Genomic DNA, 57362 nt, shown 5'->3' on the forward strand with positions numbered 1-57362 from the left:
CATCGCCGTCGGGGTGGGGGTAGGGCTTGTCCGCGCCGTACAGCGGCGCGGCCACCGGGTCGGCCAGTACTTCCTTCTCTATCTGCCGCAGGGTCTCGTCCTGCGGGCGCGTGGCCAGTGCCGCGCGCAGCTGTGGCAGCAGCATGGGAGCCCAGGCCGTGCCCCAGTCGAGCAGGATCTCGCGGGCGGCGGGGTCGAGGACCATCCAGCGCATGATGTTGAGCGGGACCTCACGTCCGGGGAACACCTCGGCGCATGCCTCGTTGTACGTGAGCATGTCCCACGACGCGTCCGTGACGTACGCGATGTGGGAGATGCCGTTGACCGCCTCCCGCCAGATGCCGGGGACCTCCTTGCCCGAGGAGAGGTGGAGGGGGCCGGGAGGGTCCTGGAGCAGGGCGTACCTGCACAAGGAGGTCCATTCCTGCTCGTTCAGGCCGAACAGGCGGGCCACGTCGCGCAGGAGGGCGGTCGGGGGGTTCGGGTAGTTGCCGGACTCCAGGCGGTGGTAGGTGCCCAGGGTGCGGTGCAGGAGCTGGTCGACCTGGTGCTGGGAGAGGCCGGGGGCGCGGCGGCCCTGGCCCGTCGTGCGGACGAACCCGTGTGCCTCGGGGGCGATGAGGGCGCGTCGTTCGCGGAGCAGAGCGCGCAGCGCCGTCTTGTTCATGGTGGGTAATCCCTCTTCGTACACGCCGAGTTGAGCATCAGCAGTCTAAATATTCGCAACTTCTTTGGGAATAAACATTGCCTGAAGAAAACGATCAGCCGATGAGGCATCATGGAGTATGCGAGACCATCGACCTGCAGGTTTGATCGTCGATGGGCTCGTGGGCACAACTCAGGGGCGTCTTGTTCGAGCAGCGTGAAATTGGCTGAAATTCCTCGGCGTTGGACACCCCCTACGCCTACGGGGTCGCAGTCGGGCAGTGCGCGGGACCGGTTGTTCGTATTCCGATCCGTCTGGTCGGAAACTGAGCAGTGTGTACCTGCGCGGCAGTTGCTGTCCGGTTCGGTTCCTGGGTTCACTGGCTGCGGCCGGTGCCGTCACTCGCCATTACGTAGCGGCCACGGTACCGGCCGCCCGTGTTGTCACGGGCGGCGCGAGTGGCCTGGATTCGCTCAAGAGGCCCGAGTCGGCGACTGGGCCGGAAGTTCCGTTTCCTTCCGCGCGTTCACTTGGTCTTCCGCGTCGGCGAGGATCTCCGTCACCCGCAGCCCGAAACGCACGTCGCACGGATGCCGTTCTCCGCCACTCGCTGCGAGCGCCAGCGCGCCCACCGCTGACCGAAACGCATCGGTCGAGTCCCCCCACCCGCTCTCGCCCCAGCCCGGCGGCGACGCCGTCCCGCTCTCGCCGCGGAACTCAAGCGTCAGGCCCGAGGCCGCGTGCGGCGCCCGCAGCGTGAGCGTCGAGGTGCTCGACGCGCCGCCCGCGTGCCGCAGGATCAGATGCACCGTGTCGGCGGGTCCGGGCGCCGCCGTCACCGACGTGACCTCGCCGAGCACCGCCGTCAGCACGGCCAGCGCGTGCGGTCCGACGTCCCACAGCCCGCCCTTGTCCGCCCGCCACGGCGAGTCGAACGCGCCGGTGCCGTCCGCCGCGAAGAACGAGCTGTACCAGTCGGCGCGCGCCGTGAACCACGGCCCGTCCTGCGCCTGGCGTTCCAGCCACTGCGCCATCGGCGGCGCGAAGCGGAGCGTGAAGAACACCACGGAGGAGACGCCTGCCTGGTCCACGGCCGCGGCGAGGCGGCGCGCAGCCTCCGGCGACGTGGCCACCGGCTTGTCGAGCAGCAGATGGCAGCCGGCCGCCGCGGCCCGCTCGGCCAGCGGCGCCTGCACGTCCGGCGGCACCGCGAACGCGACCGCGTCGCTCACGGCGAACAACTCGTCGACGTCCTCGTACGCCGTCGTGGCGTACGACGACGCCAGCTCGGCCGCCGCTTTCGCGCGGCGCCCCCATATTCCGGCCAGCGTGGCATCGGGATGTGCGGCGAGTACCGGCGCGTGCGTCTGTGTCGCCCACGGCCCTGTTCCGATCAAACCCACTCGAAGTCTGCTCATGCGCGCAGTATGGCGGAGCTGACTGTGGCGGCAGTATGGCTCGGAGGGGCATGAGGCCGGGTCCGGTTGATGCGGGGGACTGGGGCCGGGCCGCTCGGTGGGAGTGGGTTGCCTCCGGATGTCCAAGGTCTGGACCTTTTCTCGCAACCGCTTTCCCTAAGCCCTTCTCCTCGGCTCTCTCCCTTGTGGCTTACTGCGTATGGGGAGAGGCTGGGTGTGCGACCCGGCGCACACTGTTCGTTTCGCGGTACGCCATTCGACACTCCGTCAACTCTCCTCCTGTGAATGGCAATTCATGGCCACAGCTTGGCGTGGGGTGAATTCGCATTCACTTGTGGCTGATAGCCGTCGTCCGGAAGGTCAGGTGCGACCTGTCCTGACTGTCCGGGAGTTTCCGACATTTGGCCTTCAGGTGGGTGCGCGGCTCTCGGGGTGTTCGCGGGGATCGGCGGCACCGACTCCACCGCGTTCGCGGCACCGTGATCCGCGTCTCTGTGTCCAGTCCGCCCGATTCGCGTTCCTGGCGGCGCCGCGCGCCATACGCTCGGACATGGCCGCCCAAGTGGGCCGCCACCGACGGAAAGTGACACCATGACCAGCTCCACCCCACAGCCGGCGGCGTGCGCGCCGGTTCCCGCGCGCCGCGACGCCGAGGCGACGAAGGCCGCGATCGTGCGTGCCGCCCGCCATCTGCTCGCGCGGCACGCGCACACCGACATCACGCTCAAGGCGGTGGCCGAACGCGCCGGTGTGAGCCCGCCGTTGGTCCTGAAGTACTTCGGCAGCAAGGATGCGCTGTTCGCCCAGGTCATGTCCTTCGAGGCGGATGCGGAGACCGTGCTCGACGCGCCCCTCGAAGACCTCGGCAGGCACATGGTCCAGCACCTGCTGACCAGCCAGGCCGAGCGCGGCGCCGACCCCATCCTGCGCATCGTGTACGCCCCGCTGCACCGCGAGCACGGATACGTCCTGCGCTCCAACTTCCGTACGCAGGTGGTGCGCAGGCTCGGCGAGCGCCTCTCCGGACCGGACGCGGGGCTGCGCGCCGAGCTGGCCGTCGGCATGCTGCTCGGCCTCGGTGTGATGTACGGCATCGCGCGTGGACCGCACCTGCGGGCGACGGCGATATCGGAGATCACCGACCGCTACGCACCTGCCCTGCAGGCCTGCCTGACACCGCCGGAGTGACCTTGGCCCCGGGATCAGCCCCGGGATCGCCCCCCGGATCAACCCCGGGATCAGCCTCGGGATGGACCCCCGGATCGGCTCCGGAATCGGCCCCGGCGTCCGCCCCCGCCCTGCCCCGGTGCACCACCACGACCGCCCCGAGCCCGATCGCGAGCCCGAGCACCGTCTGCGGCCCGAACGGCTCCCCGAACATCGCCGCGCCCCACAGCGCCGTCACCGGAGCCATCAGGAACATCAGCGTGTTGACGCGGGTGACACCGCCCCGGCGCAGGATCAGCCAGTAAAGCCCGTACCCGCCGAAGGTGGAGAGCACCACCAGCCAGCCGACGGCCGCCCAGAACGACGTCTCGGCGACGGGCGCCGCCGCGCCCAGAGCCAGCGCGAGCACGCTGAAGACGACCGCGCTGGTGACGCAGTGCACCGTCATCGCCGCCAACGGCGCGACGGGTGTGCGCGTGCGGCGGTCCAGGAACGTCGCCGCGACCAGCGACAGCATGCCGAGGAACGGCACGAGGTAGGCCCACCAGGGCGCGCCCGTGCCCGCCGCCGCGTCGCCCGCCGTGACGACGGCCACGCCGGTCAGGCCGAGCGCGAGCCCCACCCACTGGGTGCGGGACACGTACTGGCCGAGCAGCGGCCCCGCGAGCGCGCCCGCGACCAGCGGCTGGGTGCCGTCGATCAGCGCCGTCGTACCGCTGGAGACGCCGAGTTGGATCGCGTGGTACACGGTCAGGAGATAGCCGCTCTGCGACAGCGCGCCGACGACGGCCTGGCGCCCGAGGTCGCGGGCCGTGAGCCCGCGCCAGGAGGCCCGCCCGACGGTCGCGGCGAGCAGCACGAGGACGGCGGCGAGTGGCAGGAACCGCCACATCAGGACCGTCACCGCGTCCGCGCTGCCCGCGCCGAGCTTGGCGCCGATGAAGCCGGAGCTCCAGGTCAGCACGAATCCTATGGAGAGCAGGACGTTCACGACGCGCCTCCCGCGACCCGCTTCGAGGCGGACCAAAAGTAGACCGATCTGTTTACTCCTTGGGAGTGAGTATACAGATCGGTCTACTATGGGGATGGGCTCACCGCGGTGAGGTGGGCGCATCGGTGAGGGTGAGGTGGACGCATGAGTGAGGACGTGAAGCAGGCGCCGGACGCGTCGCGGGTGCCGGAGGCCGGGGGAGAGGGGCCGCGCCGCGTGCCCCTGACGCCCGGCGCGCGGCGCGTGCTCGAGGCGGCCGGGCGGCTGTTCTACGAGCGCGGCATCCACGCCGTCGGCGTCGACCTGATCGCGGCCGAGGCGGGCGTGACGAAGAAGACGCTGTACGACCGGTTCGGTTCCAAGGACCAGATCGTCGTCGAGTATCTGGCGGACCGCGACGAGCGCTGGCGGGCCTTCCTCGCGGCCCGCCTCGAGCGCGCCCGCGCGCCGAAGTCCCGGGTCCTCGCCGTCTTCGACGCCTCGCGCGACTGGGCGGAGCGGAGCCTGCCCCGGGGGTGCAGCATGATCAACGCGCACGCCGAGATCACCGACCCCGCGCACCCCGCGTACGCGGTGATCACCGGGCAGAAGGCGTGGATGCTCGCGCTCTTCACCGACCTGGCCCGCCCGCTCGCGCCGCGCCGCGCGAAGCAGCTCGGCAGGTCGCTGATGCTGTTGCACGAGGGCGGGCTTGTCGCGTACGGCATGGGGATCTTCCCCGACGCGATCGACCACGCACGGCAGGACGCCCAGGCCCTGCTCAAGTCCGCCGCGGGGCCGAGCGCCTGAAGCCCGGCTGCGCGCTGGCGCGCTGCCGACTGTCTGAAGCCCTGCCGCCGCGCCGCCGCACCCGCCTCCGCGTCGACGCCCCAGATTTGCACATGTGTTGAGCAAGTCTTTACTCGTGGCCGGAAGCTGACGTTCCGCACGGCTCCGCTCCGCATGTCCGGCGGGGTTCCGCCCGGTGGGCCGCCCTGACGTTCCCTTGACCCGCGCCCCGAGACGGCCGAAATCCCCAGGGTCGCGCGGATCCGGGGCGTTGCGCGCACATTGACCGCATGCGGTCCGAGGCGGAGCCTGGAGAGATAGCTGCCTATTACATCTAGTTCGGCAGTCGGACGGCAGGAGGAAACCTCATGTGTGGCATCACCGGCTGGGTCTCTTACGACCGGGACCTGCGGACGCACCCGCAGACCCTGGACGCGATGACGGAGACGATGTCGTGCCGCGGCCCGGACGACCGCGGCACCTGGGCGGAGGGCCCCGCGGCGCTCGGCCACCGGCGCCTGGCCATCATCGATCTGCCCGGCGGGCGCCAGCCCATGACCGCGACGACGCCCGAGGGCACCGTCGCCCTGGTGTACTCCGGCGAGACGTACAACTTCACCGAGCTGCGCGAGGAACTGGCCGGGCGCGGGCACGAGTTCACCACCGGCTCCGACACCGAGGTCGTGCTGCGCGGCTACCTGGAGTGGGGCGAGGGGGTCGCCGAGCGGCTCAACGGGATGTACGCGTTCGCCGTGTGGGACGGCCGCAGGCAGCGTCTTGTCATGGTGCGCGACCGCATGGGCATCAAGCCCTTCTACTTCCACCCGACGCCGGACGGCGTGCTGTTCGGGTCCGAGCCCAAGGCGATCCTCGCCAACACGCTGGCGCGCCCCCGGGTGGGCGTCGACGGGCTGCGCGAGGTCTTCGCCTTCGTGAAGACTCCGGGGGCCGCCGTGTGGGACGGCATGCGTGAGGTCGAGCCCGGCACCGTCGTCACCGTCGACCGCGACGGCCTGCGCAGCCGCACCTACTGGCGTCTTGAGACCCGCCCGCACCCGCACGACCGCGACGAGACCGTGGCCACCGTGCGCTCGCTGCTCGACGACATCGTGCGCCGCCAGCTCGTCGCCGACGTACCGCGTTGCGTGCTGCTCTCCGGCGGCCTCGACTCGTCCGCCCTCTCGGCCGTCGCCGCCGGTCAACTCGCCGGCGCGGGCGAGACGCTGCGCAGCTTCTCCGTCGACTTCGCGGGCCAGAGCGACCACTTCGTGGCCGACGAGATGCGCGGCACGCCGGACGCGCCGTACGCCCACGACGTGGCGCGGCTCGCGGGCACCGACCACCGCGACATCGTCCTGGACAGCCAGGCGCTCGCCGACCCCGAGGTGCGCGCGAAGATGCTCACCGCCCGCGACATGCCCGTCGGCTTCGGGGACATGGACGCCTCGCTCTACCTGCTCTTCCGGTCGATCCGCGAGCACTCCACGGTCGCGCTGTCCGGCGAGTCGGCGGACGAGGTGTTCGGTGGCTACCTCCAGTTCTTCGACGAGCAGGCCCGGCGGGGCGGCACCTTCCCCTGGCTGGTGCGGCACGCCGAGACCCTGGGGGACGACACGGGCGTGCTGCGCCGGGACGTGCTCGACGCCCTCGACCTGCCGACGTACATCGGGGACAGCTACGCCACGGCCGTCCGCGGCGTCGAACGCCTCGACGGGGAGAGCGACTTCGAGTACCGCATGCGCACCGTCAGCCATCTCTATCTGACCCGCTTCGTGCGGTCGCTGCTCGACCGCAAGGACCGCGCGAGCATGGCCGTGGGCCTGGAGGTGCGCGTGCCGTTCTGCGACCACCGTCTCGTGGGGTACGTCTACAACGCGCCCTGGGCGCTGAAGTCCTTCGACGGCCGGGAGAAGTCCCTGCTGCGGGAGGCCGCCGCGGACAGGCTGCCGCGCTCCGTGTACGACCGAGTGAAGAGCCCCTATCCGTCCACGCAGGACCCCAAGTACGCCTTCGCGCTCCAGGAGCACGCCAAGGATCTCCTCGCGGATCCGGGGCACCCGGTCTTCGGGCTCGTCGACCGCGAGGCCCTGCGCGGGCTCGCGCACCGCGACACCCCGCAGATCAGGCAGGCGTCGCGGCGCGGCCTGGAGCGGGCGCTCGATCTGGCCCTCTGGTTCGACCTGTACAAGCCGGAGGTGTCGCTGGGCTGAGGCGTGGGTGCCTGCGTGGCGGCGTCGGTTCAGGGGCCCGAGCAGTTGCGGACCGTCGGCTGCTGTTGCTGCGGGATCCGGGCGGGGTCCGTGGTCGTGAGGGTGTCGAGGAATCGCTGGAGCGCGGGCGCCTGGCGGGTGTCGGGGCCGCGGCGCACCGGCGGTACGACCACGGTGCGCCGGGCGCCGCCCGAGCCGCAGGCGTCGGGGTCCTGCCCGGCGTGGACGGCCGCCGCCCGGCGTATGAACTCCGCGACCGTGATGCCGAGGCGGTCGGCGTGCCGGGCCACGGCGGCGTACTCGTCGGGTGAGAACAAGACCTGCACAGGCTTGGCACCGTCCATGGACGCATGATGCCGCCCGGATCGGCCGCACGCGGCGCGGTTGGCATATTCGCCCTCGAAGGGGTGGCAGCGGCGCAAAGCGGTGGCGAACTGCGGGTGGACACCGCAGTGGTGGGTGGACACGGAAGAGCCCCGGCCGGACGGGGGAATCGCGGTCGGGGCTCTCACCTTGTTTAACGGTGAAATAGGGTCGCCCGTTCCCCGGCGCGGTTCCGGCTATGTGTGATCTGCGTTACATGAGAGGTTCGCCCCGGTCTCGATGGAGCCGGCGATGCCGATGACGGTGCCCGGTGTACTCAGCACCACCCCCGGCCCGGTGCGTACGCCCAATGTGCCCGTCCCCGCCCGTCCGTAGCGTCGGGAGTGAGGCGCTGAACGTGCCGGTGACAGGCAGGGTCCGCCTGCTGTGAAGGGATGGATGACCATGTTCCGTCGTACGGGCAAGGCCACGGCAGCGCGCGGTCCCGAGGCGTTGCGGCTGGTCAAGGTGAGCAAGGTGTACGGGTCCGGGGACAGCGCGGTGACCGCGCTCGACGGTGTGACCCTGAGCCTGCCCACCGGCAGTTTCACGGCCGTCATGGGGCCCTCCGGCTCCGGCAAGTCGACGCTGCTGCAGTGCGCGGCAGGCCTCGACACCCCCGACAGCGGCATCGTCGCCGTCGACGGCGAGCAGATGACGGGCGGTACGGAGGCGCAGCTCACCAAGTTCCGGCGGGAGCGCGTGGGGTTCGTCTTCCAGCAGTACAACCTGATGCCCACGCTCACCGTCGAGCAGAACACCACGCTCCCGCTGCGGCTCGCGGGCCGCCGCATCGACCGTGACCACGCCCGCGAGGTCCTCGGCCGGGTCGGCCTCGGCGACCGGCTCGGGCACCGCCCCGACGAACTCTCCGGAGGCCAGCGCCAGCGCGTCGCCATCGCGCGGGCCCTGGTCGCCGAGCCCGCCGTGGTCTTCGCCGACGAGCCGACCGGCGCGCTCGACACCCGCAGCGCGCGGGAGGTCCTCCGACTGCTCCGAGCCACCGTGCGCGAGCACGGCAGGACCGTCGTCATGGTGACGCACGACCCGGTCGCCGCCGCCTTCGCCGACTCCGTGCTGTTCCTCGCGGACGGCAGGATCGCGGGCCGGATGGAGCGGCCGACGGTGGACGCGGTCGCGGAGCGTCTGGCGCACCTGGGCGACGCGGTCGAGAGGCAGGACGCGGGCGGTGTGGGGGACGTGGGCGACGTACAGAACGCGGGTGGCGCGCGCGACTTCACGTACCGCCACGACATGCCGATGGGGGTGTGACCCATGTTCCTGCTCGCCCTGAGCTCCCTGCGGCAGCGTCCCGGACGCAGCCTCGCCACGCTCCTGTCCGCCTTCCTGGGCGCCGCCGTCATCATGACGTTCAACTCGATGCACGACACGGCCGGCGCGAGCGGCGTCGACAGCACCAGCGCCGAGTCGTTGACCACCGCCGCGAGCGTCGTCGGCGGCTACGGCACCCTCCTCGTGTTCTTCGCCGTCGCATCCACCCTCACCGTGAACGTCCGCCAGCGGTCCGAGGAGATCAACCTGCTGCGCTGCACCGGGGCGACGCCCGCGCAGATCAAGCGCATGGTCGTCGGTGAGGCCGCCGTGATCGCGCTCATCGGCGCCGTGCTCGCCATCGGGCCCGCGATGCTCGGCGGACGCCTGCTGCTCGGCCTGTTCCAGGACAGCGGGCAGGTCGCCGACTCCGTCGACTACTCCTTCGGGCCGGTCGCCCTGATGTCGGGCATCGACATCACCGTGCTCGCGGCCGTCGGTGCGGCGCTGCTCGCGGTGCGCCGGGCCGTGCGGGCCGCCGCGGGGGCGCGACCGGCGCGCGGCCGACTGCGTGATCTCGCCGCGTACGCCGCCCTCGTGGCCGGGGCCCTGAGCGTCGGCTCGACCTTCGCCTTCAAGGCCACGGACGCCGCGCTGATGGCGCCCGCCGCCTACGGCTCGATCCTCCTCGCGGTCGGCTTCGCGCTGCTCTCGCCGCGTCTGCTGCACGCGCTGCTCGGCCGCGTGGAGCGGCCGCTCACCGCGCTCGCCGGGGCCGGTGGCTATCTGACGGTGCACAATCTGCGCCGCCGCGCCGACCAACTGTCCGGCGTCCTCATGCCGTTGATCCTCTTCACCGGCATGGCCACCGCGACGCTCTACATGCAGGCCGTCGAGAACGACGCCATCGACGCCTCGGGCCTGACCAAGTCCGTCGACGACAAGAACCTCCAGACCCTCAACCTCGTGGTCGTCGGCATCATCGTCGTCTTCGCCTGCGTCATGCTGATCAACAGCCTGTACGCCGCCACGTCCTACCGCGCCCGTGAGTTCGGGCAGCAGCGCCTCGCGGGCGCGACGCCCCGCCAAGTGCTCGCCACGGTCGGTGTCGAGGGCCTCGTCCTGACCGTCACCGGCGTGTTCTTCGGCTCGCTCGCGGGACTCGCCGGAATCCTGCCGTTCACCGCGGTGCGCACCGACGGGCTCCTGCCGGACCGGGGACTCGGCATCTGGCTCACGATCGTGGCCGTCGCCACCGCGGCGACGCTGGTCACCAGCCTGGTGACGGCACGGCGCACGCTGCGGACCTCGGCCGTGGAGGCGGTGTCGCTGGCGGCGTGAGGAGGTGCCGTGCGGGTGGGCACCAGGGCGAGGAGCGGCCGCGCACAGGGGGGGCGGCCGCTCCTCGCCGTCGGCGCGGGGCCGCCCGGATCCTCTTAGCGATAGCTTGGAGCCCGTGACTCTCGACGACCTCCGCGTCTTCATCGCCGTCTGCCGCGCGGGCAGCCTCAGCGCGGTGGCGCGTGAACTCTCCTGTACGCAGTCGGCGGTGAGCCAGCACGTCAAGCGCCTGGAGCGGGAGCTCGGCGTCAGCCTCCTGGAGCGGCACGCACGAGGTGTCGTACCGACGTCGGCCGGACGCATCCTGCAAGCCGCCGCGAGCGACGGCATCGGCGGCATCGACGTCGCCCTGCGCCGCCTGCGCGACCTCGCGCGCGGAGAGAGCGGCGCGGTGCGCGTCACCACCGGCGCGACGACCGTACGGCACTTCATGGCCGCCACGGTCGTCGGCTTCCGGCAGCGCTTCCCGCAGGTCACGCTGGAGTTCCAGACGGCGAGTTCGAGCCGGGCCTGCTTCGACGCGCTGGCCGCCGAGGACCTGGACCTGGCGTGGGTCACCATCGGCAGGGCCGTGCGCGGCATCGAGCAGCGGCCCGTCGCCGAGCTGCCCTGGGTCCTCGCGGTACCGGCCGGCGACCCGCTCGCGGCCGCGCCGCACGCCGAACTCGCCGACCTGGCCGCCGCCCGGCTCATCCGCCCGCCGCAGGCCTCCACTTCGCGTGCCCAGCTCGACGCGGCCCTCGCCGACCTGGACGTCGGCCCCGCCGGACACACCAGCGTCGCCGACTGGGACACCGCGCTGCTGCTCACCGAACTCGGCGTCGGCCAGGCCGTCGTGCCCGCCCTGCCCGGCTGGCGCGCCCAGGGGCCGCCCGGCCTCCGGCTGATCCCGGTCCCCGACCTGCCCCCGCTCTCCGTCGGCTGGGCGGTGCGCCGCTGGGACGCGCTCAGCCCGCTGGCCCGCGCCTTCGCGGACATGGTGGCCGCCGACTGCGGGCAGGGCGTGGGTGGTTCGGTCCCGGCCCAGGGTGATGGGCGGTCCGGCGCCGAGGACGGTCGGGGCGCGGGGAGCGCGGCTCGCGCCTGACGCTCTTCACGGGCCTGTCACGAGGTGAGGCGTGCCGCCCGCATCTGGAGGTAGCGGGACTCCGTCCGGCTGAGGGTGCGCTGGGCCGCCAACCCGTAGGCGGTGCGCGCCCCTTCGAGGTCGCCCGCCCGCTCCAGGAGGTGACCGCGCACCGCCTCAAGGCGGTGGTGGCCCGCCAACCGGTCTTCCAGAGCGGCCAGTTCGTCGAGGCCGGCGCGCGGTCCGCGCACCATGGCGACCGCGACGGCACGCCCGAGCTCGGCCATGGGCTCCGGCGCGCGGCGCACCAGGATGTCGTACAGGGCGAGGATCTGCGGCCAGTCGGTGTCCTCGGCGCGCTCCGCCTCGTCGTGCAGCGCCGCGATCGCCGCCTGCAACTGGTAGACGCCCGCCGGGCCCTGGCCCAGTGCCTCCTCCACCAGGGCGGTGCCCTCGCGGATCGCCCCGGCGTCCCAGCGCGTACGGTCCTGCTCGTCCAGCGGGACCAGCTCGCCGTGCGGTCCCGTGCGGGCGGCGCTGCGCGCGTCGGTGAGCAGCATCAGCGCCAACAGGCCCGTCACCGCGCCTTCCTGGGGCAGCAGCCTGCGCACCGCGCGGGTCAGCCGGATCGCCTCGCGGGCGAGGTCGGCGCGGTGCAGCGCGGGGCCCGACGTCGCCGTGTAGCCCTCGTTGAAGATGAGGTAGAGGACCTGGAGGACCACCGCGAGGCGCCGGTCGCGGTCCGCGGGCCCCGGCTGCCGGAAGGGCGTGCCGCGTATCTTCTGCTTGGCGCGGCTGATGCGCTGGGCCATCGTCGCCTCCGGCACCAGGTGCGCGCGGGCGATCTCGGCCGTCGTGAGACCGCCGACGGCCCGTAGCGTCAGCGCGATCTGCGCGGCCGGGGTCAGCGAGGGCTCGCAGCACAGGAAGAGCAGCGTGAGGGTGTCGTCGTCGGACGGGGCGCGGCTCTCGCCGGGCGCGGGCGCGGTGAACGCGTCGCGCGGCGTCATCCGGGCGGCGTTCTCCTCGCGCCGCCGCCGGGCCTCGTCGCTGCGCAGCTGGTCCGTCAGGCGCCGCGACGCCACCCTGATCAGCCAGCCGCGCGGATTGTCCGGGGTGCCCCCGTCCGGCCACTCGCGGGCGGCGGCGAGCAGGGCCTCCTGCACGGCGTCCTCGGCCTCGTCGAAGTGGCCGTAGCGCCGCACCAGCGCGCCGAGGACCTGCGGCGCGTGCAGGCGCAGCAGGTCCTCGACGTCAGCGGTCGGTGGGGTCACCGGTCGCCCTCACCACCGTCCACGGGCGGCCGGGTTCATCCACAGTCCACGGAGCCTTCGCCGCCGCCCCCCTGGATGGGCCGGATCACCACCGGCGGGGTCGGGGCGCCCGCCGGGGCCGGGCATTCGTTGATGCGCTTGGCGATCTCCGTGACCCGCTCCAGGCTCTCGCACTCGAGGACCCAGTAGCCCGCGAGGACCTCCTTGGTCTCGCCGTAGGGCCCGTCGGTGATCACCGGCCGGCCGTTGTCGTCGAGGCCGACGAGGCGGGTCTGCGCCGGGTCGGTCAGGCCCTGGCCGTCGATCATCTCGCCGGACTCGGAGAGGTCGTTGTTCAGGTTGCCCATGAACGCGAACATCGCCTGCAGTTCCTTCTCGCTCCAGGCCGGGCTGTGCTCGGACGCCTTGCCGCTCATGGCGTCGTAGTCGGCCTGGGAACCCTGGACCATCACCAGATACTTCATGACCGCACTCCTTGGCTGCGTCGTCACCCCTCGTGGGCAACTCTCACAGGGGACGTCGGAGCGGGCGACTCGATCTCGACAAGTCCCGCGAAGTTTTTTTCGCCGGGGCGGGGATTTCCTCGTCGGCGCAGGTCCGGCCGCGACCGGGGTCGCTCGACTGGCCCAGCCCGCGGGGCGCCCCGCGGCGGCCGGAGACAGAGTGGAACCCATGCGTGCCTTGCGGGAGACAGTGGTGGGGCGGCTGTCGCGTGCCGGGCGCGCCGGGCGCGCCGTTCTCGTGTGTCTGCCCGGTCTCGCGGCCGTGGCCGCCCTGGCGCTGTGCGTCTTCGGGGTGCAGCGCGCGGTCGACGGGGGCGGACGACGGCAGGTCGAGGCCAGGGCGGTCGCGCACCATGCCGCCCGGCCCGCGATCGTGCCGCGCGAACGGTGGCTGGGCGACGCCCGTCCCACCCAGCCGCCCGCCCGCTACGGCGGTCCCGTCCTCGCGGTCTTCGTCCACCACACGGACTCGCCCAACGGATACGACTGCGCCGACGCGCCCCGCATCATCCGGGCGCTCGCCGAGGGCCAGACCAGCGCCCGGCTGTTCGACGACATCGGCTACAACTTCCTCGTCGACCGCTGCGGCACGATCTACGAGGGCCGCGCGGGCGGCGTCGACCGGCCCGTCATCGGCGCCCACACCCAGGGGTTCAACCACCGCACGGCGGGCGTCGCCGCGATCGGTACGTTCACCGCGGGCAGCCCGGTCCCGGCGCCGATGGTGGAGGCCATAGCCGCGCTGACCGCCTGGAAGCTCGGCCTCACCGACGCCGACCCGCGGCGCACGGCACGCCTCGTCTCCAGCAACAGCCTCAGCAGATACCCGGTGGGCGCGCACGCCGACTTCCAGACGGTGTCCGGGCACGCCGACGGCTACTACACGCACTGCCCGGGTGCCGCGCTGCGGGCCGTGCTGCCCGCGATAAGGGAGCGGGCGGCGGTGCTCCAGGGGCGGACGTCCGCGCAGGCCGTCGCGGCGCAGCGCCACTGACGGGGTCCGCGGGCCCCGGCTCCCGGCTCAGCGCGCGGTGGCGTACACGATGAGGTTGTCCACCGGATGCCCCTGCGCGTCGAACGCGCCGTCGCAAGTGATCAGGCGCAGGGCGCGGGAGTTGGTGCTGCCGTAGACCTTGTCCGTCGGGAAGGCCTTCTTGTCGACCGTCTCGGTCCTGGTCACTCTAAATAGAACGTTCTTTCCACTGGAGTTGCGTACGGTGATGTCCGCGCCCGCGCGCACCTTCTTCAGGTCGTGGAAGACGGCCTTGCCGAAGCGGGTGTCGTTGTGGCCGATGATGACGGCCGCGCCGCGCTCACCGGGCACGGCCCCGCCGGTGTACCAGCCCGCGGTCATGCCCTTGTCCGGCGGCGGCACCTCGACCGTGCGGTCGTCGTTCAGGCCGAGCCGCATCAGGGAACTGCTGATGCCGACCGACGGGACGGCCACGTGGACCGGGTCCGCGGGCGTCGCGGGCTTGCCGCGCCCCGCGGCGGTCCTTCCGGAACCCGCGGCGTCGCCCGCCTCACCGGCCTGCGGATCCTTCACGGCGTACGTGGTCGGGGACTCGGCCCGCGCGCCGCTCGCGGACGAGGAGCAGCCGCTCGCGGCGGCGCAGACGAGGGCGAGGGCGGACGCGACGAGCGCGGCGGTGCGCTGCGGGCGCCGATGGTGCGCAGGGGACATATGGGGCTCCGTGCGCGGCGGCGCCGCCCCGGTTCATACGGAAGGGGACCGGGGCGGCGCCACCACGAGGGGTCGGGCCCGACGGGGTGCGTCGGGCGGTGCCGGCGGGGGGCGGGCCGTGTCAGGCCTGCGTACGCCCGGCGGCGCGGCGGCGCAGGACGATCGTGCTCGCGCCCGCGAGCAGCGCGATGCCCGCGGCCGAGCCGACCAGGGTGGCCGTGCCGTCGCCGCCGGACGCCGGGCGCTCGCCCGCCGCGACACCGCCCTTGGGCGCCTGCGCGGCCCTGTCGGCGGCGACCTTCTTGCGCTCCTCCGGGCTCACCGGCTTCGGGGTGGGCTTGGTGTCCTCGCGCACGACGGGCTTGTCGCCGGCGGCGACCCCACCGCGCGGCGGCGCCACGCTCGGCCTGCCCTCCTTCTTGGCCTGCTCGGCGGCGTCCCGCTTCTCCTTCACCGCGTCCTCGTCGGACGGCTTGCTGACGGTGGGCTTCGGCTTGGGCGTCGCGTCGTTCGCGAAGGCCGTGGCGGCCGGAGCGGCGAGCACACCGCCTGCCACGGCGGTGGCGACGGCGGCGGCGCGCAGGGACGTGCTGCGCTGCGGACGACGGGCACGGTGGGACATGTGGGGCTCCATTCCAGCTCTGACTCGGACGGGCCCGGCACCGTTGGTCGTCGGCGCCGGGCCTGTCGCACAGGCTGGCGTGAAGATGTGAGGAAGCTGTCAGGTTCCTGTTGCCTTCCGATCAGCGAGCCACCCGGGCCTGTGTTGACGAGTGGGACACGACGGCCGCGCCAATCGCGCGTACACGCCTCGGCGGCGGATGCCCGCACCCCCGCCCGCCCGCGACCGCCCCGTCTGGCACAGTGCGCCCATGACCGACCGATACGACGCCTTCCGCGCCCTGCACCGCACCGGTGACCCGCTGCTCCTGCCCAACGCCTGGGACCACGCGTCCGCCGCCGCGCTCGCGCGCGCCGGTTTCCCCGCCATCGGTACGACGAGCCTCGGCGTCGCGGCCGCCGCGGGCAAGGCCGACGCGACCGGCGCGGCGCGCGAGGAGACGGTGCGCCTCGCCCTCGGCATGGCCCGCCTGCCCGCGCTCATCACCGTCGACATCGAGGGCGGCTTCAGTGAACGGCCCGACGAAGTCGCCGAACTCGCCCGTGAACTGGCCGCAGCGGGCGTCGCCGGAGTGAACCTCGAAGACGGCAGACCCGACGGCACCCTCACCGCGACCGGCCCCCAGTGCGAGCTGATCCACGCCGTCAAGGAGGCCGCGCCCCATCTCTTCCTCAACGCGCGCACGGACGCGTACTGGCTCGACGCCGGGGGCGAGAAGGAGGCCCGCGAGCGCACCGCCGCCTACCAACGCGCGGGCGCGGACGGCGTGTTCGTGCCCGGAGTGCAGGACGAGGCCGTCATCGCCGGGCTCGTCGACGCCCTCGACGTCCCGCTGAACACCCTCTACTCGCCCGGCGGCCTGTCGCCCCGGCGCCTCGCCGAGCTCGGCGTGCGGCGCGTCAGCACCGGATCGCTGCTGTTCCGTGCGGCGGTGCAGCAAGCGGTCGACGTGGCACGGGAGTTCACCCTGGGCGCCGTGGGCAAGGAGGGGCTGCCGACGTACGCTGAGGCGCAGGCGCTCGCAGAGGCGTTCGACGACCCCGCCTAGGCGGCACGCGGGGGCGCGTTACGGGGAACAGGGGGACAGGCATGGCCCGGCGCGACACGTCGCGGCGCACGCGGCCGGCGGCGGGCCACGGCCCCGGGCGGTCGTCGCTGTGGTCCGACCCCAACTACCGCCTCTTCGTGAGCCTTCAGGGCCTCTCCGCGCTCGGCGACTCCTTCTCGCACGTGGCGATCCCGCTGCTCGTGCTGCACCAGACCGGATCGGTCATGCAGATGGGCTTCGTCACGGGCCTGACCGGCGTCGCCTCGATTGTCACGGGCCTGTTCGCCGGAGTGATCGCCGACCGCGTGAACCGCCGCCGCCTGCTGGTGGTCACGGATGTCGCGCGCTGCCTGCTCTTCGGACTGATCCCGCTGGTGTGGCTGTTCGCGACACCGGTGTGGCTGGTGTACGCGGTCGTGCCCGTCGCCGGGGTCTTCGCGATGCTCTTCCAGGTGACGTACGTGACCGTGGTGCCCGGCATCGTCGCCCCCGGCCAGATCCTCAAGGCCAACAGCCATCTGTACGGGACGTACGCGGTCGCCAGCGCGGGCGGGCCCATGCTCGCAGGGCTGGTCGCCGCGTCGTTCGGGCCCGCGGCCGCCATCGGCATCGACGCCGCGACCTTCGCGGTGTCGGCGGTCGGCATCCTCTTCGTACGGATACGAGCCACCCCCAAGCCGGACGAGGGCGCCGGGGGAGCGCCGGCGGCCGAACGCGGCGGCGTGCGGGAGGAGTTCCTCGCCGGGGCGCGCTTCCTGTGGCGGCATCCGGTGCTGCGGCCCCTGACGGTGCTGCTCGGGCTGCTCACGTTCCTCACCTACGGCCTGACCGACGTCCTCATCTTCCGTGTGAAGCACGACCTCGGCCACGGCGACGGCACCGTGGGCTATGTGCTCACCGCGGGGACGCTCGGCACCCTCGCCGCCACGTTCGTGGTGGCCCGGCTGCGCGGGCGGCTCGGCTTCGGCGCGAGCTGGATCGGGGCGCACACGCTCTCGGGGGTGGCCGTGGCGTTCCTGGGGCTGACCGGGAGCGTGCCGCTGGTCGCGGTCCTCGCCGCCTGCATGCTGTTCTGCACGGGCATCGGAGGCATCAACTCCATGTCGCTGCGCCAGGAAGTGACACCCGGTCACCTCCTCGGGCGGGTCACCTCGTCGTTCTGGACGATCCACAACTCCCTGGGCCCGGTCGGCGCGGCCGTCGTCACCACGGCCGCAGCCGCGTGGGGCGCCCCGGCGGTGTGCCTGGTGGTGGGCGTGTGCGTGGCGGCCGTCGCGCTGAGCGGGACGCTTACGGGGATCGGGCGGGCGCGGGCGGGGCGAGCCGAGGACGAAGCGGCCGGCCCCTGACGCGCGTCACCGCGTCCCGTCGGAACCACCGGTCACTTTGGCACCACCAGACTCGTCGGACCCACCGGCCCTGCCGGAACCACCACCGTTGCGCTTCTCGTCCCCGTGCCCCGGCCACCACGCCGCATGCCCGATCAGGGCCGTAAGCGCGGGCGTGAACAGCATCGCCATCACGAACGCGGCGACCAGGATGCCGAAGGACAGCGAGAAACCCATCTGGGACAGCGTGGAGTTGCCCGCGAGCATCAGCGTCGCGAACGTACCGGCGAGGATCACGCCCGCGGAGCCGATCGTCGGCCCCGAGTGCCGCACCGCAGTGCCCGCCGCGTCGTGCGGGGTGCGGCCCTCGCGGGCCTCCTCGCGCAGCCGGGACACCATGAGGATGTTGTAGTCCGTGCCGAGTGCGACCACGAACAAGTACATGATCACGGGCAGCATGAACATCAGGCCGGGCTGGCTGCCGATCTGCTGGAAGAGGATCGACGTCGCGCCGAGCGTCGCGCCGAAGCCGAGCGCCACCGACAGCATCAGGTACCAGGGCGCCACCAGGCTGCGAAGCAGCAGGCCGAGGATCACCATGATGGCCAGCGCTGCGACGGGGAAGACGACCGAATAGTCGCGGTCCACGGCCTTGTTGATGTCGACGTACACGGCCGTCGTGCCGCCGACGAGCGCCTCCGTGCCGGACGGCGCGTCCTCGTGGGCGGCGGGCCGCAGCCGGTCCCGCACCGTCGCGAGCGCGTCGTCGGACGCCGGAGGATTGGACAGGACCACTGAGTACGCCGCCGTGGTGCCGTCCTTGCTGACGCGCGGCTGCGCCACCTCGCCCACGCCCTTGACGGACTGCAACTGCTCGCGGAAGGCGGCCGGTTGGCCCGAGGCGAGCGGTTCGTCGCCCTCCGACGTCAGATACACGAAGGTCGGGTCCGTCGCGCCCGCGGGGAAGCCCTTCTCCAGGTTGTCCTGCCAGACGATGGACTCCTTGGTCTTGGGCAGCGAGGAGCCCGCGAGGTCGAAGTTCGCCTTGTAGCCGAGCGCGCCGAGCGCGAGGGCGCCCATGAAGAGCGCCGAGACGACCGCCCAGACCGCGGGCTTGCGGGCGATCGACGCGCCGAGCTTGGCGAAGCCCGTGCCGTGCGGCTCCCGTTGCCAGGACTTCGACGGCCAGAAGACCTTCGTACCGAGCAGCGAGACCACGGCGGGGACCAGCGTGAGCCCGGCGAGCAGCGTCAGGAACACGGCGATCGCGAGGGCCGGGCCCATCGAGCGCAGCATGCCGAGGGTGGAGAGGGTCAGCGCGGCGAAGGCGACGATGACCGCGCCCGCCGCCGACGTGATGGCCTCGCCGACGCGCTCGACGGCGTGGATCATGGCGCCCTTGGCGTCCTCGCCCGCGCGCAGCGCCTCCCGGTAGCGGAAGAGCAGGAACAGGATGTAGTCCGTGCCGACGCCGAACAGGACGACGGTGAGGAGCTCTTGGATGGAGGAGTCGGCCTTCATGTCGAAGGCCTTGTTCGCGGACGCGATCAGGCCCGTGGCCATGGGCGAGATGAGGCCGATGAGGACGACCGGCAGCAGCGCGATGATGGGGCTGCGGAAGATCACGAACAGCAGCACGATGATGATCACGATGGTGCCGACGCCGACGAGGATCCCGGCCCGCTCGGAGGCGTCGCTCTCGTCCAGGGCCTGCGCCGCGGAGCCCGTGATGCCGGCCTTGAGGTCGGTGCCCTTCAGCTCCGGCTTCAGGTCCTTGCGGAGCTGCTCGACGGCGTCCTGCTGGTCGGTGTCCTCGGGGTTGGTGATCTTCGGCATGGCGACGACGGACGTCTGCACGAGCTTGTTCGGCGACACCGCGCCGGGGTCGATCGCCTGGACTTCCTTGATCTTCTTCGCCGCGAGGTCCTTGGAGATGCGGCTGACGTCGGCGGCGTCGGCGGCGGTGAGCTTCGCGCCGTCCGAGCGCTGGAAGACGATGATGGCGCCGATGTTCTGCTGCTGCGGGAAATCGCGTTCCTGCAGGTCCGACGCGCGGATGGATTCGTAGTGGTCGGGCAGGAAGCTCGCCTCGTCCGAACTGGAGGTGAGCTTCGGCGCCAGTGAGATCACCGCGCCCGCGGCGATCACCCACGCGAGGATGATCCACCAGGGGCGGCGGACCACGAACCGGCCCAGGCCAGAGAACATCGAAAGCTGCCTCTCCTCGGCCCCCGAGGCACATCACATCCTGCCAAGGATCATCCGGAGTACGAGCCTCCGCCACTCGGGCGAGCGTCGGGCAGCTGGTGGAACGGTGGCCCCGCCGCCCCCGCGGGCGCGGTGGGGCCACCGGCCCGTCAGAAGTTGATCATGTGCCCGGCCAGGCCGTGCACGGCCTCCTTGACGGCCTCGCCCAGGGTCGGGTGGGCGTGGACGTTGCGGGCCACCTCGTGCACCGTGAGATCCCACTGCTGGGCCAGGGTGAGCTCCGGGAGCAGCTCGGTCACGTCGGGGCCGATCAGGTGGGCGCCGATGATCTCGCCGTACGTCGCGTCGCTGATGATCTTGACGAAGCCGACGGTGTCGCCCAGGCCGTGCGCCTTGCCGTTCGCCTGGAACGGGAACTTGGCGACCTTGACGTCGAAGCCCTTCTCCTTGGCCTGCGCCTCCGTCCAGCCGAAGCTCGCGATCTGCGGCTGCGAGTAGGTGGCGCGCGGGATCATCGGGTAGTCGAGCTCCATCGTCTCGGCGTCCGCGAGGGTCTCGGCGGCCACCACGCCCATGGACTCGGCGGTGTGCGCGAGCATCAGCTTCGCGGTGACGTCACCGATGGCGTAGATGTGCGGCACCGACGTGCGGCAGCGGCCGTCGACGTCGATCGCGCCGCGCTCGGTGACCGCCACGCCGGTGGCCTCCAGGCCGTACCCGGTGACGTTCGGCGCGAAGCCGATGGCCTGCAGGACCTTGTCGGCCTCCAGGACCTGCTGCTTGCCGTCCTTGGCCGTGACCGTGACGTGGACCTGCTCGCCCGACTCGTCGATCGACTCCACGCGCGTCGAGGTCAGCACGTCGATCCCGAGCTTGCGGTACTGCTTGGCCAGCTCCTTGGAGACGTCCGCGTCCTCCAGCGGCGCGATCCGGTCCAGGAACTCGACGATGGTGACCTTCACGCCGTAGTTGTGCAGGACGTACGCGAACTCGATGCCGATGGCGCCCGCGCCCGCGATCACCACCGACCGCGGCAGCTCTTCGGCGAGGATCTGCTCCTCGAACGTCACCACGCGGTCGCTGCGCCGGGTGCCCGGAAGCAGCTTCGGGGTGGCGCCGGTCGCGATGATGCAGTTCTCGAAGCCGATGGTCGTGGTCGTCCCGTCGGCCTTCGCCACCTGCAAGGTGTTGGCGTCGAGGAAGGTGCCGCGGCCGTCGAACTCCGTGATCTTGTTCTTCTTCATCAGGAAGTGGACGCCCTTGACGCGGCCGTCCGCGACCGTGCGGCTGCGCCGGAACGCCTCGCCGTAGTCGAAGGACACCTCGCCGTCGACCTTGATGCCGTACGTCTTCGCCTCGTGCGTGAACAGGTGCGCCAGCTCGGCGTTGCGCAGCAGCGCCTTCGTCGGGATACAGCCGACGTTGAGGCAGACCCCGCCCCAGTACTTCTCCTCGACGACCGCGACCCGCTTGCCCAACTGGGCGGCGCGGATGGCGGCGACATAGCCGCCGGGTCCTGCTCCGAGCACGACGACGTCGAAGCGCTCATCCATGGGGTGGTCCTCTCTGCCTTCACAGCTTCTTCGTACGGATGCCACGATCATCCGTCATCCGGGGACCGCGGTGACGCGCGGGTCGGTGTCCCGGTCCGCCGACGGGCCGGTGCCCGGGAGGCCGGGTCCCTTTCCGTTGACGTACGCGCAGTGGCATCCCACAATGACCACATGATCCAGCACCTGACCACCGGCCTCGGACGTTTCAACGTCCCGTGGCGGTGCGGGTGCGAGCGCTCGGGCTGTTGACGCGACGCGGTGGCGCCGCGCCTTCGTGTCTTTCACCTCTCTGCCGTTCACCCGAATCCGCCCGACGCGAGGATCACTCCCATGACGGCTGTGCCCGTTTCCCCTTCCCTGCCTTCTTTCCCTTCCGCCGCCCCGCCCGCTCTGCGTGCGGCCCGCGTCCCCGCCGACGGCATGTACGAGGGCCGACGCACCCTGCGCCGCCTGCCCGAAGGCCGGCCGGAGCTTCCGTACACGCACCTCGACGTCGTCCCCCAAGGCCGCGTCATCGGCGCCGAGATCCGCGGCGCCGACCTGACCCGGCCGCTCGGACCCGCGGTGCGCGAGGAACTCCACCGCGCCCTCCTTGAGTGGAAGGTGCTGTTCTTCCGCGCCGCGCACCTCACCTCCGACCAGCAGCGCGACTTCGCCCGCAACTGGGGCGAGTTGGAGACCAACCCGCTGCTCGCGCGCGGCTCCGCCGATGACGTGGCCCGCTTCGAGAAGGGCGGGAACGCGGCGCCCACCTTCGAGAACGTGTGGCACGCCGACGTCACCTTCCGCGAACGGCCCGCGCTCGGCGCCGTGTTGCAGCTCCGCGAGGTCCCGCCCGTCGGCGGCGACACGATGTGGGCGGACATGGCCGCCGCGTACGACAACCTCCCGGACGCAATCAAGGCGCGCGTCGACGACGCCGTGGCCGTGCACGACTTCATCCCCGGCTTCGCCCGCTTCTACGGACCCGAGCAACTCGCCCCGCTCCAGGACGAGTTCCCGCCCGTCACCCACCCCGTCGTGCGCACGCACCCGGAGACCGGGCGCCGGATGCTGTTCGTCAACACGTCCTTCACCACGCACATCGTCGGCATGGACCGCGCCGAGAGCGACCGCCTGCTCGGGTTCCTGGTGCGCCAGGCCCATGTGCCGGAGTACCAGGTGCGCTGGCGCTGGCGGGCGGGCGACATCGCGTTCTGGGACAACCGGGCGACGCAGCACTACGCCGTCGACGACTACGCGCCGCACCGGAGGGTGGCGGAGCGCGTGGCGATCTCGGGGGACCGGCCGTACTGATCGCGGCCCGCGTTCCGGCCTCGGCGGTCCGGGGGCTCAGCGGTCCCGGCCTGGGCTCAACGGTCCAGTGAGAGCACCCACTTGACCTCTCCGTCGTGCCGCTCCGCGGTGGGCGCGAGCCCGGCGGAGCGGGCCACGGCGGCGGACGCGCCGTGGTCGGGGTGGATGTGCGCGAGCACGGAAGTCACTCCGGGGCGTGTGCGCAGCCACTCCACGAGGGCGCGTGCCGCCTCCGAGGCGATGCCTCGGCCCTGCCAGGGTGTGCCGACCACCCAGGCGATCTCGGCGGTCAGGCCGCCTGCGGCCGACGAGGGCTGCACCGTCGCCTGCACGGTGCCCGCGAGGCGGCCTTCGGTGGTCTCCCTGATCACCCAGTTGCACCAGGACGTGCGAGGGTCGGGGGACCCGGCGACCATGCGGGCGTACCGGGCGCGCAGGGTGTCCACGTCGTCCGGGGCGCCGCCGATGAACGCGTGCAGGGCCGGGTCCCCGAGGACGGCCGCCATCTCCTCGGCGTGGGCCACGCGCAGCGGCTCCAGCGCGAGGCGCTCGGTGGTGATTGGCTCGGCCGTCACGGCGTCCGCGAACGCGCCGCCCAGGGTGTTGTCTGTGCTGTTCATGGGGGCTCCTCGGGCGGATCGGTGTACAGAGGCGCGGCGCGGCCACGTGGGTGACGGCGGGGCTGACGTGAGTGATCTTCCCCTACTCATCGACCGTCGGCAGCCGTGATCGGTTCCCGCGCCCCTGCCGGGGGGGCGGGCTCAGGCCCCGGTCTCGTACGCGTCGAGCCGCCCGCACATGCCGAACCGGCCGCGCTCGGCGGGCTGTTCGGCGCGCACCCGGGCGTGCGCCAGATGGCTCGCGTCGCCCCGCGCCAGGGCGTCGAGCTGTGCTCCGGTGGCGGCGGCCGACGCCGCGGCGCCGGTCTGCCAGCGCTTGCGCCATGCCTCGGTCAGGGGCCGGACCAGTGCGGCGGCGGCCCGGTGGAAGGCGGCGAGGGGCTCGGGGGCGCCGGATTCGGTGGCGGCGCGCAGTGCGGCGAACCCCTCGACGGCCAGGTCGCGCCGGTGCCGGGCGGCGTTCTCCTTGGCCTGCTCGGTTCCGTCGGCGGGCAGCGCGACGGCGGCGCGGTACGTCGCCGGGTCGGCGAGCAGGTGCGGCGGCAGCGTGAGCACGGCGTCGCCCGCCTCGGGCAGGCCGCTGTTCTGCATCAGGACGTGGATCGTCAAGTCGCCCTCGTTGACGAGGCGGTGGATGGTGCCGGGCGTGAACCACACGAGCGCGCCGGGGGAGAGGGGGGTCTGCCGGAATCCGGCGGGGGTGAGGGTCTGCACGGCGCCGCGTCCGCCGACGACCGCGTAGCCCTCCGTGCAGGTGAGATGCAGGTGGGGCGTGCCGCCCCGGAGTCCGTCGGCGGCCGGCCAGTCGTACACGCGCAGCCGGGACACGCCGATGCCGCCGGGCAGGCCGTCGTACGCGTCGGGGGCGGGGGTGTGCACAGGGACCTCCTGGGGCCGGGCCGGACGGGTTCCCGGACAGGATCCCCCGGAAAACGGCATTGTGCGGCCCCCGATGCTCGGGACATCGGGGGCCGCGTACCTCGGCGTCCTCCCCCCACGAAAGGTTGCCGAGGGGTCTAGGGGGGCGGAGTGTCCGTCAGGGACGGAGGCTCCGTCAGGAGTTGAGCAGCTGTCAGAAGTTGAGCAGGGCGCCGGTGCCGAGGGCTGCCTTCATCGAGCACGGGTTGCCGAACGTGATCGACCACGCGACGTGCTTGCCCTGCCAGACGCCGGCCGCGGAGACCACGACCGGGTTCCACTCCTTGGTACACGCGACCTTGGGCGCCGCGTCGACGAGCTTCTCGAACTGCGCCTCGACGGCGCTGAATTCGGCGCACGCCGCGCGGGGAGCCGGGTGGGTGCCGGTGGCCTTGGGCGCGCAGCTGAGGGTGACCGCGCGCTGCACCGTGGCCGTGGCGGCGTCTTCGCCCTGGCCGACGGTGAGCACCAGGTCCGAGGGCGCGTACAGGCCCCTCGGCTCGGCGGTCGCAGCCCCGGCCGCGCCCGTCGAGACCGCCGAGACGGTCAGGACACCGGCGGCCACGGCGGCGGCCGCGCTCACGGTCTTCAGGAGGTGACGCACTTTGACGCTCCTTCAATGCTGGTTGGTGGTGCGGGATTTGTGTTTCTTATGGGTGGTGCTGGGAGTTACATGGAGATTGCGTGTGCCACTTTCGGTTGCGGTCGGGAGTCTTGCAAGTGCGCTGAGTGAGCGGCAAGCGGATGGTCGATTTCCGGATGAGTGGCTCCGCTGGGCGAGTGCCGAATGACCGTTCGGGCAGCTCAGGGCGGCCGGGCGTGGCCCGCGCCGACCGTCCAGAATGTGGACTCGGCCAGGTGGTATAACGCGGAACGACTCGCTGACCTGGGAGAATGAGCGGTTGGTTGTTTTCCGCGACGCGGGCTTCGACCGGAAATCGGTGCTTGACCGCGAGGGTATGGAGGGATAAGCGACGGGTGGGGCTGGTGGGGTCTCCCGATGTGTGGCTATCGGGGCGTGTGCGTGCCGGTGGGCCCGGAGCCTGGAGGTCGGGAGCCCGCGGTGGGCCTGGCGGCGGGCGAAGTGGCCTGGTCGCGGGCCGTTTCGGGCGTCAGGCCCGCGCCCTCCTCGAAGGCGGTTGTGTACGTTTCCTCGCCCAGGTGGCCGCGCGCTGCCGCCGACACCCGGTCCACGTCGCGCCGTTCGCCCGGCGGGAGTGGGGCGCCGACGGAGGCGCGGGCGGTGGCGGCCGCGCCGAGCAGTGTCGCCGCCGCGCGGTGCTCCCCGGCGGCGGCCGCCGCCCCCGCGAAGCCCTCCAGGGCCAGGGCCATGGCCCGCGCGTCCCCGAGCCCTAGGGCGACGTCGAAGCCCTCCGCGTGCAGCGCGTGGGCCGCTGCCGCGTCGCCGCGCAGCTCCGCCGCGAAGCCGAGCTCGGCGAGCGCGAGCGTCACGCCGGGGCCGTAGTCGGCCCCCCGGAACCAGGTGAGCAGCTCGCGCATGTGCCGCTCGGCGCCTTCCAGGTCGCCCTCCCTGCGTGCGCCGAGGCCCAGGCCGATGCGGGCGTCCAACTCGCCGGAGCGGAAGCTGTGTTCGTGCGCGAGGCGCAGGGCTTGCTCGTGTGCGGTGCGGGCCTCTGCGAAGTCGCCCGTGAGCAGGGCGATCCGGCCAAGCCCGGACAGCCGCTTGGACGCCTCCGTCCGCAGACCGAGGCGCTCCGCGATGGCCAGTCCCTCGCGGTGCAGCCGGGCGGCCTCGGCGTAGTCGCCCGCGATCTCGCTGAGCGTGGCGAGCGGGAAGACGGTCTGCAACTGGCCCCACTCGTCGCCCAGTTCACGGAAGAGCCGGGCGCTGCGCTCGCTGTCCTGCCGTACGGCGGCGAGGTCGCCGTGCGCGATGGCGTGCCGGGCGCGCACGCTGAGCGCGGCGGCGGTGCCCCAGGTGTCGCCGAGGGCGGTGAAGCCGTCGAGCGCCTCGTTCACAAGGCGCTCGCCGGTGCGGACGGCTCCCGCGCCCATTTGCGCGGAGCCGAGGATCCATAGGGCGGTGGCTCGGCCTGAGGGGTCGTCAAGTTCGTTGTAGGCGCAGAGGGTTGCCCGGAGCAGGCGGTTGGTTTCGGCTCCGCCCGCGCTCTCGTCCCCGCCCGTGCCGTCGTGACCGTCCGGGCCTGTCGCTGCGTACGCGTCTATGTACGGGGCTATGTACGCGGCCGTGGCCGTGGCTGCGGCCTTGGACTTCGGCCCGGTGTCCGTGCCCGCGCAGGTGTCCGCGTACGCGTCCGCGCCGGCGTCGGTGCCCTCGCGCAGCGAGATGCCGGTGCGCCAGGCCAGCGCGAGGGCTCGTGCGGAGGCGGTGTCCGGTGCGGGGTCAGGCACCAACGCCAACGCGGCGTCCAAGTACCTGCGGGCCTCCGCGATCCGCCCCCGCAGCACCCAGTACCAGGCCAGCGCGTTGACCATGTCCAGCGCCCGGCCCGCCGCTCCCTGCCGCACCGCGGTGTCCAGGGCCCGGCGCAGATTGGCGCTTTCCTCGTCGAGGCGATCCAGCCACCGCCGTTGCTCGGGACCGTGCAGCAACCGTCCCGCGCGCACGGCGAGTTCGGCGTAGTGAACACTGTGCCGCTCGCGCACGGCGTCGAACTCGCCCGCCTCGCGGAGCTGTTCGGCGCCGTACTCCCTGACGGACTCCAGGACGCAGTACCGCGGCCCGTCAGGATGGTCCGAGGCCACGACCAGGGAACGGTCTACGAGACGGGAGAGGAGGTCGAGTACGTCCGGTCCGCGTACGGTGCCGTCCGCGCCGACGGCCTGCGCGGCGTCGAGCGTGCAGCCGTCGTGCACGGCGAGGCGCCGCAGGAGCGTGCGCTCCGGGGGCGTGAGCAGCGACCAGCTCCAGTCGATGACCGCGCGGAGGGTGCGTTGGCGCGCGGGGGCGCCCCGGAAGCCGCGGGCGAGCAGGGCGAACCGATCGTCGATGCGGGCCAGCAGCCCGTGCACCCCCATCGTGCGTACGCGTGCCGCGGCCAGCTCAAGGGCCAACGGGAGCCCGTCAAGGCGCACGCACAACTCGGCGACGGCCTCGGAGTCGTCGGCCCCGAGCCGCGCGCCGGGCCTGGCCCCGGATACGCCCCCGGCCCCGGAACCAGATACGTCCCCGGGCCCCGAACCGGACACGCCCCCAGAACCTGATCCCAGCCCGGCCCGCTGCCGGAACAGCTCCACCGCGCTCACCAGATCGAGCGGCGCCACCACCCACACCCGCTCCCCGCTCACATCGAGCGGTTCCTGGCTGGTCGCGAGGACGCTGAGCCCCGGTACGTCGCGGAGCAGCACGTCCACCGACTCGGCGACGGCGTCCACGAGGTGCTCGCAGTTGTCGAGAACGATCAGCAGCCGCCGCCCGCGCAGCGCCCACGTCAGCCGCTCGACGGCGGCCACCGGAGCCCCGGGCTCCTCATGCAGACCGAGCACCCGGCCCACGGCCTCGGCCACCGCGTCCGCCCCGTACCCGGCCGCACCGTCGAGCCCCGCGAGCTCGACCAGCCACACCCCGTCGACAAACTCGCCCAGGAGCCCCCGCGCCGCCGCGACGGCGAGCCGCGTCTTGCCCACGCCACCAGGCCCGGTGAGGGTCACAAGCCGGGTCTCGGCGAGGAGTTGACGTACACCGGGCACGTCGTCGTCCCGTCCGAGGAGAGCGGCGACGGGGGCGGGGAGGTTGGTACGGGGCGCCGGGGGCGCGGGGGCGGGAAGGTGCGCCCCAACACCCGACCGCGCGCCGCGATCACCGGCAACACCGGTGGAGCCGACCACCGAAGCCACGACTGCCGCACCCTGAGCCATCGCGGGCCCGGACACCGAGCCGCCGGCCGCCGCAGAACCGGTTGCCGTGCCGTCGGTCACCGCGGCCCTGGCGGTCGCACCTTGCGGCATCGCAGGCCCGGCTGCCGCCCCGCCCCACGCCGCAGCCCCAGTCGGCAACTCTCCCCGCGCCGCAGTCTCGCCCGCCGCTTCCTCCGCCACCGCAGGTACCGCTGCTGCTCCCGAATGTTCGGCTGTCGCGTTCGCCGCTTCCTCAGCCGAAGTCGCGGCCCTGGCCACCGCGGCGCCGCCCGTCGAAGGCACGGCCAGGGCCCCAGCCGTCGTGCCTCCGGCCGCGGAGGGCTCGGCCGAAGGCGCGGCCTCTGACGAAGCGGCCGCCGAACGCGCAGCCGCCGCCGAAGGCACAGGCAATGGTGCAGCCGCCAGCGAAGGCGCAGCCACCGACCCGGCCCCGGCCGAAGACCCAGTCGCAGACGAAGCCGACCCCGAACCCGCCGACCCCCCGCCCTCCCTCGCCGAGAACCCGTCCCCGGCACCCCCCGGCCCCGCCAACCCCGGATCCTGGCGCAGGATCGCCCCGTGCAGTGCCGCCAGTTCCGCGCCCGGGGCGAGGCCGAGGTCGTTCGCCAGGTGGCGGCGGAGGGTCTCGTACGCGGCGAGGGCCTCTGTCTGGCGGCCCGCGCGGTACAGGGCGCGGAGTTGGGCGGCGCGGAGGCGCTCGCGGAGGGGGTGGCGTACGACCAGGTCGGCCAGGTCCGCGGCCAGGGGGCCGTGGTCGCCCGACTCCAGGCGGGCCTCGGCCTGTTCCTCCCACGCGGTGAGGCGGGCCTCCTCCAGGCGGCCGATCGCACCGCGTGCGAAGGGTGCTTCGGTGAAGTCGGCGAACGCCTCGCCGCGCCACAGGTTCAGTGCCTCACGCAGTAGCTGTGCCTTCGCGTGCGGGTCGTCCGCGGTGGCTCGTGCCCGTTCGAGCAGGAGCGCGAAGCGGCCTGCGTCGACCGCGTCCGCCGGCACGCGCAGCGTGTAGCCGGCGGGGCCCGCCGCCACCAGGGCCCGGCCTCCCGGTTCCGTACGCTCCAACGCCCGGCGCAGTTGGGACACCTTGCCCTGGAGCGCGTTCGCGGGATGGTCGGGGAGTTGCTCGCCCCACAGGCCGTCGGTCAGCCGGTCCGCGGACACCGGGTGGCCGGGGTGCACCAGCAAGTGGGCAAGCAGCGCACGGACCTTGGCACCAGGGACCGCCGCCTCCGTGCCGTCCGTCTTCCACACGGCCAGCGGACCGAGCACCCCGAATCGCATGTCGATGACGATAACCCGCCAGGTGAGCGACCTGCGGCGGGTGGCGACAGGCGGCGGCAGGGGGCGGCAGGGGGCGGCAGGGGAGACCGACAGCGGTTCGGCAGTGAAGCGGCACCGGACCGGCAGCGCCCACCCGCACGGTGGTGACCACAAGCAGCTGGGCACACCGCCCGGCAGCACCGCTCCCACCGGAGGCCCACCATGAGCGACACCACCCCCGAGCCCACGACCGTCACCGTCATCGGCCTCGGCAACCTCGGCCACGTCCTCGCCCGCACTTTCCTCGACCAGGGCCACAAGGTCACCGTCTGGAACCGCTCGCCGGGCAAGGCGGACGAACTGGTCGCCCGGGGCGCCACGTTGGCGGCCACCCCGGCCGACGCCATCGCCGCGAGCGACCTCGTTGTCATCTGCGTACTCGACTACACGACCGTCCGCGACCTGCTGACGCCCGCCGTGGGCACCCTCGCGGGCCGCGTCGTCGTCAACGTGACCTCCGGCATCCCGGACGCTGCCCGCGAGCTCGGCACCTGGATCACGGGGCACGGCGCCGCGTACGTGGACGGCGCGGTCTACGCCATCCCGCAGACCATCGGAAGCCCGGAGGCGTTCGTCCTCTACAGCGGTGACGAGGACGCGTTCGGGCGGTACCGGACGCTCCTCGAGACGCTGGGCCGGGTGGAGTTCGTCGGGTCCGACGCGGGGCTCGCGGCGGTGTACGACGTGGCGCTGCTCAGCGGCATGTACGGCATGTTCGCCGGGTTCTTCCAGACGGTGGCCGTCGGCGGCTCCGCCGGGATCGACGCGGTGCCGGTCACCGCGCTGCTCGTCCGCTGGCTCAAGGAGGCCATCGCCGCGCTGCCCGGCTTCGCCGCCGAGATCGACGCCGGGGACTACCGCACGGAGACGTCGAACATGGACATCAACGCCGTGGGCCTGGCCCACATCCTGACCGCGACCAGGGCGCAGGGCGTCGGTGTGGACCTGCTCGCCCCGCTGCAGACGCTGTTCGAGCAGCAGGTGTCCGAGGGGCACGGCGCCGAGAGCCTGTCCCGCACGATCGAGTCCCTGCGCTAGCCCGCCCCCGGGGCCCGCTCACGCGTCGGCGAGCCGAGCCTCCTCCAGGTCGAGCGACCGCTGCAGCCGCCGCCGCGTCGTATCGCTGATGCGGTGCTCGTCGTACAGATGCCGGAGCTCCGCCGCCTCCACGGCTATCAGGTCGCGGCGGAGCTGGCGGTAGACGTGGTCGGCGGACTCGGCGGTGGCGTCGCCGTTCTCGTCGAGGCGTTCGCGGGCGTGTTCCAGGCGGGCCTGCAGACCACGGCGCAGGCGGTCGACGACGACCTCGGGGACGGCCTCCAGCTCCGACATCTCGTCGAGGCGGCGGATGCCCGCGTCGGCGAGGCGGCAGCGCGCGGAGGCCTCCTCGCGTTCGGTGTGGTCCGGTTCGAGGGCGATGCCGGAGCGCCGCACCACGGGCGCGAGCGTGAAGCCCTGGACGACGAGGGTGACCACCACGACCGACGTCGTGAGGACCAGGACCAGCGGGCGCTCGGTCAGCGGACTGCCGTCGTCCGCGGTCACGGGGATGGAGAGCGCGGCGGCCAGCGGCACCACACCGCGCGTCCCCGCCCAGGTGAGGACGACGGGTATGCGCCAGTTGGTGCGCCCGATGCCGCCCTTGCGCTGCACGAGCGCCGACAGCGGCGCGAGCCACAGCAGCCGCACCGCGACGAGCGTGCCCGCGATGGCGAGCGCGTACAGCGGCCACGCCCGGTCGTCCGCGCTCAGCGCCCGCACCTGCGCGGGCAGCGCGAGACCGATGAGGCTGAAGACGACGCTCTCCAGGAGGAACACGACCGTGCCGTACACCGCGTGCAGCTGGAGTCGTATCCGCGCGTTCGTCAGCCGGTCGCCGCGGCCCCCGAGCACCACACCGGCCACCACGACGGACGTGATGCCCGACGTGTGCGCCGCCTCCGCGAGTACGTACGCGGCATAGGGCGTGACCAGGGCTGTCACCGTCTCCAGGACGGGATCCTCGGTACGCCGCCGGATCAGCGTCACCACTAGGGCGACCGCTCCGCCGATGAGCGTGCCGCCGCCCGCGAGCACCACGAACTGCGTGCTCGCCGCATGCCAGTCGGCGGCCGCGGACGCCACCGCGACACTGACCGCGACCCGGAACAGGACCAGCGACGTCGCGTCGTTGAACAGGCTCTCCGCCTGCACCAGGACCTGCACCTTCGGCGGCAGCGCGAGCCGCCGCCCGAGCGCGGTGACCGCGACGGGGTCGGTGCTCGCGAGCACCGCGCCGAGCACCAGCGCCATCTGCCACGGCAGCGGCGTCAGCCAGGACGCCACCACGCCCACCGCGGCGGCCGAGGCGAGCACCAGACCCACGGCGAGCACGCTCACCGGCTTCCACACCGCCCGCAGCTCCCGCCAGGACAGCTCCTCGGCGGACGCGTACAGCAGCGGAGGCAGCACGACCAGGCCGATGATCTCCGGGCTGATCTCGATCTGCGGGGCCCCGGGCAGCAGCGCGAGGCACAGTCCCGCGACGACGAGCAGCGACGGAGCGGGGATGCGCCAGCGGCGGGCGAAGGTCGCCACCATCGTCGCGAGCACGACGAGAGACAAGACCGTACCTACGCTGCGCATTGCCGCCCCCTGCCAGAGTGCGGGCTCACCTTGGGAGCAAGGGGCCTCGTCACGCCGACCAGTCTTCCCGGCACACCGCCTTCACCTTATCGGCCCGCACGGCGTCAAAGCGGTGTCAACGTCCTGGTGAGAGCTGCCAAGGATGTGTCAAGGGGCATTTCCGGTGTCTCCATAAGCGGCTTCCGTAGGGGAGTCACCAAGTACCGAGCGGCTTCGCAGGGAAGTCACCCAGCACGCCAAGGAGTTGAGGGCCGTGAGCGCGGAGAATGTCGTGGGACTCCTCGTCGCCATCAGCCTGGTCGGGTACCTCGTCCTCGCACGGCTCTTCCCGGAGAGGTTCTGACACCGGCGCGATGACGGACGTACGACCCGGACAACTGAAGGTCTACCTCGGCGCGGCACCGGGGGTCGGCAAGACGTGCCGCATGCTCGACGAAGGACGGCGCAGGGCCGCACGCGGCGCCGACGTCGTCGTGGGCTTCGTGGAGTGCCACCGACGTCCGCACACGGAGGCCGCCCTTGAGGAGGCGAGGTCGGGCGGGCTCGAGGTCGTGGAGCGGGCCCGCTGTTCGTACCGCGGCGGAGAGTTCACCGAGCTGGACCTGGACGCCCTGCTCGCCCGCCGCCCGCAGGTGGCGCTGGTCGACGACCTCGCCCACACCAACGTCCCGGGCGAGGGCCGCAACCCCAAGCGCTGGCAGGACATCGACCGGCTGCTCACGGCCGGCATCGACGTCGTCACCACGGTCAACATCCAGCACATGGAGTCCCTCAAGGACGTCGTGGAGAAGATCACCAAGGTGCCGCAGGCCGAGACCGTCCCCGACGACGTCGTGCGCCGCGCCCACCAGATCGAGCTCGTCGACGTCGCCCCCGAGTCGCTGCGCCGCCGCATGGCGCACGGCAACATCTACGCCCCCGAGAAGGTCGACGCGGCCCTCGCCAACTACTTCCGCACCGGCAACCTCACGGCGCTGCGCCAGCTCGCCCTGCTCTGGGTGGCCGACCGCGTCGACGAGTCCCTCCAGGAGTACCGCGTCGAGCACGGCATCGGCGGCGTGTGGGACACCCGCGAGCGCGTCGTCGTCGGCCTGACCGGCGGCCCCGAGGGCGACACGCTGATCCGCCGCGCCGCCCGCATCGCCGACCGCTCGGTGGGCGGCGAGCTCCTCGCCGTGCACATCGCGCGCAGCGACGGGCTCGCCGCGGGCACCTCGCACGCCTCCCTGACCCGGCAGCGCCGGCTCGTGGAGGACCTGGGCGGCAGCTACCACTCGGTCGTCGGCGACGACGTCGCGACCGCCCTGGTGGAGTTCGCCCGCGCCGAGAACGCCACCCAGCTCGTCCTCGGCTCCAGCCGCCGCGGCCGCTTCGAGCGGTTCCTCACCGGGCGCGGCACCGGCGAGGCCGTCGTCGAGAGCTCCGGCGACATCGATGTCCACACGGTCACGCACGAACGCGCCGGCGCGGGCACCCTGCTGCCCTCCCGCAGGCGTACGCTGTCGGGCCCGCGGCGCGTCGGGGGACCCGTCGCCGGGCTGCTGCTTCCGGCCATGGTCACCCTCCTGCTGGACCTGGACGTGGCCCGCGAGCACCTGAACCTCACCAGCGAGGCGCTGCTCTTCCTGCTCGCCGTGGTGGGCGTGGCCTGCATAGGCGGCGTGCTGTCCGCGGTGGTGGCGTCCATGACGGCGTCGCTGCTGCTCAACTACTGGTTCATGCCGCCCATCGGGCAGTTCACGCTCGGCGATCCGAACAGCATGCTCGCGCTCGTGGTGTTCGCGATCGTCGCCGCCACCGTCGCCGCCGTCGTCGACCGGTCGCTGCGGCTGTCCCGGCGCTCCGCGCGCGCCACCGCCGAGGCGGAGACGATGTCGTCGCTCGCGGGCACCATCGTGCGCGGCGGGCAGCCGATCCCCGCCCTGCTCGAACGGGCCCGCGAGGCCTTCGGTGTGGACGCGGCCGAACTGGTGGACCAGCCGCCCGACGCCGCCGACACCCAGGTGACCGTCGTGCCCGCGGGCACCGACGCCTATCTGGTGCTGCGCGGGCGCCCCCTGCCCTCCGCGGACCGCCGCGTCCTCGCCGCGTTCGCCGCGCACGTCGGCGCCGCCGTGGAGCGGGCCCGGCTCGCGGAGGCCGCCGCCGAGGTGGAGCCCGTGAAGGCCGCCGACCGGATGCGCACCGCGCTCCTTCGGGCCGTCGGCCACGACCTGCGCACCCCGCTGGCCGCAGCCCTCGCCGCGATCGGCTCGCTGCGCAGCCGCGACCTGGACTTCTCCGAGCAGGACCGCGAGGAACTGCTCGCCACCGCCGACGAGTCCATGGTCAAACTGAACCGTCTCGTCGACAACCTCCTCGACATGAGCCGCCTCCAGGCGGGCGCACTCAAGCTCGAACTGCGGGACACCGCCCTTGAGGAGGTGCTGCCGACCGCACTCGACTCGCTGCCCGTCGAGTGCCCGGTCGAGACGGGCAGCCTGGAGGAGATCCCCGCCGTCCTCGCCGATCCGCCGCTCCTGGAGCGGGTGATAGCCAATCTCGTCGGCAACGCCGCCCGCCACACCCCCTCCGGCGAGAAGGTCCTGGTCACCGCGAGCGTCCTGGCGGGCCGCGTCGAGCTGCGCGTCGTCGACCGGGGCCCCGGCCTCCCGGTGGCCGACCGCGACCGGGTGTTCGAGCCCTTCCAGCGGCTCGGCGACACCGACAACACGACGGGTCTCGGGCTCGGCCTCGCCCTGTCCAGGGGCCTCACGGAGGCGATGGACGGCACCCTCACACCCGAGGACACCCCCGGTGGCGGCCTCACGATGGTGCTCTCGCTGCCCTTCGCGGAACGGGTGCGTGAAGTCAACGGTGCGCTCGGCTCCGGCGTCTGGCATTCTGAGCGCCTTTGATTGATGGGCGCATCAGTCACCCCCCGAGCGCAGAGACGAGATTCATGGCACGCGGCAAGCTTCGGATCTATCTGGGGGCGGCACCGGGCGTCGGCAAGACGTACTCGATGCTGTCCGAGGCCCACCGTCGTGTCGAGCGCGGCACGGACTGCGTCGTGGCGTTCGTGGAGCACCACAACCGTCCCCGTACGGAAGTGATGCTGCACGGCCTCGAACTGCTGCCGCGCAAGTCGCTGGAGTACCGGGACACGACGTTCACGGAGATGGACGTCGACGCCGTCCTGGAGCGCGCCCCGGCCGTCGCCCTGGTGGACGAGCTGGCGCACACCAACATCCCCGGCTCGCGCAACGCCAAGCGCTGGCAGGACGTCGAGGAACTGCTCGCCGCGGGCATCGACGTGATCTCCACGGTCAACATCCAGCACCTGGAGTCGCTGGGCGACGTCGTCGAGAACATCACGGGGGTGCGCCAGCGCGAAGCCGTCCCGGACGAGGTGGTGCGCCGGGCGGACCAGATAGAGCTGGTCGACATGTCGCCGCAGGCGCTGCGCCGGCGGATGGCACACGGCAACATCTACAAGGCCGACAAGGTCGACGCGGCCCTGTCCAACTACTTCCGCCCCGGAAACCTCACGGCGCTGCGCGAGCTGGCGCTGCTGTGGGTCGCCGACCGCGTGGACGAGTACCTCCAGCAGTACCGGGGCGAGCACAACATCCGCTCCACGTGGCAGGCCCGCGAGCGCATCGTCGTCGGCCTCACCGGCGGACCCGAGGGACGCACACTGCTGCGCCGGGCCGCGCGGCTCGCCGAGAAGGGCGCGGGCGGCGAGGTCCTCGCCGTCTACATCGCCCGCAGCGACGGCCTCACCGCGGCCTCGCCCAAGGAACTGGCCATCCAGCGCACCCTCGTCGAGGACCTCGGCGGAACCTTCCACCAGGTCATAGGGGAGGACATCACCGCCGCGCTCCTGGAGTTCTCGCGCGGCGTCAACGCCACCCAGATCGTCCTCGGCGTCTCCCGGCGCAGGGCCTGGCAGTACATGTTCGGCCCCGGGGTCAGCGCGACCGTCGCCCGCGAGTCCGGGCCCGACCTCGACGTGCACCTGGTCACCCACGACGAGGTGGGCAAGGGGCGCAGCCTGTCGCCCACCCAGCGCGCCACCCCCGTCGGCCGCAACCGGACCATCTGGGGCTGGCTGGTCGGCATGGGCGGGCCGATCCTGCTCGCCCTGCTGCTGCGCGGCGTCGCGCCGAACCTCGGCCTCGCCAACGACATGCTGCTGTTCCTGACGCTGACCGTGGCGGCGGCGCTGCTCGGCGGTCTGGTGCCGGCCCTCGCGTCGGCCGCGTTCGGCTCGCTGCTCCTGAACTACTTCTTCACGCCGCCCGTCCACCACATCCTGATCTCCAACCCGAAGAACATCGTCGCCCTGGTGATCTTCGTGCTCGTGGCCGTGGCCGTGGCCTCGGTCGTGGACCTCGCGGCCCGCCGCACCCACCAGGCGGCGCGGCTGCGCGCCGAGTCGGAGATCCTCTCGTACCTGGCGGGCAGCGTGCTGCGCGGCGAGAACAGCCTGGAGTCCCTCCTGGAGACCGTCCGCGAGACGTTCGCCATGGAGTCCGTCGCGCTCCTGGAACGCGAGAGCGACATCTCCCTGTGGACCTGCACGGCCAGCGTCGGCACCCGCCCGCACGTCGGCCGTCCCGAGGACGCCGACGTCGACATGCCCGTCGGCGAGTACATGGCGCTCGCCCTCACCGGCCGCGTGCTGCCCGCCGAGGACCGCCGCGTGCTCGGCGCGTTCGCCGCGCAGGCCGCCGTCGTCCTGGACCGCCAGCGCCTGCAGTCCCAGGCCGCTGAGGCCCGCACCCTCGCCGAGGGCAACCGCATCCGCACCGCCCTGCTCGCCGCCGTCAGCCACGACCTGCGCACCCCGCTCGCCGGCATCAAGGCGTCCGTCTCCAGCCTCCGCTCCGACGACATCGAGTGGTCCGAGGAGGACCAGGCGGAACTCCTCGCCGCCATCGAGGCGGGCGCCGACCGCCTCGACCACCTCGTGGGCAACCTCCTGGACATGTCACGCCTGCAGACCGACACCGTGATGCCGATGGTCCGCGAGATCGACCTCGACGAAGTCGTCCCGCTCGCCCTCGAAGGCATGACCACGCCCGCCGACAGCGTCGTGCTCGACATCCCCGAGGACCTGCCGATGGTCGCCGCCGACAAGGGCCTCCTGGAGCGGGCCGTCGCCAACGTCATAGAGAACGCCCTCAAGTACAGCCCCGCCGACAAGCCCGTCCTGGTCTCCGCGAGCACCATGGCCGACCAGGTCCAGCTCCGCGTCGTGGACCGCGGCCCCGGCGTGCCCGACGAGGCCAAGGAGCGCATCTTCGAGCCGTTCCAGCGCTACGGCGACTCCCCGCGCGGCGCCGGCGTCGGCCTCGGCCTCGCGGTGGCCCGCGGCTTCACCGAGGCCATGGGCGGCACCCTCGCCGCCGACGACACCCCCGGCGGCGGCCTCACCATGGTCCTCGCGCTGCGCCTGGTCCCCGGCCGCCCCCAGATGAGCCCCGACCTGCCGGCGGCCGCCACGTCCTGAGCCCGCCTCCGGTCGCCGCCCGCCTCCCGGTGACGTACGAAACGTAGAGACGTACGAAAACGCAGGGACGTGGCGGGCGGGACCGAGCCGGAAGGCGGGCGGTGATGGCCGAGCTGCTCACGCCGCACGGGGTGGCCCTGGCCACGCGCGGGCTCGACCTCGCCGGGGTGTTCGCGGCGGCGCTCCAGGGCGGCGCCATCGCCCGCACCGAGCGCCTCGACCTGTTCGGGTTCGTCGCGGTCGGCGTGGTGTCCGGGCTCGGCGGCGGGCTCATCCGCGACACCCTGCTCCAGCATGGGACACCGGTGGCGCTGACCGACGTCTTCTATTTGCCGACCGCGCTCGCCGGCGCGCTCATCGCCTTCGTCATCCACATCGGCCAGGACGCCTGGGACCGGCTCTTCACCGCCCTGGACGCCGCGGTCATCGGCTTCTGGGCGGTCGCCGGGGCGCAGAAGACCCTCGCGGCGGGCCTCGGCTGGCTGCCCGCGCTGCTGCTCGGCACCATCACGGCCGTCGGCGGCGGGGCGCTGCGCGACATGATGCTGCGCCGCGTTCCCGCGGTGCTCGGCGGGAACGCGCTGTACGCCTCCGTGGCCGTGGTCGCCGCCGCGATCACCGTCGTGTGCAGCTACGCCGAGCAGCCCACCCTCGGCATCGTGCTCGGCGTCGTCGTGGCGCTGGCCCTGCGGCTCACCGCGTACAAGCGCGGCTGGGGGCTGCCGAGCGGACTCGACTGGCAGCCGCGTTCGCGTTTCGCGGGCGCGCTGCGGCGCAGGCGGCGCGGCGAACCGGTCGTGGAGCGCGCGGGCAGGGCGACGGGACGGAGCGAGGGCTCGGCCCGGCGGCTGCGGCTGCGCGGCGCCCGCGCCGCACCGGGAACCCGGCGCCGGAAGCCCTCCGAGTGACGCAGGTCCGCGAGCGCCTCACCCGCTCGGCCGAACCCGGCCCGGGAGGCGCTCTGGGCGCGCGAGGCGGTGCGCGAGCCCCGGATAGTCGACGACGAAGCCGTCCGCGTCGAACGTGACGTCCCGCTGGTAGTCGCCGGACGTGAAGCGGACCCGCGCGCCGTGCACCGTGCGCTGCAGCGGCGCGTAATGCTGGCGCGACGCGCGCACCGCGAGGTCCGGCACCGACACCCACGCCACCAGGAACCGCCGCTCGCCCTGCGCGGCGGACCGGTGCAGTCCGTGCCGCAGCACCGGCATGGTGTTGGTCAGCGGACACAGCCCCAGGTCGCAGTCCAGCGCCCCTTCGAGCTCGGGCAGCGCCTCGCCGTCCGCGCTCCACTGCCCCGCGCCGTCGCGCACCAGCTCCAACTCCCGTACGCCACGCGCGTCTTCGGCCGTGACGCGCAGCGCGCGCGTCACGAAGTCGTCGCCCGTGTCGAGTTCGTACGAGATCCAATAGGGATCGGGGGCCGTGCCGACGGCGCGGCCGTGCGCCCGCAGCGCACCGCCGTCGAGCTCGGCCCAGGCCGTCTCGTATCCGGTGCTCTCCGTGACCTGCCAGGTGAGGACGCGCGAGATCGACATGGGCGGCACCTTAGCGGCGCGGGCGTGCCCGGACCGGCGGTGGCGCAGGGTGTTCACGCGCGTCGTCGGAGTGTTCACGCGAGCCGCACAGTAACTCTTTGAGTCGCCCCTCTCGTGGGGCCGAGGTCGCCGAACGTGAGTTTCAGGGACGCGCCCGTCGTGGCGGACGTGACGGTGGCGGGCTTGGCGGTGACGGCGGCGACCGGCCGGTTCCAGGTGACGGTGAGACCCGCTCGTGCCGCGCGGGTCGGGTCGCTGACGCACACCACCGCCGTCCCGTCGGACCGCTCGCCGATCAGGACGGCACAGGCGGCACTCGCGGTGAGCGCGCCGGCCGTCCCCGCCGCCCAGAACGTCACGCCGGTGAAGCCGAGCGAGGGCACGCTGATTCCTTGCCGCGCACCGGAGTTGGCGAGGACCCGCAGCCAGTCCGTGGCCGCCGCGCGCTCGGCGGTGCGGGCCGCGCTCGCGCCGGGCAGCAGCATGTACGCGTACGTGCCGTCCGTGGGATCGGTGCCGTGGTCCACGTACAGAGTGAGAAAGGTGCGGGTCAACGGGGCCGTGGAGCCGCCCTTGTTGATGTCGCTCCACTTGCCGGTGCGCTGCTCGCGCCGTGCCTCGACGGTCGCGCCGCCGGGGAGGACATAGCCGCCGTGGCCGCCGACGTGTGCCCACTTGGCGCCGGTGAGCCGCTGCGACCAGGGCGTGGTGGTGGGCTTGGTGACGCCGTCGGCCTGGAAGGGGGCGCGTCCGTCCGGGCCGAGGTTGCGGTTCTCGACGGTCGTCTCCACGGCCGCGCCGTCCGCGCAGGTGATGCCCGCGCCCAGACACACGATCGCGTCGTCCAGACAGAACCACGCCTTGCGCGCGGACAGCGTGCTCTGCAGTCCCTTCAAGTGCTGCCCCAGTACGGCTCGTTGACCGTCGGTGGCACCGCCCACCCAGCTCACGTCCGGCCGCGCCGCGCCCCAGTCGCCGCCCGCCCCGTCCGCGAGAACCTTGCGCGACGCGGTGATGCCGGGCAGCCGGTACGGGTCGACAGTGGGCCAGAAGGCGTCGCTGTACTGGCCGTTGGCGTAGCTGTCGCCCCACCAGGCGAGCAGGCCGGAGCCGGTGTGCCAGCCGCGCAGGTTCTCGCCGTTGCCCGTCTCGTAGTACGTGATGCGGGAGTCGGCCATGCTGATCGACGCGGCCCAGCCGGGGCGGCGGTGCGTGGCCCGCGCCATGTTGGTGAACAGGCGGTGGCCGGTCGGCTCGGGCACGGGCGCGACCGCGGTGTCGTCCTCGACGGCCTTGAGCCGGGCCAGGTGCGCGAGGCTCAGCTGCGGGTTCTTCAGCGGCGGGCTGTAGTAGTCGCGCCGCATCCAGCCCTTCACCAGGCCGCGCCAGCGGGCGTTCTCGGCGGCGGAGGCGCCCTGGCCGAGCAGCGCGATCGACGCCAGGATCGGGTGGCCGCGCAGATGGTCGTCGGCCTGCACCTTCTTGGCGTCGGACGCGGTGACGCCGCGGCTGAGGGCGCGCCCGGCGACACAGTCCATGATCAGGCCGTTGTAGAGGAACGGCGCCCACGCCTTTTCCACGGCGTCGAACACGATCTGCTTCCCGCCGTCCGTCACCTCCCACTGCGACCCGTCGAGCAGCGCGAACAGCAGCCCGAGCCCGCCGAGCAGCACCGATCCGTACGAGCCCGTGTACGGCACCGTGGTGTGCTGGATGAACGAGCCGTCGACGTACAGGCCGTCGCCGCTGGTGACGTACGGGAAGACGGGGGACAGGGCGTCCCGGGCCAGCGCGATCTTCGCCGCGTTCGCGCCGACGACACCGCGCAGCGCGAGCACCCGGCACAGGTCGACGCGGTTGGCGCCGGTGCTGGTGCCGGTGTACTGGGCCACCGCCGAGTCCGGCACGAAGTGGTCGACTGCCGCGCAGTAGCGGGAGATCCGGTCGGCGGACAGCGCGGCGTACATCAGCACACAGACGTCGAGCAGCGCCTGCGGGGCGCCGATCTGCCAGCTCCACCAGTTGCCGAAGCGCGCCTGCCGCTCGTTGTAGACCTGTGTGTACACGTGGTCGAGCCCGGTCAGGACGGCGGACTTGAGCGCCGCGTCGCCGGTCAGGCCGGTGCCCTGCTGGCTGTACGCCTGCGCCATGGTGGCGAGCCGGGTGTAGCTGGTGACGATGTTCGCGGAGTAGCCGAACGACTCCTGGTCAGTGTCCGGTTCGGGGTCCGCGTACGACGCGTCGGGCCACAGCGAACCGGTCGCCGGAGCCATCGTCGCCCTCAACTGCCCTGCTGTGGCGCCGAGTTCGGCGAGGCGGCTCTTGAACGGCTCGGCGGTCGGGCTGAACCCCTCACCCAGGACGAGGGTGCGCCACTTGGCGCGCAGCTCGGCGTACGCGTCGGCGGCTCGGGCCGACCCTCCGGAGGGGGTGGCGTGCGCGACGGCGGTGGGTGCGGCGAGTGCGAGCGCCGAGGTGCCGGTGGTCACGAGGAAGGCACGGCGGGGCCAGGGAGTGGGCATGTGGGCTCCGTGGGCTGGGGTGAGGGCGGGGGAGCGGGGCACGTGCCGGGGTGAGGGCGACCGAGGCGCGGTAAGCGCTTTCTAGCATGCGTACGTTGACGGGCTCAATGGGCGTGACGGAAGTCGACGATGAGTCCGGGCGAGGTGGCTGCGCGAGTCGGCGGTGTGGGTCAGGTGGCCGGTGCGGTGCCGTCCGCCGCCGTGGCCTCAGGTGTTGTGGCCTCGGGTGCTGTGACGTCGCGCGCCGTGGCCTCGGGCGCAGTGGCCTCGGCCTGCGGGACGGTCTCACTTGGCGGGGCTGCGGCCGGAGCCGGCATCGCCGGGAGCGGCGGCTGCTGGTTCGCGGCCCGCTCCAGGAAGCGAAGCAGTTCGACGGGGAAGGGCAGCACCAGGGTGGAGTTCTTCTCGGCGGCCACGGCCACGACGGTCTGCAGGAGGCGCAGTTGGAGGGCGGCGGGCTGCTCGGACATCTCCTTGGCGGCCTCGGCGAGCTTCTTGGAGGCCTGCAGCTCGGCATCGGCGTTGATGACGCGGGCGCGCCGCTCCCGGTCGGCCTCGGCCTGCCGGGCCATCGACCGCTTCATGGTCTCAGGGAGCGACACGTCCTTGATCTCGACGCGGTCGATCTGCACGCCCCAGCCGATGGCCGGGCTGTCGAGCATCAGCTCAAGGCCCTGGTTGAGCTTCTCGCGGTTGGACAGCAGATCGTCGAGGTCGCTCTTGCCGATGATGGAGCGCAGGGAGGTCTGCGCCATCTGCGAGACGGCGAAGCGGTAGTCCTCGACCCGGATGATCGCGTTGGCCGCGTCGACCACCTTGAAGTACACGACGGCGTCGACGCGCACCGTGACGTTGTCGCGCGTGATGCCCTCCTGTGCGGGCACCGGCATCGTCACGATCTGCATGTTGACCTTACGCATCCGGTCCACACCCGGCACGATCATGGTGAATCCGGGCTGGCGCGCACCACCGGAGAGACGGCCCAGGCGGAAGACGACACCGCGTTCGTACTGCTTCACGACGCGGGCGGCCGACATCACGTACACCAGGCCGACGGAGACCGTCGCCGCGCCCGCCGCGAGGAGTTCTTCCAGCATGACGACCCCCTGTCGCTCCGAGCCGTCCGTCAATCAACGATACGCCCGGACACGGGGGCGGGGCGAGCCCCTGGAACGGGTCAGGCGGGGCAGCCGGGTCGCTGCCGGGACTCGTGCAGGCGCGTGTGGTAGCGGCCCGCGGCTTCGAGCCCGGCGGGGTCGAGGCCGAGCGCGCGCACGCGGGTGACGGCGTCGCGCTGCTCCTCGGCGCTGGTGAACAGGCGCTGCGGAAAGGTGCGCGCGGGGTCGGAGGCGGTGACCAGGCCGTGCGCGGCGAGGCTCTGGGCGATGCGGTCGTAGGGGACGGTGCGCAGGACGAACGCGCTGACCCACGGGGGGAGTCGGACGCAGTCGAGCAGGGCGTCGAAGGTGCGGTGCGTGACGTAGCCGATGCCGCCGGTGACGGTGATCAGGCCGACGCCGGACATGGCGCGCGCGAGGCCGGGGCTGGGCGGTACGCGTTCCAGGTTCTCCGCGTACGCCTCGTCGAGGAGGCCGACGGCCAGGGCGTAGGCGGTGGCGTTGGCTGCGGTGTCCACGCCGACCAGGCGCACGGCGTCCGGGCGGCGGCGCGCGGCGTAGAACTCCTTGTCCAGGTCGATGAGTTCGCTTGTGCTGAGCTCCGCCGTCTCCGGTCCGGCGTAGTGCGCGTACAGGTCGGCGAGCGTCAGGTCGTGGTTGAGCAGGGCGGCGTTGATGCCGTACGAGCAGCACAGGTCGAGCACCGTGAACCCGTCACCGGCGCCGTCGCCCCGCGGGCCGGGCGGCGAACCGGCACGCCGTGCCGCGAGCGTGCGGCGGAAGACGCCCTGGGCGTGGTGCGGGATCTCGTACTCGTACGGGGCGAGGCGGCTGAAGTACGACCGCGGGTCGGGCAGGTCGTAGATGTCGTCGAAGCGTGTCTTGCCCGCCATGGGGTCCGCGACGGGGTCCGCCATGGTGTCGGGGGTGTCGGGGCCGTCGGGTGTGCCGGGTCGCCTGCGTGCGCACATGGGTGTGCACCTCCGTGAAATGGGTTCGGGTGTGCGGCAGATGAAGCTCTACCCGACGCCTCAGGGGCCCGGTAGGCCACAAGACGGTTCCCGGCCACCCCGGTCTCGCGGGCCGCCCCGGCTTCTTGGGCCACATCGACTCACTAGGCTGTGCCGGTGTTCACCTCCCAGGGCCCCTCGCTCCGCGAACTGGCCGTACAGGCGCTGTCCTCCACCGAGCACGGCTACGACCTGCTGGCTCCCAAGTTCGACCACACGCCCTTCCGTACGCCCGAGCGCATCCTCGACGCGTGCGCCGAGGCACTGCGTCCACTTGGCCCGTTCGCCGCGGGTCTCGACGTGTGCTGCGGCACCGGCGCGGGCGTGGAGGTCCTGCGGCCGATGTGCCGGGAGCATGTGACCGGCGTCGACTTCAGCGCCGGGATGCTGGCCGAGGCGCGCGCGGCGCTCGCCCCGGGCGACGGGACCGGGAGCACGGGGCCGGCGGTCCACTGGGTGCGGGCCGACGCCCGTGCGCTGCCCTTCAGCGAGGGCTTCGACGTGGCCGTCAGCTTCGGGGCGTTCGGACACTTCCTGCCCGCCGAGCGGCCCGTCCTCTTCGGCCAGGTCCACCGGGCGCTGCGCCCCGGCGGCCTGTTCGCCTTTCCCGTCGGCGCACCACAGCCACTCACGTCACCATGGTACTGGGCCATGCTCGGCTTCGACGGGGCGATGCGGGCGCGCAACCTGCTGTGGCGGCCGCCCTTCGTCATGTACTACCGCACCTTCGGTCTTGCCGGGGTGCGGGCCGACCTGGAGCGCGCGGGGTTCACGGTGGAGCTGCGGCCCCTTGAGGAGTTCGGCCGCCGGGACGACGGCAGCCCGCACTGGCGCCTCGTGGTGGCACGGAAGGCCGCCCGGGGCCGCGAGGGCACGGTCACCTCGGCGCGCTGCTGAACGCCCGCCGGTACGCCTGCGGGCTGACCCCCGCGACCCGCTTGAAGCGGTCACGGAACGCCGTCGGCGAGCCGAAGCCGACCTGCGCGGCGATGCGCTCCACCGGGTGCCCTGTGGTCTCCAGCAAGTGCTGGGCCTGGCGGACCCGCGCACGGTGCAGCCACTGCAGCGGCGTCGTGCCGGTCTGCTCACGGAACCTGCGCAGCAGGGTGCGGCTGCTCAGGCCTGCGTGTACGGCGATGTCGTCGAGGGTGAGCTCGCGCGCCGCGTTCTCCTCCAGCCAGCGAAGCAGCGGTTCCAGCTCGTGGCCGCGCGGGTGCGCCGGGGGCTGGTTGACGATGAACTGGGCCTGCCCGCCCTCGCGTTCGAGGGGCATCACCGAGAGCCGCGCGGAGTCCGCGGCGACCGCCGAGCCGTAGTCGCGCCGGATCATGTGCAGGCTCAGGTCCATGCCGGCGGCCGCGCCCGCCGACGTGAGGATCTGGCCGTTGTCCACGTACAGCACGTCCGGGTCGACCTCGATGTCCGGGTAGGCCGCCGCCAGGTGGTCCGTCGCGAACCAGTGCGTCGTGGCGCGCAGGCCGTTCAGCAGTCCGGCCTGCGCGAGGACGAAGGTGCCCACGCAGATGGAGGCGATGCGGGTGCCGGAAGCGGCGGCCTCGCGCAGCGCGTCCAGGGTCTTCTCCGGCACCGGCGCGGACGGGTCGTGGGTGCCCGGCACGACGATGGTGTCCGCGTCCACGAGCCCGCTCAGGTCGTGGTGCGCCCGCAGCGCGAAGGTCCGCGCGTCGACCTCGGGCTCGGCCGCGCACACCCGCACCCGGTAGGCCTCCCGCTCGCCGGGCAGCCGGGTCCTGCTGAACACGTCCAGGGGCATCGCCAGGTCGGACGGGATGACGTCGTCGAGCGCGAGGAAGGCCACGGTGTGCATGGCGGCAACGTACGGCACCACCGCCGTCCCGCCAACCCGCGCCCTGCGCGCCTCGGGGCCCGCCCACCCCCGGGACCAGCCGTTTCACCGCACGGGAAGGGGCGTACGACGCCATGGCGATATCCCGTTGAAAGCTGTCATTGCAGCCACTGTCGGAGGGTGATCATGCTGGCTAGCCTCGGCTCCGGGAAAGCGAACCGGAGCCCTGCGCCGCCAGGGCCACGACGGCCACCACCAGGAAACGGAACACCGCATGCACGCTCAGGTAGTCCTCTTCGACGGCTTCGACCCGCTGGACGTTCTCGGCCCGCTGGAGGTGCTGTACGCCGGAGGCATCGCGACGGACGGCGGCATCACCGTCGAGCTGGTCTCGGCGGAGGGCGCCCGCGACGTACCGAGCGGACTTGAGCTGGTCACCCTCAGGGCCACGGCGCGGCTCGACCCGGAGCGCGCGGGCCTGATCCTGGTGCCGGGCGCCGCGGGGTCCACCGAGCAGCGCGACCCGGAGGACGACAGCATCCCCTCACGCCTCGCCCGCACCCAGCGGACCGCCCTGCCCGCGCTCCTCGCGGACGCCATGGCGCAGCCGGGCCTGACCCTGGCATCCGTGTGCGGGGGTTCCCTGGTCCTGGCGCTGTCCGGGCTGCTCAAGGGCAGGCACGCCACCGGTCACCACGACGCGCTAGAGGTGCTGTGGGGCCTCGGGGTGTCCGTCGTACGGGCCCGCGTCGTCGACGACGGCGATGTGGTCTCCGGCGCCGGGGTGACCTCGGGGGTCGATCTCGGCCTGCACCTCCTGGAGCGCGAGTTCGGGCCGCGCGTCGCGCACACCGTCGAGGAGATGTTCGCGCACGAGCGGCGCGGGGTGGTGTGGAGCGCGACCGGTATGGAGCCGACGCCGATCTGACCCGGCACGGCCCCACGATCCGACCCGGCCGGGCCCCATGCCGACCTGACCCGGCCCGCCTCGCTCCCGCCGCCGCCCGACCCGAAAGCCTTCCCATGACGAAGCTGTTCCTGATCCTGCACGTCCTCGCGGCCATCATGGCCATCGGCCCGGTCGCCGTCGCGGCCAGCATGTTCCCGCCGGTGCTGCGCAGCGCCCTCGCCGGGCCCGGCGAGGCGGCGCCCGTCACGACACTGCGTACGCTGCACCGCATCTGCCGCGTCTACGCGGGCGTCGGCATCGCCGTGGTCGTCTTCGGCTTCGCCACGGCGAGCAGCATGGGCGTGCTCGACAGCGCCTGGCTGATCACGTCGATCGCGCTGACGTTCATCGCGGCGGTCATCCTCATCGTCCTCGTGCTGCCGCGGCAGGAGTCGGCGCTTGAGGTGGTCGCCGGGGTGCGCGCCCCCGGCGCGGAAGCAGCGGAGACAAGTGGGACCGAGGCGGCCGCCGCCGGGCAGGGCACGGTCGGCGCGGTCAAGCTCGACGCCCGGACCAGCGCCCAACTGGCCATGTTCACCGGCGTCTTCAACGTCCTGTGGGCCACCGTCACCATCCTGATGATCGTCAGGCCCGGCTCCACGACCGGAGGCTGACCCCGGCGCCCCGTCGCGGGCGCGTGGCCTTCCGGTCACGCCAGGAATTCGAGCCGGTCGGCCCGTACGGGATGGGCGAAGCCCTCGCCCGCCGCCCACTGCGCGAGTTCGCGCACCGCGACATCGGTCAGGCGCTGCCACTCGTTGCCCTGCGAGCCCGCGAGGTGCGGGGTGATCAGGGCGTTGTCGCAGTCCCACAACGGGTGCTCCGGAGGCAGGACTTCGGGCTCCGTGACGTCGAGCACCACTCGGATTTGGCGCGCGAGGACCGCTTCGGTGAGCGCGTCCTGATCGACGACCGCTCCGCGCGCGGTGTTGATGAGCACGGCGTCCTGCCGCAGCGCCGCGAGCTGCGACCGGCCGACGAGGCCGCGTGTGGCGGGAAGCAGCGGCGCGTGGACGCTGACGACGTCACTCCGCTCGAACAGTTCCTGGAGGCCGACGGCTCGCACGCCCAGCGCCGCCGCGTCCGCCCCGTCGACGTACGGATCGTGCAGCAGCACCTCGAAGTCGTACGGGCGCAGCAGCTCGACGACCCGCCGCCCGACGTGGGAGGCGGACAGAATGCCCACGGTGCGGCGGTAGTTGCCGACGGAGCGCGGTGTGCCCAGCGGATCGTCGCGGTGGCGCGCGGCCTTGAACGCGTGCGCCCGCTCCAGGACGTGCTTGCCCGAGAGCAGGATCATCGCGACGGTGTACTCGGCGACGGGCAGCGCGTTCGCGGCCGCCGCCGACGACACCTCGATGCCCCGCTCCCAGCAGGCCGGCGTGAGATGGCCGCGTACGGAGCCCGCCGTGTGCACGACGGCCCGCAGCTTCGGCGCGGCGGCGAGCGCGGCCTCGTCGAGGAGAGGACAGCCCCAGCCGGTGATCAGCACCTCGGCCCGGCCGAGCAGCTCCCGGGCCCGTTCTCCGGTGAACTCGTCCAGTACGGGCGGCTGTTGAAGCTCGCAGACATCGGCGAACGCGGCGAGCACGTCGGGGTCGAGCAGGGCCGTCGCGGCGCCGGGCGACATGGCGAGTACGGTGCGGGGGCGGGGGCGGGGGCGGGGGCGGTGCGGTGGGTTGGGCATGCGGGGTGGGGCTCCTCACTTCTGCGGCGCACGATCCGTACGAGTCCTACGAGTCTCGTCCGCGGCGCCGGATCCGTACGAGTCTCGTCTTGCCGAGCCGCTTCCGCATCCGCCGCGCACGGGCGGCATGATCTCCGCATGACTGAGATCACCCTGATGTCGGACCCGAAGGTCGCCGCCGTGCCCGTACGAGACTGCGGCGAACCCCTGGTGGACGTGCGCGGCACGGGCACCCTGCTCGTCGACGAGCGGTACAAGGACCCGGCGGACGCGTACGCGCACTTGCGCGAGGGCGTGCTCCAACGCCTCCTGCACGCGCAGGAGTTGTTGCCGGACGGCCTGCGCCTGCTCTTCGTGGAGGGATACCGCCCGCTGTCCCTGCAGCGCCAGTACTTCGAGGAGTACGCGGCCGGGCTCGCCGCCGACAACCCGTCCTGGACGCCTGACCAGGTGCACGCCGCCGCCAGCCGCTTCGTCGCCCCGCCGGACATCGCCGCGCACAGCGCGGGCGCCGCGGTGGACCTGACCCTCGCGGACGCCGACGGCAAGGAGTGCGACCTGGGCACCGCCCTCGACGCGAGCCCCGAGGAGAGCGCGGGCGCCTGCTACACGGACGCCCCCGGCATCAGCGCCGAGGGCCGCGTGAACCGCAAGATCCTCGGCGCCGCGCTCAGCGCCGCCGGCCTCGTCAACTACCCCACGGAGTGGTGGCACTGGTCGTACGGCGACCGCTACTGGGCGCTGGCGACCGGGGCGGAGCACGCCCTGTACGGGCCGTGGGACGTCAGGCGATGAGGGAACGGCCGGTGGGCGCGAGGCGGAGGGTCCGGGGTGCCGGCGTCCGCTCGCGCTCCATGGCAGGCAGGATCCTCTCCCGCACGAGGGGGTGGGCCCGCGCCTCGGCGAGGTGACGGCGAGCGGCGCGGGGCCCGTCTCGCCCAGGACGGGCAGGAGTTGGTCGCGAATCAGTGTCGGGCCCTCGTCCCGTCCGGGCGGGAAGGACCACACGGCCGCGGACACGAACCGGTCCGGCGCGGGGGCGTAGAAGGCCGTCAGCGCGCGATGGCGTGCCGTCATGTCCGGGAATCCACGCAGCCAGACGAAGCGGTCCGGGTCGTCGAGGTCGCGGAACTGCCCTAGGACGACCATTCCGGCCGCTTCCTGGGTCTCGACGAATTCCCGGTCGAACAGCTCGATCAGCCCGTCGCGCCGCCCGAGCTGCGCCGGGCGATGGCCGAGACGGTGGCCGCGCCGGCCCGGACGTACGGAGTCGGCGGACACCCCGTATGATCTGGCGTATACCGCATCGCATGGCGGCCTCCTGAAGCATCCGAAGCCCGACCGGGAGGTCCACGCATGTCCGCGCCCACGTCCGCGCTCAAGGTACGCCCGTTCCACCGTGACGACCGCGATCAGCTCACCGAGCTGGTGAACAGCCATGTCGCCGCCGTGGTGCCAGGCGTCTCCGTCTCCGTGAACACCGTTCTCGGCCAGTTGGCCCGACAGCCCGACGAGTTCATCACCGACCCGTGGGTGGCCGAACGCGTCACGCTCGTCGCCGAGCAGCGCGCGTTCGTGGTGGCCGCCGCGCACCTGCTGCGCTACCGCGCCGGGGCCGATGTCGGTCCCGACTACCGCGACCTGGGTGAGATCAACTGGTTCGTCTGTCACCCGGCCGCGTCCTTCTGGCCGGACTCCGACAAGGCCGCGGACCTGCTCATGAGCGCCTGCCTCGCGCAGCTCGCCCGCTGGGACGTGCGCGCCCGCGCGGCCGACGGCGCGCTGCCCGCCCCGGCCGTCTACGGCGTGCCGCGCGCCTGGCCGCACGTCCGCGCCGCGTACGAACGCGCCGGTTTCCGGCACACCGGCCACACCGAGGTCGTCCTGATCGCCGCCGTGCCCGACCTGGCGCGCACCGAGCCGCCGCTGCCGGGCCTCGCCGTCCGCCGCAGCCTCGGCGAGTGCGGTACGCGGCTGACCGCGCACGCCGACGGGCACGACCTCGGCTTCATCGAGGTCGACACCGCCCTCGGCCGCCCCGAACGCCAGGCCCGCAACGGCGGCCTCGCCGACGTCGGCAACTTCCACACCGAGCCCGGTCACGGCGTCGACGGGCTTGAGGCCTGGCTCCTGGGCGAGGCCGCCGAGTGGCTGCGCCTCGCCGGGGCCGACCGGGTGCTCGCCTACGAAGCGGCCGACGACCCCGAAGCGATCGCGCGCCTCACGGCTCTCGGGTTCCGGGAGCTGGTGCGGACCGACCGGGGGTGGGACCACGCCTGACCTCGGCGGGGCGTTCAGCCGGTGCGGGTGGGCTCAGCCGAACTGCACCGACCGCTTCGAAAGACCCAGCCACGAGCCCTCGATGACGCTCCGCTGGCTGCCCAGGTCGTCCGCCGCCGCGCCGAGCGTGACCGCGAGCGGCACGAAGTGCTCCTCGCGGGGGTGGGCGTACCGGGCGGCCGGGGCCTTGTGCGCGAAGTCGAGCAGCGCGTCGACGTCACCGGCCTCCAGGGCCCGCCGCCCCCAGTCGTCGAACTCGGCCAAGGGGGAGGGGACTTCGTTCTGGGGGTTGATGGCGCGCAGGTTGTGCGTGAAGTGGCCGCTGCCGACGATCAGCACGCCCTCGTCGCGCAGCGGCGCGAGCCTGCGGCCGATGTCCATCAGCTTCCGCGGGTCCAGCGTCGGCAGCGACATCTGGAGCACCGGGACGTCCGCGTCGGGGTACATCTCCCGCAGCGGCACGTACGCACCGTGGTCGAGGCCGCGCTCGGGCAGGTCCTGCACCGGCATGCCCGGGGTGCGCAGCAGCCCCCGGACCTGCTCGGCGAGCTCGGGGGCGCCGGGCGCCGCGTACCGGATGCCGTAGTAGTGCTCGGGGAAGCCCCAGAAGTCGTAGACCAGCGGCACGACCGTGGTCGCGCCGAGCGCGAGCGGGGCCTCCTCCCAGTGCGCGGAGACCATGAGGATCGCCTTCGGGCGCGCCAGCTCCGTGCCCCACCGGGCGAGCTGGCCGGGCCAGACGGCGTCCTCGGCGAGGGTCGGGGCGCCGTGGCTCATGAAGAGCGCGGGCATCCGCGACACCGGGTGATCCAGGGGTGCGGTGGTCATGGTCGGTCGCCTCCTCGGCAGTGTGATTCAAATTTGAAGCACATGGTCGACCGTACTCGATGGTTCGAATTTGAACAACAGGCGTACGCTGCTCCCATGGGCGACACGAAGTGGCTGAACGACGACGAGATGGCCCTCTGGCAGGCCTTCCTCACGGCAGGGGCGCTGCTCGACCGGCGTATCGAGGAGCAGCTCAAGGCCGAGTCGGGGCTCTCGCACGTCCAGTACGAGGTGCTGGTGCGGCTGTCCGCCGCCGCGGACGGCGAGCTGCGCATGAGCGAACTCGCCGCCGACGTGCTCACCACCAAGAGCGGGCTGACGTACCAGATCACGCAGATGGAGAAGGCGGGCCTGGTGCGCCGCCGCTCCTGCGCCGACGACGTGCGCGGCGTCTACGCCGTCCTCACCGACAAGGGCCGGGCGCGCCTGGAGGGGGCCGCGCCCGGCCACCTCCGGGTCGTCCGCGCCAACCTGATCGACGTGCTCAGCGACAGCCAGGTCCGGGTCATGAAGGAAGGCCTCGAGGAGGTCGTGCGGGAGCTCGGCGGGGCCTGATTCCCGGCGTGCCTCGCACTCGGACCGGCGCTTCGTGCTCAGACCAGCGCTTCGCGCTCGGCGCGGGCCTGGTCGTCCTGGTCGGTGAGGTGCCAGTGCAGATCGCGGACGCCGGGCTCCAGGGAGAGGCGCGTCACGAGCTGCTCCATGTCGGCGCCGGGGGCGCCGTCGATGACGACCGCGGCCTCCAGCGCGGTGGTGCCCTCGTCCTCGCCGCGCCGGATGCGCAGCCCCGCGAGGCGCGGATCGGTGCTGCTGAGCAGTTGGATGAGCAGCGCGCGGATGTGGGCCTCGTCGCGGCGGTCGCAGGTGACGTGGAAGGTGACCTGCGTGGTGGTGTCGGCGTTGCCCTGCGGGGCCCGGTCGATCAGGCGGCTGGTGGGCCGCAGGGTGAGGTGCACGGCGACGACGGTGGCGGCGCCGAGCAGCGCGAGCGTCAGCCGCCCGGAGGCCGCGAGGACGCCCGCCGCCGCCGAACACCACAGCGTGGCCGCCGTGTTGAGCCCGCGGATCGACGCGCCCTCGCGCATGATGACGCCGCCGCCGAGGAATCCGACGCCGGAGACGACGTACGAGGCGACCCGGGTCGGGCTCGTCGGGTCGTGCATCGCCTCGCTGTAGAGGACGAACAGCGTGGCCCCGGCCGCCACCAGGGCATTGGTGCGCAGGCCCGCCATGCGGGCGCGCCACTGCCGCTCGACGCCGATGAGGGCGCCGCAGCCGACGCCGGTGGCCAGACGCAGGGCGAAATCGAACGTGGTCAGGGACTGCATGGCGGCACCTCCTGGGGTGGGCCGTGGGGTGGGGGAGCGCTCGGTGCGGCGCGTCATCGATACTTGCATGTCTACGCAAGTAAGCGCAAAGGTCGGTGCCGGGGATCCCGTTGCCCGCCGTCCTTATTTGCGTATCCACGCAAAGAAGCGCACACTTCCGGAGGCAGGCCCCGGCATCGCAGCCGGAGGCAGGACCCCGGCATGCCCGGAACCCGGAAAGGAGGCAGCCATGGGTGCGGAACCCCCCAGTAGCGACCGCTGCCTCCCCGGCAGCGCCTGATCCGCCGCTCCCCGCCGTACAGCCACAGCGCAGCACGGCACAGCACGGGACCGGCGCGACGCGGCCCGCGCGTGACACCGCGCGTCCCCGGCCGCCTCTTCCCTCAGCCAGTTCACGTGCGCACACCTGACACTTCGTGACCCCGCCTGCCGGACCGCGTTCCCTGCGGTCGCGGCACGGGCAGCGCTGTGCCCAGAGTGTGCTCGGAGGTTCCTGTGATGTCGTTCAAGGCCGGCGGCGCCCCGCCGCGCGCCCCGCTCTCCTCCCGGTTCGCCGGCCGACTGTCCCGGATGTCCTGGGTCGACGTGGTCGTCGCCGCGGCCGTCCTGGTCCTGCTCTACCTCGTCCTGCAGGTCGGCCAGGGCACCACCGTCCGCTTCTCCACCGACCAGTCGGTCAAGGTGGACACCGATCCCTCGCGGCTGCCGTACGACGCGGCGCGCTCGCTCCTGCGGATGTTCGTCGCGCTCGCCGCGTCGATCGTCTTCACGTTCGCGTACGCCTACGCCGCGGCGAAGAGCCGTCGCCTTGAGCGCATCCTCATCCCGGCCCTGGACATCCTCCAGTCCGTGCCGGTGCTCGGCTTCCTCACGGTCGCCGTGACCGGGTTCATCGCCCTGTTCCCCGGCTCGATGCTCGGCCTCGAATGCGCGTCGATCTTCGCGATCTTCACCTCGCAGGCCTGGAACATGACGTTCGGCTTCTACCACTCGCTGACCTCGCTGCCGCGCGAACTCGACGAGCTGTCACGGTCGTTCCGCTTCACCAAGTGGATGCGGTTCTGGAAGGTCGAGGTCCCCGCCGGGATGATCGGCCTGGTCTGGAACGGCATGATGAGCTTCGGCGGCGGCTGGTTCTTCCTCGTCGCGTCCGAGGCGATCAGCGTCAACAACAAGGACTACGCGCTGCCCGGCGTCGGCTCCTACGCCGGAGCCGCCGTCACCGACGGCGACCTCGGCAAGGTCGGCTGGGCGATCCTCACCATGGCCGTCATGGTCATCGGCGTGAACTTCCTGTTCTGGCGCCCGCTGACGGCCTGGGCTGAGAAGTTCAAGAACGAGCAGTCCGAGGCCAGCGAGATCCAGCGCTCCGTCGTCCTGAACTTCCTGCGCCGCTCCAACTGGCCGCGCCTGCTCGGTACGGTGCTGCGTCCCGTGGGCCGCGTGCTCGGCCGCGCCGCCCGCGTGTTCGGCACCGACGACCGGCCGCTCACGGTCGACCCGGGGCGCAGGCGCACCGGCGACATCACCTTCGGGATCGTCGCGGGCGGCCTCATCCTGTGGGGCCTGGTCGACCTCGGCTTCTACCTCAACGACCGCACCGGCCTAGGGGTGTTCGGCGAGCCGCTGCTGCTCGGCCTGGTGACCTTCGTCCGCGTGATCGTGCTCGTCGCCGTCGCCACGGCCATCTGGGTGCCCATCGGCGTACGCATCGGCTTCTCGCCGCGTCTGACCCGTGTCGCGCAGCCGATCGTGCAGGTCCTCGCGAGCTTCCCGGCGAACTTCCTCTTCCCGATCGCCGTCTGGTTCTTCCTCAAGACCGGGCTCTCGATCAACGTGGGCGGCATCCTGCTGATGGCGCTCGGCGCCCAGTGGTACATCCTCTTCAACACCATCGCCGGTGCCATGTCGATCCCGACGGACCTGCGCGAGGCCATGGACGACCTGGGCGTACGCGGCCGGCAGCGCTGGAAGCGGCTGATCCTGCCCGGGATCTTCCCTTCGTACGTCACCGGCGGCATCACCGCGTCCGGCGGCGCCTGGAACGCCTCCATCGTCTCCGAGGTCGTCACCTTCGGCGGCACCACGCTGACCGCGACCGGCCTCGGCGCGTACATCGCGGAGGCCACGTCCGACGGCGACTTCGCGCGGCTGATCGCGGGGGTCGCGGTGATGAGCCTGTACGTGGTGGGGCTCAACCGGCTGCTGTGGCGGCGGCTCTACCGCCTTGCGGACAGCAGGTACGCGCTGTGACCCGCGTGACCCGCGTGACCCGCGTGACCCGCGTGACCCGCGTGACCCGCGTGATCCGTTGCCGGGCCTGCGATCGGCCCGAAGCCCGGGCCCACGACCGGGCCGAAGCCCAGGTTCAGGACCGGGCCCACCCTCAGACTTCCCTCTCCCTCCGGCGAACTGGAGCCCCTCTCATGGCACTCAAGGCCCTCCGCAAGCTGCGCACCCTCGGCGCCCCCGCCACTCCCACCGGCCCGGCCGCCGCTGTGCCACGTGCCGCGGACGGTGACGTCCTGCTCGAAACCGTGGGTCTCACCAAGTCGTACGCGGGCGCCGACGGCGAACTGCCCGTCCTCGCCGGGATCGACCTGAAGATCCGCGCCGGGGAGATCGTCGCGCTGCTCGGCAAGTCGGGCTCCGGCAAGTCCACGCTGCTGCGCTGCATGGCCGGTCTCATCCCGGCGAGCTCCGGCACCGTCAGCTACCGCGGTGAGCCGCTGACCGGCGCCAATCCCGGCACGGCCATGGTGTTCCAGACCTTCGCGCTGCTGCCCTGGCTGACCGTGCAGCAGAACGTCGAACTCGGCCTGGAGGCACGGGGCGTGCCCGCCGAGGAGCGGGCCCGCGCCGCCGTGCAGGCCATCGACCTGATCGGCCTCGACGGCTTCGAGTCCGCGTACCCCAAGGAGCTGTCGGGCGGGATGCGGCAGCGTGTCGGGTTCGCGCGGGCCCTCGTCGTCGAGCCGGACGTGCTGATGATGGACGAGCCGTTCTCCGCGCTCGACGTCCTGACCGCCGAGAATCTGCGCGGCGAGCTGATGGAGCTGTGGGAGTCCGGTCAATTCCCCACGCGTGCCGTCGTGTTGGTGACCCACAACATCGAGGAGGCCGTCCTGATGGCCGACCGCATCGTCGTCCTCGGCTCCCGCCCCTACGGCACCATCCGCGAGACGGTGGAGGTCGGCCTCGACCGCCCGCGGGACCGTGACGCGCCCGCGTTCCAGGAACTCATCGACCGCGTGTACCGCATCATGACGGGCCGCGCGAAGGAGACGCGGCTCTCCGGGGCTGGTGCTGGTGCGGGGGCTGGGGCCGGGGCGCCCCTCCGTGCCGAAACCGTCGAATCCGCCGAATCCGCCGACCAGGACAAGCGCACGGTCGCGGGCACCCCGCTGCCCGCCGCCACCGTCGACGGCCTCTCCGGCCTCGCGGAGATGGTCGCGCACCGCGGCGGCCGCTGCGACCTGGCCGACCTCGCCGACGAACTCGGCCTGGACGTCGACGACATGCTCCCGCAGGTCGACGCGCTCGACCTGCTCGGCTTCGCCCGGGTGAGCGGCGACGACCTGGTCCTCACGGAGGCGGGCACCGCGTTCGCCGAAGCCGACGTACAGACGTCCAAGCCCCTCTTCGCCCACGCCGCGACCGAGGTGCCGCTGGTGAAGCTGATCACCAACAGCCTGCTGCAGCGCCCGGAAGCCGCCGTCCGCGCCGGATTCTTCCGGGACCTGCTCGCCCACCACTTCACGAGCGAACAGGTGGAGCGGCAGTTGGAGACTGCTACGGACTGGGGTCGCTACGCGGAGCTTTACGCGTACGACGCGGATCGGCAGGAGTACCGGTTGGACGAAGGAGCGTCTTTCCGTACTTGATCTCTCCACGTGGATAAAATCGGTCCCGCATTGCCGGTGTGCCGTGCTGTGGGGGTGGGGGCGGAAGATGAAGGTGTTTCTCGGCGGCTTATTGGGGCGGGCGAATTCGCGCAGGTGGAAACCGCTGACGGCCATGGGCGCGATCGCCCTCTCGGGAGTCCTGGTGACCGCAGGGTGCGGATCGCCCGACGATTCCAGGGGTGGTGGCACCCCCGATGGGCCGGCGAACACCGTCGGTGTGCCTGATGCGTCCGGTACGGGTCGCAGTGGTCCCGCCGGCGACCGCTCCAGCGAGGGCGGGTCCACCGGCGGGGGTTCCGCCAACGGGGGATCGTCCGGCTCCGGGGGCTCCAGGAGCCCGGGCAAGGATGGCGCGACCTGGGACGGCAGCGGTGACGGCGGCTCCACGTGGAAGCCAGGCCGGACCGACGGTGGGCGCGGCGACGACGGCTCCGGAGGCGATGACGACGGGTCCACCGAGCCGGCCCCCGACAAGGAGTTCTCCTGGCCTCCGTTCGGGCCCAATTCCCCGCAGTGGAACGGGATCAACAAGGATTACGTCTACGACTTGGTGCAGGCCAGAAAGTGCGATGAGGCCAGGTACAAGTACAACTCGGCGGGACCGGGAAGGTGGCAGGAGAATCCCGCTCCGTGGAAGGTCCTCGAGGGGCTGATCGCCGCCTGCCATGCCGTCGGCGGGCGGGACGCCGAGTGGCAAAGCGTGATCGACGCGTACTCCGCCGTCAGGAATGTGCCGTCGGGAGACTGCAAGTACCGGGCGGGCCGCCGAACGCTGCAGGCGCTGGCCGAATTCCGGGCCGCGCACCCGAACGGCAGGG

General features: G+C 72.5%; 46 protein-coding genes and 1 pseudogene (2 of these 47 running past the window's edge). 24 read left to right on the forward strand and 23 right to left on the reverse strand.

The genetic code is table 11. From position 1 onward, the window contains the following. Positions 1–667: the 5' portion of an MmyB family transcriptional regulator gene (locus tag IEY91_RS09105; protein WP_164326686.1), read on the reverse strand. Its footprint begins 155 nt before the window's first position; the window shows 667 of its 822 coding nt (coding positions 1–667); its start codon is at positions 665–667; the stop codon falls past the left edge of the window. A 452-nt stretch (positions 668–1119) separates the two neighbouring features. Further along, a complete protein-coding gene (locus tag IEY91_RS09110; protein ID WP_164326687.1) occupies positions 1120–2064 on the reverse strand; it encodes a Gfo/Idh/MocA family protein in 945 nt (314 codons plus the stop codon). A gap of 591 nt (positions 2065–2655) precedes the next feature. Between IEY91_RS09110 and IEY91_RS09115 the strand changes: the two genes are divergently transcribed. Then, complete coding sequence (locus tag IEY91_RS09115; protein WP_189173562.1) at positions 2656–3252, forward strand: TetR/AcrR family transcriptional regulator; 597 nt, start codon at positions 2656–2658, stop codon at positions 3250–3252. On the opposite strand, the gene IEY91_RS09120 is transcribed toward IEY91_RS09115, so the two are convergent. Then, entirely contained in the window at positions 3200–4222 is a 1023-nt protein-coding gene (locus IEY91_RS09120; RefSeq protein ID WP_189173563.1) for a DMT family transporter, read from the reverse strand. The two genes, IEY91_RS09115 and IEY91_RS09120, sit on opposite strands and share 53 nt — an antisense overlap. Before the next feature lie 144 nt (positions 4223–4366). Here IEY91_RS09120 and IEY91_RS09125 point away from each other — a divergent pair, with 144 nt between their 5' ends. Together IEY91_RS09125 and asnB are read left to right on the forward strand one after the other, a co-directional pair. Next, positions 4367–5011, forward strand: a complete 645-nt coding sequence (locus IEY91_RS09125; RefSeq protein ID WP_229696815.1) for a TetR/AcrR family transcriptional regulator — start codon at positions 4367–4369, stop codon at positions 5009–5011. Between the two features lie 347 nt (positions 5012–5358). Beyond that, on the forward strand, positions 5359–7200 hold the full coding sequence (gene asnB, locus IEY91_RS09130; protein ID WP_189173564.1) for an asparagine synthase (glutamine-hydrolyzing): 1842 nt from the start codon (positions 5359–5361) through the stop codon (positions 7198–7200). A gap of 29 nt (positions 7201–7229) precedes the next feature. On the opposite strand, the gene IEY91_RS09135 is transcribed toward asnB, so the two are convergent. Beyond that, positions 7230–7544, reverse strand: coding sequence for a plasmid mobilization protein (locus IEY91_RS09135; RefSeq protein WP_164326691.1), 315 nt, complete (start codon positions 7542–7544; stop codon positions 7230–7232). Positions 7545–7962: 418 nt separating this feature from the next. Here IEY91_RS09135 and IEY91_RS09140 point away from each other — a divergent pair, with 418 nt between their 5' ends. The 3 genes from IEY91_RS09140 to IEY91_RS09150 all read left to right on the forward strand — a co-directional run bounded on the left by IEY91_RS09140 (position 7963) and on the right by IEY91_RS09150 (position 11263). After that, positions 7963–8835: an ABC transporter ATP-binding protein gene (locus IEY91_RS09140; protein ID WP_373287911.1), complete on the forward strand. Its 873-nt coding sequence runs from the start codon at positions 7963–7965 to the stop codon at positions 8833–8835. A 3-nt stretch (positions 8836–8838) separates the two neighbouring features. Continuing rightward, positions 8839–10176, forward strand: coding sequence for an ABC transporter permease (locus IEY91_RS09145; RefSeq protein WP_189173566.1), 1338 nt, complete (start codon positions 8839–8841; stop codon positions 10174–10176). A 115-nt stretch (positions 10177–10291) separates the two neighbouring features. Beyond that, on the forward strand, positions 10292–11263 hold the full coding sequence (locus tag IEY91_RS09150) for a LysR family transcriptional regulator (protein WP_164326693.1): 972 nt from the start codon (positions 10292–10294) through the stop codon (positions 11261–11263). 17 nt (positions 11264–11280) lie between these two features. Here the strand turns inward: IEY91_RS09150 and IEY91_RS09155 are convergent, their stop codons facing one another. After that, positions 11281–12516 (reverse strand): RNA polymerase sigma factor, encoded by a 1236-nt coding sequence (locus tag IEY91_RS09155; RefSeq protein WP_189173567.1) that lies wholly within the window; start codon positions 12514–12516, stop codon positions 11281–11283. A gap of 35 nt (positions 12517–12551) precedes the next feature. Beyond that, positions 12552–12980 carry a YciI family protein gene (locus IEY91_RS09160; RefSeq protein WP_164326695.1) on the reverse strand — a complete coding sequence of 143 codons (429 nt, stop codon included), beginning with the start codon at positions 12978–12980 and terminating at the stop codon, positions 12552–12554. A 208-nt stretch (positions 12981–13188) separates the two neighbouring features. On the opposite strand from IEY91_RS09160, the gene IEY91_RS09165 reads away from it, so the two are divergent. Beyond that, positions 13189–14013: a peptidoglycan recognition protein family protein gene (locus IEY91_RS09165; RefSeq protein WP_189173568.1), complete on the forward strand. Its 825-nt coding sequence runs from the start codon at positions 13189–13191 to the stop codon at positions 14011–14013. A 27-nt stretch (positions 14014–14040) separates the two neighbouring features. Here the strand turns inward: IEY91_RS09165 and IEY91_RS09170 are convergent, their stop codons facing one another. Both IEY91_RS09170 and IEY91_RS09175 read right to left on the reverse strand, forming a co-directional pair. Then, entirely contained in the window at positions 14041–14703 is a 663-nt protein-coding gene (locus IEY91_RS09170) for a class F sortase (RefSeq protein WP_189173569.1), read from the reverse strand. Between the two features lie 121 nt (positions 14704–14824). Beyond that, complete coding sequence (locus IEY91_RS09175; protein ID WP_189173570.1) at positions 14825–15325, reverse strand: hypothetical protein; 501 nt, start codon at positions 15323–15325, stop codon at positions 14825–14827. A gap of 250 nt (positions 15326–15575) precedes the next feature. On the opposite strand from IEY91_RS09175, the gene IEY91_RS09180 reads away from it, so the two are divergent. Continuing rightward, positions 15576–16373 carry an isocitrate lyase/PEP mutase family protein gene (locus IEY91_RS09180; protein WP_189173571.1) on the forward strand — a complete coding sequence of 266 codons (798 nt, stop codon included), beginning with the start codon at positions 15576–15578 and terminating at the stop codon, positions 16371–16373. A 41-nt stretch (positions 16374–16414) separates the two neighbouring features. Next, positions 16415–17722 carry an MFS transporter gene (locus IEY91_RS09185; protein ID WP_189173572.1) on the forward strand — a complete coding sequence of 436 codons (1308 nt, stop codon included), beginning with the start codon at positions 16415–16417 and terminating at the stop codon, positions 17720–17722. Positions 17723–17728: 6 nt separating this feature from the next. Here the strand turns inward: IEY91_RS09185 and IEY91_RS09190 are convergent, their stop codons facing one another. Further along, positions 17729–19909, reverse strand: a complete 2181-nt coding sequence (locus IEY91_RS09190; RefSeq protein WP_229696816.1) for an MMPL family transporter — start codon at positions 19907–19909, stop codon at positions 17729–17731. Between the two features lie 149 nt (positions 19910–20058). Continuing rightward, positions 20059–21462 carry a dihydrolipoyl dehydrogenase gene (lpdA, locus tag IEY91_RS09195; protein ID WP_189173573.1) on the reverse strand — a complete coding sequence of 468 codons (1404 nt, stop codon included), beginning with the start codon at positions 21460–21462 and terminating at the stop codon, positions 20059–20061. A 420-nt stretch (positions 21463–21882) separates the two neighbouring features. Between lpdA and IEY91_RS09200 the strand changes: the two genes are divergently transcribed. After that, a complete protein-coding gene (locus IEY91_RS09200) occupies positions 21883–22758 on the forward strand; it encodes a TauD/TfdA dioxygenase family protein (RefSeq protein ID WP_229696872.1) in 876 nt (291 codons plus the stop codon). A gap of 56 nt (positions 22759–22814) precedes the next feature. Here IEY91_RS09200 and IEY91_RS09205 read toward each other — a convergent pair whose 3' ends face one another. The 4 genes from IEY91_RS09205 to IEY91_RS42320 form a co-directional block, all read right to left on the reverse strand. Next, positions 22815–23378, reverse strand: coding sequence for a GNAT family N-acetyltransferase (locus IEY91_RS09205; protein ID WP_189173575.1), 564 nt, complete (start codon positions 23376–23378; stop codon positions 22815–22817). 141 nt (positions 23379–23519) lie between these two features. Continuing rightward, positions 23520–24257: a cupin domain-containing protein gene (locus tag IEY91_RS09210; protein ID WP_189173576.1), complete on the reverse strand. Its 738-nt coding sequence runs from the start codon at positions 24255–24257 to the stop codon at positions 23520–23522. A gap of 193 nt (positions 24258–24450) precedes the next feature. Further along, positions 24451–24900 (reverse strand): subtilase-type protease inhibitor, encoded by a 450-nt coding sequence (locus IEY91_RS09215; RefSeq protein WP_189173577.1) that lies wholly within the window; start codon positions 24898–24900, stop codon positions 24451–24453. 404 nt (positions 24901–25304) lie between these two features. Next, entirely contained in the window at positions 25305–29414 is a 4110-nt protein-coding gene (locus tag IEY91_RS42320; protein WP_189173578.1) for an AfsR/SARP family transcriptional regulator, read from the reverse strand. A 180-nt stretch (positions 29415–29594) separates the two neighbouring features. Between IEY91_RS42320 and IEY91_RS09225 the strand changes: the two are divergent. Continuing rightward, positions 29595–30491, forward strand: a pseudogene (locus tag IEY91_RS09225) (NAD(P)-dependent oxidoreductase); the annotation flags it as partial. Between the two features lie 18 nt (positions 30492–30509). On the opposite strand, the gene IEY91_RS09230 reads toward IEY91_RS09225, so the two are convergent. Next, positions 30510–32078, reverse strand: coding sequence for a Na+/H+ antiporter (locus IEY91_RS09230; protein ID WP_164326706.1), 1569 nt, complete (start codon positions 32076–32078; stop codon positions 30510–30512). A 253-nt stretch (positions 32079–32331) separates the two neighbouring features. Between IEY91_RS09230 and IEY91_RS09235 the strand changes: the two genes are divergently transcribed. The 4 genes from IEY91_RS09235 (at position 32332) to IEY91_RS09250 (ending at position 38483) form a co-directional block, all read left to right on the forward strand. After that, complete coding sequence (locus IEY91_RS09235) at positions 32332–32421, forward strand: potassium-transporting ATPase subunit F (protein WP_164326707.1); 90 nt, start codon at positions 32332–32334, stop codon at positions 32419–32421. 10 nt (positions 32422–32431) lie between these two features. Then, positions 32432–34975, forward strand: coding sequence for a sensor histidine kinase (locus IEY91_RS09240; protein WP_189173580.1), 2544 nt, complete (start codon positions 32432–32434; stop codon positions 34973–34975). Between the two features lie 44 nt (positions 34976–35019). Continuing rightward, positions 35020–37575, forward strand: a complete 2556-nt coding sequence (locus IEY91_RS09245; RefSeq protein WP_164326709.1) for a DUF4118 domain-containing protein — start codon at positions 35020–35022, stop codon at positions 37573–37575. A gap of 104 nt (positions 37576–37679) precedes the next feature. Next, a complete protein-coding gene (locus IEY91_RS09250) occupies positions 37680–38483 on the forward strand; it encodes a trimeric intracellular cation channel family protein (RefSeq protein ID WP_189173581.1) in 804 nt (267 codons plus the stop codon). Positions 38484–38501: 18 nt separating this feature from the next. On the opposite strand, the gene IEY91_RS09255 is transcribed toward IEY91_RS09250, so the two are convergent. From IEY91_RS09255 to IEY91_RS09270, 4 genes are all read right to left on the reverse strand, one after another. Next, positions 38502–39110: a putative glycolipid-binding domain-containing protein gene (locus IEY91_RS09255; protein ID WP_164326711.1), complete on the reverse strand. Its 609-nt coding sequence runs from the start codon at positions 39108–39110 to the stop codon at positions 38502–38504. A 74-nt stretch (positions 39111–39184) separates the two neighbouring features. Beyond that, positions 39185–41632 (reverse strand): polysaccharide lyase 8 family protein, encoded by a 2448-nt coding sequence (locus IEY91_RS09260; RefSeq protein WP_189173582.1) that lies wholly within the window; start codon positions 41630–41632, stop codon positions 39185–39187. A 170-nt stretch (positions 41633–41802) separates the two neighbouring features. Further along, entirely contained in the window at positions 41803–42729 is a 927-nt protein-coding gene (locus IEY91_RS09265) for a slipin family protein (RefSeq protein ID WP_189173583.1), read from the reverse strand. 80 nt (positions 42730–42809) lie between these two features. Further along, positions 42810–43721, reverse strand: a complete 912-nt coding sequence (locus IEY91_RS09270) for a hypothetical protein (RefSeq protein ID WP_229696817.1) — start codon at positions 43719–43721, stop codon at positions 42810–42812. Between the two features lie 156 nt (positions 43722–43877). Between IEY91_RS09270 and IEY91_RS09275 the strand changes: the two genes are divergently transcribed. Further along, positions 43878–44657, forward strand: a complete 780-nt coding sequence (locus IEY91_RS09275; protein WP_164326715.1) for a class I SAM-dependent methyltransferase — start codon at positions 43878–43880, stop codon at positions 44655–44657. Here IEY91_RS09275 and IEY91_RS09280 read toward each other — a convergent pair. Further along, positions 44638–45588: a GlxA family transcriptional regulator gene (locus tag IEY91_RS09280; protein ID WP_164326716.1), complete on the reverse strand. Its 951-nt coding sequence runs from the start codon at positions 45586–45588 to the stop codon at positions 44638–44640. The genes IEY91_RS09275 and IEY91_RS09280 overlap by 20 nt on opposite strands. Before the next feature lie 253 nt (positions 45589–45841). On the opposite strand from IEY91_RS09280, the gene IEY91_RS09285 reads away from it, so the two are divergent. Both IEY91_RS09285 and IEY91_RS09290 read left to right on the forward strand, forming a co-directional pair. Next, positions 45842–46495 carry a DJ-1/PfpI family protein gene (locus IEY91_RS09285; RefSeq protein WP_189173584.1) on the forward strand — a complete coding sequence of 218 codons (654 nt, stop codon included), beginning with the start codon at positions 45842–45844 and terminating at the stop codon, positions 46493–46495. A 95-nt stretch (positions 46496–46590) separates the two neighbouring features. Next, positions 46591–47130 (forward strand): hypothetical protein, encoded by a 540-nt coding sequence (locus IEY91_RS09290; protein WP_164326718.1) that lies wholly within the window; start codon positions 46591–46593, stop codon positions 47128–47130. Positions 47131–47165: 35 nt separating this feature from the next. Here IEY91_RS09290 and IEY91_RS09295 read toward each other — a convergent pair whose 3' ends face one another. Then, positions 47166–48203 carry a hydroxyacid dehydrogenase gene (locus tag IEY91_RS09295; RefSeq protein WP_189173585.1) on the reverse strand — a complete coding sequence of 346 codons (1038 nt, stop codon included), beginning with the start codon at positions 48201–48203 and terminating at the stop codon, positions 47166–47168. A 138-nt stretch (positions 48204–48341) separates the two neighbouring features. Here IEY91_RS09295 and IEY91_RS09300 point away from each other — a divergent pair, with 138 nt between their 5' ends. Next, positions 48342–48998 (forward strand): M15 family metallopeptidase, encoded by a 657-nt coding sequence (locus tag IEY91_RS09300; protein ID WP_189173586.1) that lies wholly within the window; start codon positions 48342–48344, stop codon positions 48996–48998. 561 nt (positions 48999–49559) lie between these two features. Continuing rightward, positions 49560–50483: a GNAT family N-acetyltransferase gene (locus tag IEY91_RS09305; protein WP_189173587.1), complete on the forward strand. Its 924-nt coding sequence runs from the start codon at positions 49560–49562 to the stop codon at positions 50481–50483. Between the two features lie 33 nt (positions 50484–50516). On the opposite strand, the gene IEY91_RS09310 is transcribed toward IEY91_RS09305, so the two are convergent. Next, complete coding sequence (locus IEY91_RS09310; RefSeq protein ID WP_189173588.1) at positions 50517–51311, reverse strand: dioxygenase family protein; 795 nt, start codon at positions 51309–51311, stop codon at positions 50517–50519. A 96-nt stretch (positions 51312–51407) separates the two neighbouring features. Between IEY91_RS09310 and IEY91_RS09315 the strand changes: the two genes are divergently transcribed. Continuing rightward, positions 51408–51866 carry a MarR family winged helix-turn-helix transcriptional regulator gene (locus IEY91_RS09315; protein ID WP_164326723.1) on the forward strand — a complete coding sequence of 153 codons (459 nt, stop codon included), beginning with the start codon at positions 51408–51410 and terminating at the stop codon, positions 51864–51866. A 38-nt stretch (positions 51867–51904) separates the two neighbouring features. Here IEY91_RS09315 and IEY91_RS09320 read toward each other — a convergent pair whose 3' ends face one another. Further along, a complete protein-coding gene (locus IEY91_RS09320) occupies positions 51905–52639 on the reverse strand; it encodes an MgtC/SapB family protein (RefSeq protein WP_189173589.1) in 735 nt (244 codons plus the stop codon). 498 nt (positions 52640–53137) lie between these two features. Between IEY91_RS09320 and IEY91_RS09325 the strand changes: the two genes are divergently transcribed. The 3 genes from IEY91_RS09325 to IEY91_RS09335 all read left to right on the forward strand — a co-directional run. Further along, positions 53138–54892, forward strand: coding sequence for an ABC transporter permease (locus IEY91_RS09325; RefSeq protein WP_189173590.1), 1755 nt, complete (start codon positions 53138–53140; stop codon positions 54890–54892). 173 nt (positions 54893–55065) lie between these two features. After that, entirely contained in the window at positions 55066–56523 is a 1458-nt protein-coding gene (locus IEY91_RS09330; RefSeq protein ID WP_189173591.1) for an ABC transporter ATP-binding protein, read from the forward strand. A gap of 67 nt (positions 56524–56590) precedes the next feature. Beyond that, positions 56591–57362: the 5' portion of a hypothetical protein gene (locus IEY91_RS09335; protein ID WP_189173592.1), read on the forward strand. Its footprint extends 317 nt past the window's final position; the window shows 772 of its 1089 coding nt (coding positions 1–772); it begins with the start codon at positions 56591–56593; its stop codon lies off the right edge, out of view.

Source organism: Streptomyces lasiicapitis, from assembly GCF_014646335.1.
GTDB classification, from domain to species: domain Bacteria; phylum Actinomycetota; class Actinomycetes; order Streptomycetales; family Streptomycetaceae; genus Streptomyces; species Streptomyces lasiicapitis.

What these genes read in the sequence shown, in the direction of transcription:
- IEY91_RS09250 (WP_189173581.1), top strand. Translation starts at nt 37,680, where the DNA reads ATGGCCGAGCTGCTCACGCCGCACGGGGTGGCCCTGGCCACGCGCGGG.
- IEY91_RS09240 (WP_189173580.1), top strand. Translation starts at nt 32,432, where the DNA reads ATGACGGACGTACGACCCGGACAACTGAAGGTCTACCTCGGCGCGGCA.
- IEY91_RS09230 (WP_164326706.1), bottom strand. Translation starts at nt 32,078, where the DNA reads ATGCGCAGCGTAGGTACGGTCTTGTCTCTCGTCGTGCTCGCGACGATG.
- IEY91_RS09285 (WP_189173584.1), top strand. Translation starts at nt 45,842, where the DNA reads ATGCACGCTCAGGTAGTCCTCTTCGACGGCTTCGACCCGCTGGACGTT.
- IEY91_RS09140 (WP_373287911.1), top strand. Translation starts at nt 7,963, where the DNA reads ATGACCATGTTCCGTCGTACGGGCAAGGCCACGGCAGCGCGCGGTCCC.
- IEY91_RS09160 (WP_164326695.1), bottom strand. Translation starts at nt 12,980, where the DNA reads ATGAAGTATCTGGTGATGGTCCAGGGTTCCCAGGCCGACTACGACGCC.
- IEY91_RS09305 (WP_189173587.1), top strand. Translation starts at nt 49,560, where the DNA reads ATGTCCGCGCCCACGTCCGCGCTCAAGGTACGCCCGTTCCACCGTGAC.
- IEY91_RS09295 (WP_189173585.1), bottom strand. Translation starts at nt 48,203, where the DNA reads ATGCCCAACCCACCGCACCGCCCCCGCCCCCGCCCCCGCCCCCGCACC.
- IEY91_RS09300 (WP_189173586.1), top strand. Translation starts at nt 48,342, where the DNA reads ATGACTGAGATCACCCTGATGTCGGACCCGAAGGTCGCCGCCGTGCCC.
- IEY91_RS09255 (WP_164326711.1), bottom strand. Translation starts at nt 39,110, where the DNA reads ATGTCGATCTCGCGCGTCCTCACCTGGCAGGTCACGGAGAGCACCGGA.
- IEY91_RS09205 (WP_189173575.1), bottom strand. Translation starts at nt 23,378, where the DNA reads ATGAACAGCACAGACAACACCCTGGGCGGCGCGTTCGCGGACGCCGTG.
- IEY91_RS09185 (WP_189173572.1), top strand. Translation starts at nt 16,415, where the DNA reads ATGGCCCGGCGCGACACGTCGCGGCGCACGCGGCCGGCGGCGGGCCAC.
- IEY91_RS09290 (WP_164326718.1), top strand. Translation starts at nt 46,591, where the DNA reads ATGACGAAGCTGTTCCTGATCCTGCACGTCCTCGCGGCCATCATGGCC.
- IEY91_RS09280 (WP_164326716.1), bottom strand. Translation starts at nt 45,588, where the DNA reads ATGCACACCGTGGCCTTCCTCGCGCTCGACGACGTCATCCCGTCCGAC.
- IEY91_RS09175 (WP_189173570.1), bottom strand. Translation starts at nt 15,325, where the DNA reads ATGTCCCACCGTGCCCGTCGTCCGCAGCGCAGCACGTCCCTGCGCGCC.
- IEY91_RS09315 (WP_164326723.1), top strand. Translation starts at nt 51,408, where the DNA reads ATGGGCGACACGAAGTGGCTGAACGACGACGAGATGGCCCTCTGGCAG.
- IEY91_RS09320 (WP_189173589.1), bottom strand. Translation starts at nt 52,639, where the DNA reads ATGCAGTCCCTGACCACGTTCGATTTCGCCCTGCGTCTGGCCACCGGC.
- lpdA (WP_189173573.1), bottom strand. Translation starts at nt 21,462, where the DNA reads ATGGATGAGCGCTTCGACGTCGTCGTGCTCGGAGCAGGACCCGGCGGC.
- IEY91_RS09135 (WP_164326691.1), bottom strand. Translation starts at nt 7,544, where the DNA reads ATGGACGGTGCCAAGCCTGTGCAGGTCTTGTTCTCACCCGACGAGTAC.
- IEY91_RS42320 (WP_189173578.1), bottom strand. Translation starts at nt 29,414, where the DNA reads ATGCGATTCGGGGTGCTCGGTCCGCTGGCCGTGTGGAAGACGGACGGC.
- IEY91_RS09310 (WP_189173588.1), bottom strand. Translation starts at nt 51,311, where the DNA reads ATGACCACCGCACCCCTGGATCACCCGGTGTCGCGGATGCCCGCGCTC.
- IEY91_RS09170 (WP_189173569.1), bottom strand. Translation starts at nt 14,703, where the DNA reads ATGTCCCCTGCGCACCATCGGCGCCCGCAGCGCACCGCCGCGCTCGTC.
- IEY91_RS09145 (WP_189173566.1), top strand. Translation starts at nt 8,839, where the DNA reads ATGTTCCTGCTCGCCCTGAGCTCCCTGCGGCAGCGTCCCGGACGCAGC.
- IEY91_RS09125 (WP_229696815.1), top strand. Translation starts at nt 4,367, where the DNA reads ATGAGTGAGGACGTGAAGCAGGCGCCGGACGCGTCGCGGGTGCCGGAG.
- IEY91_RS09190 (WP_229696816.1), bottom strand. Translation starts at nt 19,909, where the DNA reads ATGTTCTCTGGCCTGGGCCGGTTCGTGGTCCGCCGCCCCTGGTGGATC.
- IEY91_RS09180 (WP_189173571.1), top strand. Translation starts at nt 15,576, where the DNA reads ATGACCGACCGATACGACGCCTTCCGCGCCCTGCACCGCACCGGTGAC.
- IEY91_RS09330 (WP_189173591.1), top strand. Translation starts at nt 55,066, where the DNA reads ATGGCACTCAAGGCCCTCCGCAAGCTGCGCACCCTCGGCGCCCCCGCC.
- IEY91_RS09200 (WP_229696872.1), top strand. Translation starts at nt 21,883, where the DNA reads ATGTACGAGGGCCGACGCACCCTGCGCCGCCTGCCCGAAGGCCGGCCG.
- IEY91_RS09165 (WP_189173568.1), top strand. Translation starts at nt 13,189, where the DNA reads ATGCGTGCCTTGCGGGAGACAGTGGTGGGGCGGCTGTCGCGTGCCGGG.
- IEY91_RS09110 (WP_164326687.1), bottom strand. Translation starts at nt 2,064, where the DNA reads ATGAGCAGACTTCGAGTGGGTTTGATCGGAACAGGGCCGTGGGCGACA.
- IEY91_RS09245 (WP_164326709.1), top strand. Translation starts at nt 35,020, where the DNA reads ATGGCACGCGGCAAGCTTCGGATCTATCTGGGGGCGGCACCGGGCGTC.
- IEY91_RS09325 (WP_189173590.1), top strand. Translation starts at nt 53,138, where the DNA reads ATGTCGTTCAAGGCCGGCGGCGCCCCGCCGCGCGCCCCGCTCTCCTCC.
- asnB (WP_189173564.1), top strand. Translation starts at nt 5,359, where the DNA reads ATGTGTGGCATCACCGGCTGGGTCTCTTACGACCGGGACCTGCGGACG.
- IEY91_RS09260 (WP_189173582.1), bottom strand. Translation starts at nt 41,632, where the DNA reads ATGCCCACTCCCTGGCCCCGCCGTGCCTTCCTCGTGACCACCGGCACC.
- IEY91_RS09115 (WP_189173562.1), top strand. Translation starts at nt 2,656, where the DNA reads ATGACCAGCTCCACCCCACAGCCGGCGGCGTGCGCGCCGGTTCCCGCG.
- IEY91_RS09270 (WP_229696817.1), bottom strand. Translation starts at nt 43,721, where the DNA reads ATGTGCGCACGCAGGCGACCCGGCACACCCGACGGCCCCGACACCCCC.
- IEY91_RS09265 (WP_189173583.1), bottom strand. Translation starts at nt 42,729, where the DNA reads ATGCTGGAAGAACTCCTCGCGGCGGGCGCGGCGACGGTCTCCGTCGGC.